Annotated in this window: 53 protein-coding genes, 1 tRNA gene and 1 pseudogene (1 of these 55 running past the window's edge); 12 read left to right on the forward strand and 43 right to left on the reverse strand. The window is 44.1% G+C overall.

What is annotated here, in order from left to right; genetic code table 11:
- Positions 1-79: 79 nt before the first annotated feature.
- The 3 genes and pseudogenes from FFM80_RS06900 to FFM80_RS06910 form a co-directional block, all read left to right on the forward strand.
- Positions 80-310 (forward strand): annotated as a pseudogene (locus tag FFM80_RS06900) (DNA/RNA non-specific endonuclease); the annotation flags it as partial.
- 24 nt (positions 311-334) lie between these two features.
- Positions 335-577 (forward strand): hypothetical protein, encoded by a 243-nt coding sequence (locus FFM80_RS06905; RefSeq protein ID WP_137640145.1) that lies wholly within the window; start codon positions 335-337, stop codon positions 575-577.
- Between the two features lie 214 nt (positions 578-791).
- Entirely contained in the window at positions 792-1,400 is a 609-nt protein-coding gene (locus FFM80_RS06910; protein WP_137640199.1) for a DUF805 domain-containing protein, read from the forward strand.
- 404 nt (positions 1,401-1,804) lie between these two features.
- Here FFM80_RS06910 and lepA read toward each other — a convergent pair whose 3' ends face one another.
- The 29 genes from lepA to rpsB form a co-directional block, all read right to left on the reverse strand.
- Complete coding sequence (gene lepA / locus FFM80_RS06915; RefSeq protein ID WP_137640146.1) at positions 1,805-3,640, reverse strand: translation elongation factor 4; 1,836 nt, start codon at positions 3,638-3,640, stop codon at positions 1,805-1,807.
- A gap of 140 nt (positions 3,641-3,780) precedes the next feature.
- Positions 3,781-5,058, reverse strand: a complete 1,278-nt coding sequence (gene dltD, locus FFM80_RS06920) for a D-alanyl-lipoteichoic acid biosynthesis protein DltD (protein ID WP_137640147.1) — start codon at positions 5,056-5,058, stop codon at positions 3,781-3,783.
- Entirely contained in the window at positions 5,055-5,291 is a 237-nt protein-coding gene (gene dltC, locus FFM80_RS06925; RefSeq protein WP_379852641.1) for a D-alanine--poly(phosphoribitol) ligase subunit DltC, read from the reverse strand. Before dltC ends, dltD begins: the two co-directional genes overlap by 4 nt.
- Before the next feature lie 32 nt (positions 5,292-5,323).
- Positions 5,324-6,538: a D-alanyl-lipoteichoic acid biosynthesis protein DltB gene (dltB, locus tag FFM80_RS06930; protein WP_137640148.1), complete on the reverse strand. Its 1,215-nt coding sequence runs from the start codon at positions 6,536-6,538 to the stop codon at positions 5,324-5,326.
- The gene (dltA, locus tag FFM80_RS06935; protein ID WP_137640149.1) at positions 6,535-8,061 is read right to left on the reverse strand and encodes a D-alanine--poly(phosphoribitol) ligase subunit DltA; all 1,527 of its coding nucleotides are present in this window, start codon (positions 8,059-8,061) and stop codon (positions 6,535-6,537) included. Before dltA ends, dltB begins: the two co-directional genes overlap by 4 nt.
- 45 nt (positions 8,062-8,106) lie before the next feature.
- Complete coding sequence (locus FFM80_RS06940) at positions 8,107-8,256, reverse strand: teichoic acid D-Ala incorporation-associated protein DltX (protein ID WP_137634011.1); 150 nt, start codon at positions 8,254-8,256, stop codon at positions 8,107-8,109.
- 35 nt (positions 8,257-8,291) lie between these two features.
- Entirely contained in the window at positions 8,292-9,458 is a 1,167-nt protein-coding gene (locus tag FFM80_RS06945; RefSeq protein WP_137640150.1) for a serine hydrolase domain-containing protein, read from the reverse strand.
- A gap of 501 nt (positions 9,459-9,959) precedes the next feature.
- A complete protein-coding gene (gene dnaJ / locus FFM80_RS06950; RefSeq protein WP_137634009.1) occupies positions 9,960-11,108 on the reverse strand; it encodes a molecular chaperone DnaJ in 1,149 nt (382 codons plus the stop codon).
- 105 nt (positions 11,109-11,213) lie between these two features.
- On the reverse strand, positions 11,214-13,082 hold the full coding sequence (dnaK, locus tag FFM80_RS06955) for a molecular chaperone DnaK (protein WP_137640151.1): 1,869 nt from the start codon (positions 13,080-13,082) through the stop codon (positions 11,214-11,216).
- A gap of 38 nt (positions 13,083-13,120) precedes the next feature.
- Positions 13,121-13,717, reverse strand: coding sequence for a nucleotide exchange factor GrpE (gene grpE, locus FFM80_RS06960; RefSeq protein ID WP_137640152.1), 597 nt, complete (start codon positions 13,715-13,717; stop codon positions 13,121-13,123).
- A gap of 20 nt (positions 13,718-13,737) precedes the next feature.
- Positions 13,738-14,781, reverse strand: coding sequence for a heat-inducible transcriptional repressor HrcA (hrcA, locus tag FFM80_RS06965; RefSeq protein ID WP_137640153.1), 1,044 nt, complete (start codon positions 14,779-14,781; stop codon positions 13,738-13,740).
- 174 nt (positions 14,782-14,955) lie between these two features.
- The gene (gene budA / locus FFM80_RS06970) at positions 14,956-15,672 is read right to left on the reverse strand and encodes an acetolactate decarboxylase (protein WP_137640154.1); all 717 of its coding nucleotides are present in this window, start codon (positions 15,670-15,672) and stop codon (positions 14,956-14,958) included.
- Position 15,673: 1 nt separating this feature from the next.
- Complete coding sequence (gene ribF / locus FFM80_RS06975) at positions 15,674-16,672, reverse strand: riboflavin biosynthesis protein RibF (RefSeq protein ID WP_137640155.1); 999 nt, start codon at positions 16,670-16,672, stop codon at positions 15,674-15,676.
- A 15-nt stretch (positions 16,673-16,687) separates the two neighbouring features.
- Positions 16,688-17,611, reverse strand: coding sequence for a tRNA pseudouridine(55) synthase TruB (gene truB / locus FFM80_RS06980; RefSeq protein WP_137640156.1), 924 nt, complete (start codon positions 17,609-17,611; stop codon positions 16,688-16,690).
- 317 nt (positions 17,612-17,928) lie between these two features.
- A complete protein-coding gene (rbfA, locus tag FFM80_RS06985; protein ID WP_137640157.1) occupies positions 17,929-18,282 on the reverse strand; it encodes a 30S ribosome-binding factor RbfA in 354 nt (117 codons plus the stop codon).
- Between the two features lie 25 nt (positions 18,283-18,307).
- Complete coding sequence (gene infB, locus FFM80_RS06990; protein ID WP_137640158.1) at positions 18,308-20,926, reverse strand: translation initiation factor IF-2; 2,619 nt, start codon at positions 20,924-20,926, stop codon at positions 18,308-18,310.
- Between the two features lie 14 nt (positions 20,927-20,940).
- Positions 20,941-21,246, reverse strand: a complete 306-nt coding sequence (locus FFM80_RS06995; RefSeq protein WP_137634000.1) for a L7Ae/L30e/S12e/Gadd45 family ribosomal protein — start codon at positions 21,244-21,246, stop codon at positions 20,941-20,943.
- Positions 21,236-21,535: an RNase P modulator RnpM gene (gene rnpM, locus FFM80_RS07000; protein ID WP_137640159.1), complete on the reverse strand. Its 300-nt coding sequence runs from the start codon at positions 21,533-21,535 to the stop codon at positions 21,236-21,238. Before rnpM ends, FFM80_RS06995 begins: the two co-directional genes overlap by 11 nt.
- Before the next feature lie 18 nt (positions 21,536-21,553).
- The gene (gene nusA / locus FFM80_RS07005) at positions 21,554-22,795 is read right to left on the reverse strand and encodes a transcription termination factor NusA (protein WP_137640160.1); all 1,242 of its coding nucleotides are present in this window, start codon (positions 22,793-22,795) and stop codon (positions 21,554-21,556) included.
- A 15-nt stretch (positions 22,796-22,810) separates the two neighbouring features.
- A complete protein-coding gene (rimP, locus tag FFM80_RS07010; RefSeq protein ID WP_137640161.1) occupies positions 22,811-23,287 on the reverse strand; it encodes a ribosome maturation factor RimP in 477 nt (158 codons plus the stop codon).
- 137 nt (positions 23,288-23,424) lie between these two features.
- Entirely contained in the window at positions 23,425-27,741 is a 4,317-nt protein-coding gene (locus FFM80_RS07015) for a PolC-type DNA polymerase III (RefSeq protein WP_137640162.1), read from the reverse strand.
- A 139-nt stretch (positions 27,742-27,880) separates the two neighbouring features.
- A complete protein-coding gene (locus tag FFM80_RS07020) occupies positions 27,881-29,590 on the reverse strand; it encodes a proline--tRNA ligase (RefSeq protein WP_137640163.1) in 1,710 nt (569 codons plus the stop codon).
- A gap of 196 nt (positions 29,591-29,786) precedes the next feature.
- Positions 29,787-31,064 carry an RIP metalloprotease RseP gene (rseP, locus tag FFM80_RS07025; RefSeq protein WP_137640164.1) on the reverse strand — a complete coding sequence of 426 codons (1,278 nt, stop codon included), beginning with the start codon at positions 31,062-31,064 and terminating at the stop codon, positions 29,787-29,789.
- 43 nt (positions 31,065-31,107) lie between these two features.
- Positions 31,108-31,893, reverse strand: a complete 786-nt coding sequence (locus tag FFM80_RS07030) for a phosphatidate cytidylyltransferase (RefSeq protein WP_137640165.1) — start codon at positions 31,891-31,893, stop codon at positions 31,108-31,110.
- Positions 31,894-31,908: 15 nt separating this feature from the next.
- The gene (locus tag FFM80_RS07035; protein WP_137640166.1) at positions 31,909-32,688 is read right to left on the reverse strand and encodes an isoprenyl transferase; all 780 of its coding nucleotides are present in this window, start codon (positions 32,686-32,688) and stop codon (positions 31,909-31,911) included.
- 118 nt (positions 32,689-32,806) lie between these two features.
- Positions 32,807-33,370, reverse strand: a complete 564-nt coding sequence (frr, locus tag FFM80_RS07040; RefSeq protein ID WP_137640167.1) for a ribosome recycling factor — start codon at positions 33,368-33,370, stop codon at positions 32,807-32,809.
- 1 nt (position 33,371) lies between these two features.
- Positions 33,372-34,094: a UMP kinase gene (gene pyrH / locus FFM80_RS07045; RefSeq protein WP_223876749.1), complete on the reverse strand. Its 723-nt coding sequence runs from the start codon at positions 34,092-34,094 to the stop codon at positions 33,372-33,374.
- 158 nt (positions 34,095-34,252) lie between these two features.
- Complete coding sequence (gene tsf / locus FFM80_RS07050) at positions 34,253-35,131, reverse strand: translation elongation factor Ts (RefSeq protein WP_137640168.1); 879 nt, start codon at positions 35,129-35,131, stop codon at positions 34,253-34,255.
- Positions 35,132-35,232: 101 nt separating this feature from the next.
- Entirely contained in the window at positions 35,233-36,039 is an 807-nt protein-coding gene (gene rpsB / locus FFM80_RS07055; protein WP_137633988.1) for a 30S ribosomal protein S2, read from the reverse strand.
- 225 nt (positions 36,040-36,264) lie between these two features.
- On the opposite strand from rpsB, the gene FFM80_RS07060 reads away from it, so the two are divergent.
- On the forward strand, positions 36,265-36,987 hold the full coding sequence (locus FFM80_RS07060; protein ID WP_137640169.1) for an HAD family hydrolase: 723 nt from the start codon (positions 36,265-36,267) through the stop codon (positions 36,985-36,987).
- Between the two features lie 69 nt (positions 36,988-37,056).
- On the opposite strand, the gene FFM80_RS07065 is transcribed toward FFM80_RS07060, so the two are convergent.
- The 5 genes from FFM80_RS07065 to FFM80_RS07085 form a co-directional block, all read right to left on the reverse strand.
- A complete protein-coding gene (locus FFM80_RS07065; RefSeq protein WP_137640170.1) occupies positions 37,057-38,838 on the reverse strand; it encodes an ABC transporter ATP-binding protein in 1,782 nt (593 codons plus the stop codon).
- Complete coding sequence (locus tag FFM80_RS07070) at positions 38,835-40,559, reverse strand: ABC transporter ATP-binding protein (RefSeq protein WP_137640171.1); 1,725 nt, start codon at positions 40,557-40,559, stop codon at positions 38,835-38,837. Before FFM80_RS07070 ends, FFM80_RS07065 begins: the two co-directional genes overlap by 4 nt.
- A gap of 585 nt (positions 40,560-41,144) precedes the next feature.
- Positions 41,145-42,143, reverse strand: a complete 999-nt coding sequence (locus tag FFM80_RS07075) for a D-2-hydroxyacid dehydrogenase (RefSeq protein WP_137633984.1) — start codon at positions 42,141-42,143, stop codon at positions 41,145-41,147.
- A gap of 84 nt (positions 42,144-42,227) precedes the next feature.
- Entirely contained in the window at positions 42,228-42,500 is a 273-nt protein-coding gene (locus FFM80_RS07080) for a GIY-YIG nuclease family protein (protein ID WP_223877314.1), read from the reverse strand.
- Positions 42,490-43,242, reverse strand: a complete 753-nt coding sequence (locus FFM80_RS07085; protein ID WP_137640172.1) for a tRNA1(Val) (adenine(37)-N6)-methyltransferase — start codon at positions 43,240-43,242, stop codon at positions 42,490-42,492. Before FFM80_RS07085 ends, FFM80_RS07080 begins: the two co-directional genes overlap by 11 nt.
- A 111-nt stretch (positions 43,243-43,353) precedes the next feature.
- Between FFM80_RS07085 and FFM80_RS07090 the strand changes: the two genes are divergently transcribed.
- Positions 43,354-43,989: a lysophospholipid acyltransferase family protein gene (locus FFM80_RS07090; protein WP_137640173.1), complete on the forward strand. Its 636-nt coding sequence runs from the start codon at positions 43,354-43,356 to the stop codon at positions 43,987-43,989.
- 22 nt (positions 43,990-44,011) lie between these two features.
- Here the strand turns inward: FFM80_RS07090 and FFM80_RS07095 are convergent, their stop codons facing one another.
- Together FFM80_RS07095 and FFM80_RS07100 are read right to left on the reverse strand one after the other, a co-directional pair.
- Complete coding sequence (locus FFM80_RS07095; protein ID WP_137640174.1) at positions 44,012-44,245, reverse strand: YneF family protein; 234 nt, start codon at positions 44,243-44,245, stop codon at positions 44,012-44,014.
- Between the two features lie 96 nt (positions 44,246-44,341).
- On the reverse strand, positions 44,342-44,581 hold the full coding sequence (locus FFM80_RS07100) for a DUF896 domain-containing protein (RefSeq protein ID WP_137633979.1): 240 nt from the start codon (positions 44,579-44,581) through the stop codon (positions 44,342-44,344).
- A gap of 156 nt (positions 44,582-44,737) precedes the next feature.
- Here FFM80_RS07100 and lexA point away from each other — a divergent pair, with 156 nt between their 5' ends.
- Positions 44,738-45,367 (forward strand): transcriptional repressor LexA, encoded by a 630-nt coding sequence (lexA, locus tag FFM80_RS07105; protein WP_137633978.1) that lies wholly within the window; start codon positions 44,738-44,740, stop codon positions 45,365-45,367.
- Positions 45,368-45,403: 36 nt separating this feature from the next.
- Here lexA and FFM80_RS07110 read toward each other — a convergent pair whose 3' ends face one another.
- Positions 45,404-46,039, reverse strand: a complete 636-nt coding sequence (locus tag FFM80_RS07110; protein WP_137640175.1) for a DNA alkylation repair protein — start codon at positions 46,037-46,039, stop codon at positions 45,404-45,406.
- A 62-nt stretch (positions 46,040-46,101) separates the two neighbouring features.
- The gene (locus FFM80_RS07115) at positions 46,102-46,995 is read right to left on the reverse strand and encodes a GH25 family lysozyme (RefSeq protein WP_137640176.1); all 894 of its coding nucleotides are present in this window, start codon (positions 46,993-46,995) and stop codon (positions 46,102-46,104) included.
- A gap of 167 nt (positions 46,996-47,162) precedes the next feature.
- Between FFM80_RS07115 and FFM80_RS07120 the strand changes: the two genes are divergently transcribed.
- Positions 47,163-47,780, forward strand: coding sequence for a hypothetical protein (locus FFM80_RS07120; protein WP_137640177.1), 618 nt, complete (start codon positions 47,163-47,165; stop codon positions 47,778-47,780).
- Between the two features lie 63 nt (positions 47,781-47,843).
- On the opposite strand, the gene FFM80_RS07125 is transcribed toward FFM80_RS07120, so the two are convergent.
- Complete coding sequence (locus tag FFM80_RS07125; RefSeq protein WP_137640178.1) at positions 47,844-49,016, reverse strand: hydroxymethylglutaryl-CoA synthase; 1,173 nt, start codon at positions 49,014-49,016, stop codon at positions 47,844-47,846.
- Positions 49,017-49,061: 45 nt separating this feature from the next.
- On the reverse strand, positions 49,062-49,436 hold the full coding sequence (locus FFM80_RS07130; RefSeq protein WP_137640179.1) for a hypothetical protein: 375 nt from the start codon (positions 49,434-49,436) through the stop codon (positions 49,062-49,064).
- Positions 49,437-49,875: 439 nt separating this feature from the next.
- Here FFM80_RS07130 and FFM80_RS07135 point away from each other — a divergent pair, with 439 nt between their 5' ends.
- The 4 genes from FFM80_RS07135 to FFM80_RS07145 all read left to right on the forward strand — a co-directional run bounded on the left by FFM80_RS07135 (position 49,876) and on the right by FFM80_RS07145 (position 55,339).
- Positions 49,876-53,106, forward strand: coding sequence for a MucBP domain-containing protein (locus FFM80_RS07135; RefSeq protein WP_171001052.1), 3,231 nt, complete (start codon positions 49,876-49,878; stop codon positions 53,104-53,106).
- Between the two features lie 202 nt (positions 53,107-53,308).
- Positions 53,309-53,737 (forward strand): PTS glucose transporter subunit IIA, encoded by a 429-nt coding sequence (locus tag FFM80_RS07140; protein WP_137640181.1) that lies wholly within the window; start codon positions 53,309-53,311, stop codon positions 53,735-53,737.
- Positions 53,734-53,895 (forward strand): hypothetical protein, encoded by a 162-nt coding sequence (locus FFM80_RS14470; protein WP_171001053.1) that lies wholly within the window; start codon positions 53,734-53,736, stop codon positions 53,893-53,895. Before FFM80_RS07140 ends, FFM80_RS14470 begins: the two co-directional genes overlap by 4 nt.
- Positions 53,896-54,553: 658 nt before the next feature.
- Positions 54,554-55,339 carry a hypothetical protein gene (locus FFM80_RS07145; protein WP_137640182.1) on the forward strand — a complete coding sequence of 262 codons (786 nt, stop codon included), beginning with the start codon at positions 54,554-54,556 and terminating at the stop codon, positions 55,337-55,339.
- Positions 55,340-55,678: 339 nt separating this feature from the next.
- Here the strand turns inward: FFM80_RS07145 and FFM80_RS07150 are convergent.
- Positions 55,679-55,766: transfer RNA gene (locus FFM80_RS07150), tRNA-Ser, on the reverse strand.
- Positions 55,767-55,975: 209 nt separating this feature from the next.
- Here FFM80_RS07150 and FFM80_RS07155 point away from each other — a divergent pair.
- On the forward strand, positions 55,976-56,311 hold the full coding sequence (locus FFM80_RS07155; protein ID WP_137640183.1) for a ribonuclease G: 336 nt from the start codon (positions 55,976-55,978) through the stop codon (positions 56,309-56,311).
- Positions 56,312-56,423: 112 nt separating this feature from the next.
- Here FFM80_RS07155 and FFM80_RS07160 read toward each other — a convergent pair whose 3' ends face one another.
- Positions 56,424-56,942: an adenine phosphoribosyltransferase gene (locus FFM80_RS07160; protein ID WP_137633969.1), complete on the reverse strand. Its 519-nt coding sequence runs from the start codon at positions 56,940-56,942 to the stop codon at positions 56,424-56,426.
- Positions 56,943-56,960: 18 nt separating this feature from the next.
- A protein-coding gene (gene recJ / locus FFM80_RS07165; RefSeq protein WP_137640184.1) for a single-stranded-DNA-specific exonuclease RecJ crosses the window boundary here: on the reverse strand, positions 56,961-57,671 show its final stretch. The gene runs 1,623 nt beyond the window's last position; the window shows 711 of its 2,334 coding nt (coding positions 1,624-2,334); its start codon lies off the right edge, out of view; the stop codon is at positions 56,961-56,963.

Genomic DNA, 57,671 nt, shown 5'->3' on the forward strand with positions numbered 1-57,671 from the left:
CGGCAGGCAGAAGCTCGCTGCTGGAATTAGATGATGTTTTTTGCTGATATATCGTTGGTATAACTTGCCGTTCGACAGCATGACTAAGTATGAAAACAAAGTCGCTAGTTATTTAAAAGCTAGTCCGAAGCATTATGTCCGGTATCAAGTGAAGCCAGTGTTTAAAAAGCACGAACTATTGGCTCGCGGCGTTAAAATGCAAGGTCAATCAGTTGGTTCTAAAAAGATCAAGTTTAACGTCTATTTGCCTAATACTCAGAGCGGCATGAAATTAAACTATGCTACTGGTCGGAGCCAAGTCGCTAAGTAACCACCATTAAAGGAGACACCTATTATGCATACCTTAAAACGCTTGACGGCTACAATTACAATCATGGTTACCCTAGGTGGTGGTCTTGCCGGCTTGCCACCACAACCAGTTCAAGCACGAACAACTTACGTCTGGATTGCACCAAACCATGGTAAAAAGTATCACTACCGCAAGTCCTGTCGCGGCTTAAATCGCGCTAAACGTAAACGTCACGTAAAGTTAATTTGGGCTAAGCATCATGGCTATAAACGTTGCAAACTAGGTTAATTAAAAGTCGCCAGCAATTAAATTTACTGGCGACTTTTTTAATAGTATCGGGTTTTAACTTGATCTTGTTACCAACAACTAACTACTATTGACCTAATTGACGCGTACATTATCTTTCGCCATTATTATTTCACCACCAACTTAGTTAAGCATATGGTAAGATTAATTTAAGACAATCCGCACTAAACTTTTAACTGACTTTGGAGTGACCTAAATGGAAACCAAATTTTGTACTAACTGTGGGCAAGAATTAACTGTAGACGCCAAATTCTGTCCAAACTGTGGCGCCGCACAACCACCAGTAACCGCGGCTGATTCATCGGCAACTAATACTCATCTTGAACAGCAAGCCAATACTAATGAGTTTGAGCAAGCAAACGCAACAACCAATACGCAACAAGTCTTTCACGATGTCCCTTACAATGAAAGCACCCCACCGAACCTCATCAGCTCGACTGGCTTATACTTTAAAGATGCTTTTAACCTTCATAAACGGATGGGCCGCGCGGACTACTGGTGGGCATCACTAGGTATCGCCCTGATTGCCATTGTGATTGGCACTGTTTATGTCAGTGTCTTGACTGCCACTCTTGGAACTATGGATGACTTAACCGGTTTCGATGCCTTGCTCCTAATCATCCTGGCCATTTACTGGTTATTCATCACGATTGCTGGTTTCACCGCCCAATTTCGTCGTTTTCATGATATCGGTTATAGCGGTGCTTTTTGGTTGATCAACTTTGTACCATTTGTTGGCAGCATCGCGGTATTGATTATGCTCTGTCAGCCTTCCCGTCAATTTAATAATCGCTATATCGATTAAAAAATCAAAAATCACGAATCGGCTTAATTAGCGATTCGTGATTTTTTTGCCAGCTGACAACTTCAGTTTTATATTAAATGCCTTAGCTACATTCACTGCTGCTTCAACAGCTTGTTATAGCCAATAAATGAAATACCTTAAAAATAATCTGGTCAATATGGTACCCGATACCTTATTTTGACAATAGACGCTGCAGTAATCAGATAATCTTTGTAATCATAAGTTCCATCCATTAGCGGTATTTCTTCTTCTACATAAAAACCACCATCATAAAGTTTACGCTACAGGTCTTCACATGATACTCAAATGGTTAAAATAGCAAACAGCTGTCCATTTTGGTTACTTCTCAGCTTTAAGGTAGACAAATCGCCAAAATAAAAGAGCTCCGCTCACGCGGAACCCCTTTACGACGGCTTTTCTTCTTCGTCAGTTTTCAAAACAGCCATGAACGCTTCCTGCGGGATTTCGACCCGGCCGACCGCCTTCATCCGTTTCTTACCAACCTTTTGTTTCTCTAACAGTTTCATCCGACGAGTACGGTCACCACCATAGAGATGGGCCGTGACATCCTTACGATAAGCCTTGATATTGGTCCGGGCAATAACTTTCGCACCAATCGTCGCTTGAACTGGAATTTCAAAGTTTTGTCGTGGAATAATGTTCTTCAACTTCGAAGCAATCTCACGACCACGCGCAGCAGCAAAGTCACGATGCGCAATGAAGCTCAAGGCATCGACTTTATCCCCGTTCAACAAAATATCAATCTTCACTAAATCGCTAGCCCGATAACCATCAATTTCGTAATCCAATGAAGCGTAGCCGCGGGTGTTCGACTTCAATTTATCAAAGAAATCAAAAATGATTTCTGATAACGGAATATGATAAATCACGTTGACCCGATTACTATCTAAATAATCCATCGTGTCAAATTGCCCCCGTTTACGTTGGGCCAATTCCATCACGGCACCGACATAATCGTTAGGCACCATAATCTGGGCTTTAACATACGGTTCATGAATTTCTTTAATTGACGATGCTTCAGGCATCTCAGCCGGATTTTCAACATCTTTTTCGGTTCCATCGGTCATCAGCACGTGATAAGTAACGGATGGCGCCGTGGTAATCAATTCAAGATTAAACTCCCGTTCGAGTCGTTCCTGAATAACATCCATATGCAATAGGCCTAAGAACCCACAACGGAACCCAAAGCCTAACGCCTGTGATGATTCAGCCTCGAATTCCAAGGCCGCATCGTTTAACTTCAACTTTTCTAGTGCTTCTCGCAGATCCGTAAACTTCGCATTATCAGTTGGATAGATCCCAGCATAGACCATCGGATTCATTTCCCGGTAACCGGCTAACGCTTTTTCAGCAGGACGCGCCGCATTCGTGACGGTATCCCCGACACGGGTATCTTGAATATCCTTAATGCTAGCCGTAATATAACCAACGTCGCCGGCCATCAAATAATCACGAGCAATTGGCTTCGGTGAGTTAACCCCGACTTCAGTCACATCGTATTCGCTACCACTGTTCATCAAGCGAATCCGATCACCTGGCCGCACAATGCCTTCGTGAATTCGGACGCTTAACACCACGCCACGGTAGTCATCATAGATTGAATCAAAAACCAATGCTTTTAACGGTGCCTCGATATCACCAGTTGGTGCGGGAATCTTATGCACGATTTGTTCCAGCAGTTCTTCAATCCCAATCCCGGCTTTCGCTGATGCTAAGACCGCATCATCAGCTTCAATGCCAATATCATCTTCAATTTCTTGGCGAACTTTTTCAGGCTCAGCCGATGGTAAATCAATCTTATTGATAACCGGTACAATTTCTAAGTCGTCATCAATGGCTAAATAGACGTTAGCCAACGTTTGCGCTTCGACCCCTTGGGCAGCATCCACAACCAAGACGGCCCCTTCACAGGCCGCGAGACTCCGTGAGACCTCATAAGTGAAATCCACGTGTCCTGGGGTATCGATCAAATGGAAGATATACGTTTCGCCATCTTTGGCCTGATAATGCAATTCAACCGCATTGAGCTTAATGGTAATCCCGCGTTCACGTTCCAAGTCCATTGAGTCCAGCACTTGGTCTTGCATTTCGCGCTTTGAAATCGTGTCCGTCAATTCAAGAATCCGATCAGCCAACGTTGACTTACCATGGTCAATGTGGGCGACGATTGAAAAATTCCGGATATGTTTTTGTCGATCTTGCATTGTCGCTTTATCCATTTATTTTCCTACTTTCTTACTAATTCCTAGTCCAGACAATTATACCAACTAAAGCCGACAATCTCAATTTTTCCACCAGTCGGCGCCAAAAAGAGCATTGCCAACTAATCAACTTAGTGACAATGCTCTCAATCATACGCTTATTTGAATTCATTCAGATCATTTGGATCTAACTGCTGCCACTTCTTCGTATAAAATTGCGTATTAATCTTATACGTTGGGGTGGTCTGCTTTTTACTTAAGAACGGATCGACTTTTTGATCAACCGCTAACCAGCCACGCCAACCAAGGTGAATCGTATCAGTCATAAAGTAATCTTCATCACCATTTTGACTCAGATCACAAATATTTGTGAACCCTTGGCTCTCGAGCTGATAACGAATCTTCGTATCAAACTGCTTGATCATTTCCATTGAGAGGCCAGTATAGTTAGCCCAACGTTGGTTGATCGGCGGAATGATAAACATCACATTCGTATTGTTCTTAGCAAATTGATTTAAGACTAATTGGAAATCCGCAAATTCTGGTGACTTGGTGTAATTCAAATGAGTTTGTGAATCCTTTAACCGTTTGTAGTTACGCCGGAGTTGTGTCCGCCAGAACTTGTTACTAATTTCCAAATCATTCGACGTGGTCTGTTCCTTACCAATCTTACCGCCGAGTTCATCTAAAGCATTGTAATTATACGTCGTTGGCAAGAACGTTTCTTGGTGTTTAACCGTCTTTAAGTTCTTACCAGCAATCCCAAACTTAGAGAAGAACTCGTCTTCACTTCCAAGTACCCGCGCTTTGTAATTAATATAAGCACGTTGGGCACTGGTTGGCTTAAAGCCCGCGGCAACCCGCGCTAACGCCCCAGCTAAGACTTTATCAGAAGACCCTGATGGCATTTGTAAGAGCCGTTTTGCAGCATAGCGATCCATCGCAGTATTCTTTTCCGTCTGTAACCAGTCGGTCGTCTGTAACGGTGAATAGTAGTAACCAAAGGCATCGGTCCGCGTCCCTTTTGGTACAAACCATTGGGGAGAAATCACGAAGACTGCTTTCTTATTCGTTAACTGCTTTTTAACCGATTGCATCGCGAAATATTGAGTCAACGATTGTGTTCCCCGCGCGCCCAGTAAAAATGGTCGATAATTGCGGTGATACTTCGCTGCCAAAACGGATGGATGCATCGGATCAAATCGTGACCATTCCGAAGAACCGAAGAATGGGACATAGTTGTCACTAAGCGCTTGCCGCTTAACCAACCGACCCTTTAAAACGTTGGGTGATAATGATACCGCCGCCGTTTCTTCCGTGGTTTTTGAAACGTGATTTAATCCAAACGAGAATGGTGAAAGCAGCACGGCCAATAATAAGATTGCAGCCACGAGAATCGGGCCAAAAATCTTAAAAAGGCGCTTGGAAACTCTCATTGCATGCTCTCAACCTTTGCAACGATTTTAGCCGGTGTATCCCATTCTGACCGTTCGAATTCGGAAACCGGCACTTCAATCCCAAGTTGATTTTGTAATTCAAGTAATAATTGAACTGACCCCATTGAATCTAAGATACCTTCGTCAAACAAGTTAGTATCCATGTTGCTAGAAACATCTTCACCTGTTAAATCTTGTAAAATTGATAAAACTGTACTTTGTGTTTCATTCATTGTAATTACTCCCCTTATTAATCATTATTTTTTTATGGTCTAGCAGCGAAAAACATCGTGTCTAAGAATCCTGAGAATAATAAGAAACTTAAACAAACCACGTTAAACGTTAGAAAGATCGCAAACCCTTCAGTAAATTTGTTATGTGGAATCTGAGCTTGGTGCTTCTTCTTGTAACGCAGCCAAGCATCGTTGACCACCATCGCTAACCCATGGAATAGCCCATAAGCAATGTAGTACCATGTCTCACCATGCCAGAACCCCATGATCAACATGTTAATCACATAACAGACATTCGCAGTCGTGATCCGGCTCTTGAAGACTTTATGCTTCATCATGAAGAAGACTAACCGCATGTAGATAAAGTCACGGAACCAAAACGACAGCGTCATATGCCAACGATTCCAGAAGTCCTTGATGTTCTTAGACTTGAACGGTTGATTAAAGTTCATTGGCGTCTCAATCCCCATCAGGTAACTAACCCCAACGGCGAATAAACTATAACCAGCAAAGTCAAAGAACAGATCCATACTATACGTATACATGACACCTAACAGTGCCCAAGAGAGCCCATGTGCTTGCAATGCGGCGTGTTCCACCGTTGGTAACATCACAGTCCCAAAGATATACGCTAAAATGAATTTGTAGAAAAAGCCGAGGAAGATGTAACGAACACCCTTTTCAACTAATTCTAAATACTTAGTCCGCGTCGGAACACTGTCATAATCTTTAATGAACCGGCGATAACGATCAATTGGCCCCGAAGAAATAGTCGGGAAGAACAGTAAGAACTGTCCAAACAAGATCGGATGGAATTCTTTGATGGTTCCATCACGCGTTTCCATAATCGTTTGCACGACTTTAAAGGTCAAGTAGGAAATTCCTAAGAACCCGATAATCGAACTAGCGCCATGATGCACGGCCGGCGTAATCTTAACCACAGCTAATGGAATAATGGCTAAAATAACGCTGACCACGAAAATCCAGCCCTTATTCGGCGTATCGGGACGCTGCCGATAACGCGAATATAACCAAACCAAGGTGATTTGATAAATCAAATAAATGATTAGGGCGATCCCGGTGTGCCACTTAATACCGCCGAACGTTAGCATCAAGAACACAAATGAGATCACTGATTCATAAATATGTGACCGGCGTCCATACAGTAAACCGATCATTAATGGCAACAGCGCGACAAACAATAAGATAAAGTATGTCGGGTTACCATATGGGTCAAAAGACATCATTCGGGATTGACCTCTTTAATGATTGACTTGACATCAATTTTGCCGTTCGGCGTTAATGGCAAGCTTGTTTGATAGACAAAGCGTTGCGGAATCATGTATTCCATCATCATTCCTTGCAAGTCTTTCTTAATCGCAGTCGTCAACGCAAAGTCGCTTTCAAAGTCATTCGGCTTTGGCACCACGTAGGCAATCATTTGACTAACCTTATGCTGCTTATCATACTTTGGTACGGCAACTGCTTGTTTAATGTGTTGTTGTTGGCCTAAGAAATGGTCAACTTCTTCTAATTCAATCCGATAACCATGCATCTTGATCTGGAAATCAACGCGGCCACGGTAACGGAATAACCCGTCCGCATCCATCGTCCCAATATCACCAGAATGATAAGCCCGTTGACCGTCCAACATGAAGAACGCTTTTTCAGTCTTTTCTGGATTATGCAAGTACCCCTTCGAAACACTTGGGCCACTGATAATCAGTTCGCCTTCCGTGCCATTTGGTACCGGTTCGCCATTTTCGTCAACCACCGTCATACTGGTATCAGCCTTGGCATAACCAATTGGCAAGCGGTCGAATTTGGCTAACGCCGCATCAGTCAATTCCACTTGGGTCACTGCGACACAAGTCTCAGTTGGCCCATAAGTGTTAAAGATCCGCGCAGCTGGGAACCGTTTTTTCAACATGGCTGCTGTCTTGTGCGTTAATTCTTCGCCACAGAACAAGAAATGCGATAAGCTTGGCAAATGTTCAGCGTCAAACTTCGGTTCCAACAAACAGATATCCATAAAGGATGGCGTTGAGACCCAGACGTTGATTGGCAACGTTGGTAACGCTGCGAACAACTGCTTGAAGTCATCGGTCACCGTCTTTGGTAATGCATAGAGGGTCCCGCCTAATGCTAAAGTTGGGTAAACATCCATGACTGATAAATCAAACGAGTATGGTGGTTGTGATAAGGCATTGGGTTGATCAGGCAAGCCAAAGTCATCACTCAACATCCAGTTCACATAACTTAATAAGTTATCATGGCTGATTTCAACCCCTTTAGGCTTTCCAGTGGTTCCCGAAGTAAAGATAATGTAGTAATCATCATCGCCACTAACCGCATGCGTGGGTTGATAATCAACTGGCGTTGCAAAGATTTGGCCTAATTGATCCGGGGTAATTACCGGGGTCGTCCCGACACCAGTTGGCAAATCAACGACCGCAATCACTGCGGCTGGTTTGGCAATGTCATTAATCATGGTTAACCGCTCGTTTGGTGAATGTGTATCGATCGGAATATAGGCCCGACCGGATTTAACAACCCCTAAGAACGTCGCAATCATCTCGAAAGTTTGACCCCCAAACACGATAATTGGTGCCTGTGGTTGTAAATCTAATGAGTCCAAGTGGGCTGCCAATGCATCCGAATAGGCTTTTAATTCCGCATACGTATGCGTGGTCCCTTGGACATCGTAAACGATCCGCTCGGGTTGTGTCCGCGCATAATCGTCAATCGTTTTAATGATGTTTTTAATCATATTGATTTCCCCCAAAAATAAACTAAGGCTAATTCAACCGCCCCATTAAAATTCATTGTAGATAAACTTAGCCTGGTTAATCCCACTGTAGCCATATAGATAAACCAGGGCAAGCATGACCGCAAAGTAGAAAATTGTTAACGCTGTAAATTGGACCACTGGGCGTTTAAACCAGACTTTCAATTTTGCGAACATCGCTTCACCTCCTCAAAATAAACCGCCAAAATGGCTTAAAGATTACCGTTGATCAATTCATTAAACAGCTTCTCGGTCGCGGTTTGAATGGTCACGGCTGGGCGATAATAGTTAGTTAACAAGACAACCCCGTTTTGACCATCGTTAGTCAGCATGATTGCTGATTCATAACCATAGCCAATCCCATGGGACCGAATCCCGTTACCAAAGTTATACACGCCGCCCCCATACGTGCTGCTTGTTGCGGCCGTATGTAGAATCGACACGTTTTGCGGTGTGATTAACTTACCCTTTAGAATCGCACTTTCAGCTTTATAAAGATCCCCAGTACTCATATAAATTTGACCGGTACCTAACTCATTGGCCATTTGGGCTTTTGTTTCATGGGACCGGGTCGCATAAGTCGCGGTTGTTTGCGACCCACTGTACTTGTATGACTTTGTCCCATTTGGACCTTGACCAGCTTTTACAAAACCGGTGTGAGTCAAATTAAGCTTTTTAATAATGTGTTGCGTAAAGTAATGCTGATAAGATTGCCCGGTCTTTTGCCGAATGATTCCGGCCAATAAAACGTAATTGACCGGTTGATAATTCCACTGACCAATCTTAGCCGGATCGCTGTTCAAGTTTTGAACCGCATAATCAATGACCCGAGCTTCAGCTAGTTTTTCCGGTGAGCCACCTGTAAAAGTCAGCCCCGAATCCATATCCAGCATCCGGCGTAACGTGATTTGTTTGGCACCAGCGATGCCCGGATAATACTTTGCCAGCGTGTCATTCAGATTCAGCTTGCCTGCTTGTACTAACTGCATCACACAGACAGCCGTTAACGACTTTTGAATCGATAAGATCTGATAGGTTGACGCCGGACCATTTTGCTGGCTGGTCGCTTCATCAGCGTAACCGAACCCTTTTTGATAAATCACTTGATTATGTTTCACCACTAACGCGGTACCCACAAAGTCAGTCATTTTCAAAATATCGGTAATTTGATGATTAGCCGTTTTGCCAGTCGTAAAGTGTTCCCGACTAACCCGCTTCTTAACCTTTTTCTTTTTGGTTGCAATCTTTTTTTTCTTAGTTTGCTTTGCAGCTTTACGTTGGACGCGAACGGAGTGATCAGCGGAATGCACGTAATAACCAAAACCACCCACAATCAGTAGCCCAATAAATAAATAAATGAATAGTTTAAATCGTTTCACAAGCCATTAACTCCCCCATTAGTTAACTTATTACGAACCTATTCCAATTGACCGTCGCCATTCAACTTGCAATGACAACTTTGATTCATCAACCAGTCTAACAAGCAATAAAAACAGAATGTCCAAGTACACCTGAAAAGACTTATTTGTTGCCTTTCCGTTTTCTGAAAGAAACATTTTGTAACGGTTCTGTAACATAACCGTTTATGAGCCCCCACTCAAACTGTTGCTATGGTTCACCTCCTTAATTAATACTAGCACCCCGATTATTAGTTTTATACTATATCGAAACCGATTGACGAAAAACCGGTAGCCAGCAAGTTCAGTTAATAAACCAAAGCATCATCAGGAGCTTATGACTAGCCTAACAAAGGTCTGGCTTTGCAGAAAGTTAGGTTTGCTGAAGACTAACTGAGATTTTCTCAGAAAAAGGTGACAACTAAAAAAGAGCCAACCAACTGATAACGACTCAGTTGGTTGGCTCTTTTTAGTTAATCGCGTTTAAACACCACGTAATTTGTCGAACAAGGAACTCTTACCATTACCAGCAACCGTCTTACCGCTAGCCTTGGCAAAGGTCTTCAACGCTTCTTTTTGGCCCTTGTTAAGCTTGGTTGGCGTTTGAATGGCAACCGTGACTTGTTCATCACCAGTCCCATTACCACGCAACCGTGGTGCGCCTTTACCGCGTAAACGGAAAGTCGTCCCAGTTTGCGTTCCCGCCGGAATCTTCATCTTAACATCGCCATGAACGGTCTTAACCCGTACTTCATCACCCAAGGCCGCTTGCACAAAGTCAATCGGCAGCTTGAAGTAAATCGTCGCGCCGTCACGTTCAAATTCATCACTTGGTTCAACCCGGAAGATAATGAACAAGTCCCCATAAGGGCCACCGTTAGCGCCGGCTTCCCCTTGGTTTTGTAACCGCATTTGTTGGCCTTCTTCAACACCGGCCGGCACAGTTACCTTGATTGAATGACTTTGTTCCGTATGACCAGAACCACCACAAGTGGCACATTTGTCTTTAATTTCTTTCCCAGAGCCATGACAAACATCACAAACTTGTTGACTCATCATGCGACCAAGTGGGGTATTCGTTTGAACTTGGATATACCCACTCCCATGACACTTCGAACAAGTAACTGGAGAAGTCCCTGGCTTAGCACCAGAACCACCACAAGTTTCACATTGTTCTTCACGGTTATAAGTGATATTAGTCTTTTTACCAAAAATGGCATCTTCAAACTTCAAAGACATCTCATATTGTAAGTCCCGCCCTTGTTGTGGGGCCGTTGGGTTTGGTTGCCGACGACCGCCGCCAGCACCACCAAAGAACGAACTGAAAATATCTTCGAAACCGCCGCCACCGCCGCCAAAACCACCAAAGTCTTGACCGCCGAAGCCCCCGGCACCACCACCAAAACCTTGTTGGCCACCGGTTGAACCGAATTGATCATACTGGGCCCGCTTCTGCGAGTCACCTAACGTTTCATAAGCTTCATTGACTGCTTTAAACTTATCTTCAGCCCCCGGTTCGTGGTTCAAATCGGGATGGTACTTCTTCGATAACTTCCGATAAGCTTTTTTGATTTCATCCTGACTGGCATCTTTAGCAACACCCAGAACTTTATATAAATCTTGTTCTGCCATTGTAACCTCCTAATGATCCTAAATAAAGTCTCATTAATACTAGCATATCCTGACGCAAAAAGCCAAAGCCGCGCGGCCTTGGCTTTTTGTGATAACCGGTCAGTTTTACTTCTTATCCTTATCTTTATCTAAGTCTTCGAAGTCGCCATCAACGGTGTTGTCATCGCCTTTAGCATCATCCTTACCAGCAGCACCTTCAGCACCGGCCGCGCCCTTTGCGTCGCCTTGAGCTTGTTGGGTTTGTTGATAAAGTTTAACTGATAAGTCTTGGACGATCTTATTCAAATCATCTTTCTTGGCTTTCATATCATCGATGTTGTTGTCATCTTGCGCTTTCTTCAAAGCATCACGGGCATCTTGCGCCTTCTTGACTTCTTCATCGGAAACCTTACCTTTAAGTTCTTTGAGCGTCTTGTCAGTCGTAAAGATCAATTGGTCAACTTCATTCTTCAAGTCAACTTCTTCTTTACGCTTCTTGTCGGCATCTTCGTTTTCTTTGGCTTCCTTGACCATTTGATCAATTTCGTCATCTGAAAGACCCGATGAACTCTTGATGGTAATCTTTTGTTCCTTGTTCGTGCCCATATCCTTAGCAGAAACGTTCACGATCCCGTTCTTATCAATATCGAACTTAACTTCGATTTGAGGAACCCCACGTGGAGCAGCTGGAATATCTGTTAATTGGAAACGACCCAACGTCTTGTTGTCCGCTGCCATTGGCCGTTCACCTTGCAAGACATGAATGTCAACAGCTGGTTGGTTATCAGCCGCCGTTGAGAAGACTTGTGACTTGCTAGTTGGAATCGTCGTATTCCGATCGATCAACTTAGTGAAGACACCACCCATGGTTTCAATCCCAAGTGATAATGGTGTGACATCAAGTAAAACGACATCCTTAACATCACCAGTGATAACCCCACCTTGAACCGCAGCACCTAAAGCAACCGCTTCATCAGGGTTAATCGAATGGTTAGATTCCTTACCCGTCCACTTTTCAACTGCATCTTGAACGGCTGGAATCCGAGTTGACCCACCGTTTAAGATCACAACATCCAAGTCAGAAGCTTGTAAGTTAGCATCCTTCAAGGCGTTTTGAACTGGAATCCGCGTCTTTTCAACTAAGTCTTCCGTTAATTCATTGAACTTAGCCCGGGTTAACGTTTGTTCCAAATGTAAAGGACCACTAGCACCAGCTGAGATAAATGGCAAACTAATTTGGGCTTCAGAAACACCTGAAAGGTCCTTCTTAGCCTTTTCAGCCGCATCCTTTAACCGTTGTAAGGCCATCTTGTCTTGTGACAAGTCAACGCCGTTATCAGCCTTAAAGCTGTCAACTAACCAATCGATAATCTTTTGGTCAAAGTCATCCCCACCTAAGTGCGTATCACCATTAGTTGATAAGACTTCAAAGACCCCATCGCCTAATTCCAAGATGGAAACATCAAAGGTCCCACCACCAAGGTCATAGACTAAGATTTTTTCATCTTTATCGGTTTTATCCAAACCGTAAGCCAAAGCAGCGGCCGTTGGTTCGTTGATAATCCGTTCGATGTTCAAGCCAGCGATCTTACCAGCATCTTTAGTAGCTTGACGTTGGGCATCGTTAAAGTAAGCTGGAACAGTTACAACGGCTTTTTCAACCTTGTCACCTAAGTAGTCTTCCGCAAACCCCTTGATGTATTGTAAAATCATCGCTGAAATTTGTTGTGGCGTGTAATCCTTGCCTTCAATGTTAACTTTATAACCAGCTTCACCCATGTGACGCTTGATTGAAGCAACCGTATTAGGGTTAGTAATTGCTTGACGTTTAGCGACTTCACCGACTTGGGTTTCGCCGTCTTTAAATGCAACTACTGAAGGAACAGTCCGACCGCCTTCAGGAGTCGTGATAATCTTTGGTTCGCTGCCTTCGAGAACCGCTACGGCTGAGTTAGTCGTCCCGAGGTCAATCCCGATAATTTTATTACTTGCCATAAATTAATAAACCTCTTTTTAATTAGTTTTTAGTTTAATTATTGTGCCACAACAACCATTGCTGGTCGCAGGGTCCGATCTTTGAACAAGTAGCCCTTTTGTAAGACTTGGACTACCGTATCAGCAGGATGTTCATCCGATGCTGGAACAGTTTGAACCGCTTGGTGAATATTCGGATCGAATTTTTCACCAGCAGCTGGTACTTCGGTAATCGCATGCTTCTTCAAGGCATCTTGTAAATGGCCATAAACCATTTCAACACCCTTCTTCAACTGCTGAGCAGCTGCATCGTCCGCTTGCGTTGCCAAAGCACGTTCAAGATTATCCAGCACTGGTAAAACATCTTTTGCCAATGCTTGACCATCATACTTGATGGTGCTGGCTTGTTCTTTCTTAAACCGATTCTGCATATTGACAACTTCGGCTTGGGCCCGCAACATTTGATCATCTTTTTGATCCAATTGTTGTTTCAAATCCGCGATTTGTTGATCACGGGGATCGACCTTCGCTTTCGCTTGATCTTTAGCCGCAGTATCAGTTTGACTATCAGCTGGTTGTGCCGCGGTTTTAGTGGCCGCTTGGCTAGCCGTGCTGGTCGTTTGTTCATCCGTTGCGCTAGTTGATTCTTTTGCCAATGAGTTCATCTCCTTGTCCGTCACTCGTCAAAGTACCGGTAATATTCTAACAGTTTACGTGCGAGCTCACGTTGGAATGCGCCCATCAACCCAATCGTGCGGGAATAAGGCATCGCAGTCGGCCCTAGTACCGCAATGATTCCTTGGCCATGCTGGTCAACGTCATACGTCGCCGTAATCAAACTGTAGTCTTTCAACAAATCGTTGGTGATTTCATTACCAATCCGAACCTGGATATGCTGACCGGGTGTACCGATCACATTCGCCAAGTTATCCGTTTGGTCTAATAATGAATACAATGATCGCATTTCTTGCGGATTTTGCTTGGTGGTATAGTCAAACAAGTTCAACTTGCCACCCACGTAGAATCGTTCAGAAGCTGCCTTGGACAATACACTGCCGAAAATATCCAGAAAGCCATCGGGATTTTGCAAATAATGCGATAATTTCAATGGGATTTCTTGTTGTAACTTCGCCAATACGTCTTGTAACGGCAGACCGATCAATTGATCATCGATAAAACGAACGACTGGTTCCAATTCATCGCCGGTTAAATCATTCGGGATGGTAAAAGTCTGGTTCTCAACGTCACCGTTGTTTGTGACCAGAATCGCCATCACCTGATGATTCCCTAACGGCACTAAGCGAAACCCGCTTAACCGGCTATGTTTCAGCTCAGGCCGTAACGTAAACGTCGTATAACTAGTCAATTGTGACAAGATATCCGCTGATTGCGCCACGATTTCATCGATTTTATGAAATTCACCACCCAATGAATGCTGGATGACTTTCAAGTCTTTACTATCTACTTTTTCAGGTTTCAGAATATGATCAACATAATACCGATAGCCTTTAATAGATGGAATACGACCTGAAGATAAATGCGTTTTGACGATCAATCCCAACGCTTCCAAATGGGCCATCTCATTACGAATCGTCGCCGAACTCACCTTAATTGGTAGCTCTTGGACTAATGATTTGGATCCCACGGGGTTACCGCCTTCGGTATAGTCACGGACGATGGCCTTTAAAATCAGACTTTGTCGTTCAGTTAACGTGATCATCACCTCTTTTTAGCACTTAACTTAATGGAGTGCTAACACAATTACTAATATAACAACCTCATGGGTTAAAGTCAAGGAAAGACAAAGTTTTTTAGCAAAATAATTAGCCGAGTGCTAAAAAAGGCGATCACTGCAAAAAGAGCCTCGGAACCCAGTTCCCAGACTCATTCAATCTTATCGTTCAGCCTTATTAATGGCCGAATCAATTTCTTGATTATCAAATTGTTCTTGTAAATAGGCTGTGTTATCAATTGGCAAGTGGACTTTAAAGTCAGCAAAACGTTGCACTTTAACCGTCGCTTGATCGATTTCAAACCCTAACAAGTGCCCACCTAATTGATGATCCGCACTTAAAAAGTGTAAATGATAGCCGCCAACCGTGGCCCCTTGGAACAAGTGCGGCGCGTAATAGCCAATAATCGTCCCAGTGACATGCTCACCCTTAAACTCTGGCTGGGTAGCCGTTGCTTGCACTAACGTCTTGTATGGTCGCTGTTGCCGAGGAGCTACCCGTGTATGGATTTTCTTAAAAGTCCCATCAACGCGAATCGCGGCAAACATATTTTGTAACTGATAATCCTTCAACATCTGCGCTTCAAAATCAGCCTGGCTCATTGGGGTCAAGTCAGCACTGGCATCTGGCTTCTCAAAATGGACTGAGGCAAATGGTAAAGTTTCGTCCGCAGCAATCTCCCGGATTTGACCGTCTTCACGGGCTTGATACGCGTGACCATCTAAGATGATGACTTCCCCGTAAAGACCGTTTAACGTTCCAATCCCAGTATCACCATGGGTTAACAACTCACCAGCTGTGATCGTGCCATCGTATAATCCTGGCACTAACAACCCTAATGTTCCATGTTGAAAAATCGTCGTTGTATCTACTGCCATCTTAATCATTCTCCTTTAAAGCTGCTGTCAACTGAGTCAACCGCGGACTAGCTTGAAATGGCCGGGCCACGAAGTAATCCCGGGTGGCTTGTTCGTCATGTTGCAATTGCGCTACTAGGCCCGCTGCCCCGTCAAACTTCACTTCACCACGCATCCAATGACACCAGCGAACGGTCACCGTCTGTCCATAAATATCGCCGCTGAAATCCAACAAATAGATTTCAACCGTAATCGGCCGATCATCACCAAACGTGACGTTGCGACCAACTGAGGCCATCCCGGCCACCCATTGCTCACCAACTTTAACCATCGTGGCATAAATACCGACGCCGGGGACGCGAGTATTAGCTGAATGCGCCACATTCGCCGTTGGAAAGCCGAGCGTTCGCCCACGCGCTTCACCGTGGACGATTGTCCCGGCAGTTTCGTACTGGTAGCCCAATAACGCATTGGCTTCATCTAGCTGGCCGGTATCGATAGCTTGGCGAATTCGTGTCGAACTGATCTTAGTCTGCGATTCAACCGCTTTGGGAACCTCAATAATTTCAAAGCGCCCGCGACCATAGTCACCTAGACGCTGCATATTCGCCACATCGGCCGGTCCATAAGTATAGTCAAAGCCCGCCACTACCGTTTGAGTATGGAGTCCCACAATTAGATCGTCGACAAACGTTTGTGCAGGCATCGCAGCGACCGTTTGATCAAAGTGCAATACGTACATCAGGTCAACACCCATCTCTTGCATTAACGCCGCCTTTTGCGTCACTGTGGTTAAGTAGCGCACTTTGGTTGGATCCTGGTGAGCAAAGATGACCGATGGATGCTGGTCAAACGTCATGACGGCCAATTTGGCACCTGTGGCTCGGGCCGCTTGCCGCGCTGTTTTTACGACTTGTTGATGGCCACGATGCACCCCGTCAAAAAAGCCGAGCGCCAAAACAATTGGCCCGGCCGGAATTTGACTGGCAGCATATGGATAAGTTAAATTAATCACCTGCATATCAAAAAACTCCTCTTAATTCACTGCAAACATTTTAAAGGGCTTGTAACACGATTCCGCAACCCGATAACTATATAGACATTTTATGCGGTCTTGGTAAGTTAACGCAACCAATGTGTTCGCATCTGGATCTTTTTGTTGGCCTTCTTCAGCAGCTAACCAAGCACCATTTCGCACGCGTGACCATTGCTCATCACTCAAAGCGACTTGCGGATAGGCTGTTAGTGCCATTTCAATTGGTGACAATAAGTCATCCGCGGTCCCGTCCGCCACGTGTTCCGCAATCTGGGCTAACGTTACCGTTTGATCTAAAGTAAAGCCGCCACTCTTCAAGCGGGTTAAATCACTCATTACTGCTGGCACACCGAGCTTTTTACCCACATCGACGGCTAATGTCCGGACATACGTCCCTTTACTGCAAGCCACCGTAAAATAAATCGTCTGCGTTTGCGTCGTGGCGTCATATGTTGCTGGTTGTCGTTGTTCAAAGCTAGCAATCTGAATCTGGCGACTAGGCCGCTCAACGGTTTCGCCGTGGCGAGCATAGTCATATAAACGACGGCCGTTCACTTTAACGGCTGAAAACATTGGTGGAATCTGGGTAATCTCGCCCGTCATTTGGGCTAGTGCCGCATCAATCTGGGCCGCACTGAATGGTGCCGTCACAGCTTCACGAGCAATCTCATCACCATCTAGATCTTCCGTCGTGGTAGCAAAGCCCAAGGTAATACTGCCTTGATACTGTTTACCAGAAGCAACTAAGAATTGAACCACTTTGGTGGCGTTTCCAATACAAATTGGCAAAACACCGTCAACACTTGGATCTAGGGTTCCTGAATGACCAACTTTTTTAGTTTGATATAATCTTCTTATTTTTGCCACACAGTCAAAACTGGTGACTCCGCGTGGTTTGTAAAGCGGTAATATTCCATTTGACATGATAAAACTCCTTAAAATTAACTCGTTTAAGTATAACACAAGTCAATCACTGCAAAAAAGACACGTGATGAGCTACTAGCCAACTGTTAGCACTTGATTAACTTGCCACCTTTTTTAAATAATCACGCTTGACGCTAGTTAAAATTGCCGTCTAGCTAAGGTAACTGTTGAAAGATAAGCGTTTAGTCAAAGATAACCGGTTGTCAACAACGGGCGGACCAGCGCGGCAACCAAACGCCACAACTTAAGATTCAATCCTCGACCAAACAAAAAGGCAGCTCCCATAATAGGAACTGCCTTTAAAACCTAACCACCACTTAATCTTGGCGTTTTAAGTTATTGATTAATTCATCGATACGACTCCCATATTGAACAGAAGTATCCCGTTCAAAAATTAATTCAGGGGTCTTGTAGATGCTTAACCGTGACCCTAATTCACTGCGGATCAACCCTTTAGCTTTTTCAAGTCCTTGGGCCGTCTTTTCACCATCAGATGCTTTGTCTGATAAGATGCTGTAGTAAATTGTGGCTTGTTGCAAGTCACCAGTCACTGTGACGCCCGTAATCGTTAACCCAGCAACCCGGGGGTCACGAACGCGTTTTAATAAGATATCATCGACTTCTTTTTGAATTTCTTGTTCAAGTCGACCAACCCGATAATGTTGTGCCATGATGTGCACCTCCTTGAGGGATTGTTTATTCGATTGGAATTTCCTTCATGACGTAGGCTTCAATGACATCGTTAACCTTGATATCATTGTAATCTTCGATCCGGAGACCAAGTTCAAAGCCTTGTTTAACTTCCTTCACATCATCCTTGAAACGACGTAAGCTGGCTAACTTGCCATCATAAATGACAACGCCATCCCGGATGACCCGGACACCGGATTCACGATGGATGACCCCATCAGTGACCATCCCACCACCGATTGTCCCAACCTTAGAAACCTTGTAGATTTCACGGATTTCGGCTTGACCAGTGATCTTTTCTTCGTATTTCGGTTCGAGCATCCCTTTCATCGCGCTTTCGATTTCATCGATTGCGTTGTAGATAACTTGATGCAAACGAATGTCAACATCATCGGTATCTGCTTGGGACTTGGCTTGTGGCGTTGGCCGCACGTTGAACCCGATAATAATCGCGTTACTTGCTTCGGCTAAGGCGACATCACTTTCATTAATGGCCCCAACGGCAGTATGGATAATATTAACCCGAACGCCTTCAACGTCGATCTTCTTCAAGCTACCAGCTAACGCTTCAACTGAACCTTGAACATCCGCCTTGATAATCACGTCGACTTCTTTAATTTCCCCTTGCTTCATTGAATCAAACAAGTTGTCCAAAGTGACATGGTTCGTTTGCTTCCGTTCGTCCATCAAAGCTTGCTTAGCCCGAGTTTCACCAGCATCACGGGCCGTCTTTTCATCATCAAAGACGACGAAACGATCCCCGGCTTCAGGTACATCGTTCAAACCAGTAATTTCGATTGGGGTTGAAGGAACGGCTTCTTTCAAACGACGACCATTATCATCAGTCATCGTCCGTACGCGACCATAAGTGTTCCCAACAACAATTGGGTCACCAACGTGCATCGTCCCTTGTTGAACTAACAAGGTAGCAGTTGAGCCTTTCCCACGATCCAAACTAGCTTCCAAGACAGAACCAGCTGCATTTTGCTTTGGATTAGCCTTTAATTCTAAGACTTCCGCTTGCAATAAGATCATGTCGAGTAATTCATCTAAGTTCTTACCGAATTTAGCTGAAATCTGGACAAAGATCGTATCGCCACCCCAGTCTTCAGGAATTAACCCATATTCAGTTAATTGTTCCATGACATGGTTAGGGTTAGCACCGGGCTTATCAATCTTGTTAACTGCAACGATAATTGGCACTTTCGCAGCTTTAGCATGGTTGATGGCTTCGATGGTTTGTGGCATAACCCCATCGTCCGCAGCGACAACTAAGACCGTAATATCGGTAATGTCAGCACCACGGGCCCGCATTTCAGTAAAGGCCGCATGTCCAGGCGTATCTAAGAAGGTAATGGTCTTACCATCATGCTTCACTTGATAAGCCCCAATTGCCTGCGTAATCCCACCGGCTTCACCGGCAGTAACATGCGTATGCCGTAACTTATCCAGCAAGGTCGTCTTACCATGGTCAACGTGACCCATGACCGTAACCACGGGTGCCCGAGTCACTGCATCAGCCATATTTTGGTTTTCATCATCAAAGAACTTATCCAAGTCAGTAACATCGACTTCGACTTTTTCTTCAGCGTTGATCCCATAGTCAGCTGCTAAGACTTCAATCGTATCCTTATCTAAGGATTGATTTTGGTTAACCGCCACGCCTAACATGAATAACTTCTTAATGATTTCTGCGGGTTCGCGATGTAAAATCTTACCCAAATCTTGAGCGTTCATGCCGACCGTATAAACTAAGGTTTCTGGCAATGGCCGATCTTTACGGACTGAAGCCGGCTTGTTCGTCACTTGCCGAATCCGTTGGTTCTTACGGTTAATCTTCTTACCACGACGCTTGTTACCACGATAACGACCACCGTTATTGTTGTTTAAGCTACCGCCAAATCGACCGCTACCGTTACGGCTACTGTTATTATTCCGGTTACCGCTATTGTTACGATTGTTGGTATTGTTACTGTTAGAACGGTTGCCGTTGCTGTTATTACTGTTCCGGTTATTATTGTTGTTACTCCGGTTAGCATTGTTGCCAGTCGTACTACGATTACCGCTATTATTAGACCGATTAGCCGATGAATTATTTGACCGGTTATTGCTATTATTCCGTGAACTTGAATTGTTCGTCCGGCTAGCATTGTTAGTCCGGTTACCGTTACTACTATTTGAGCGATTGCCAGTCGTACTTGAAGTGCTACGCCCGTTAGCGGCCCGGCTATTCGTTGGCCGTGAACTGTTCGTCCGGTTACCATTGCTATTATTACTGCTATGGTTTCCGTTATTGTTCCGACTTTGGCTATGGTTGTTGTTTTGGTTATTATTTCGATTATTATTCAAAGAATCACCACTCTGTTGATGACGCGAGTTGGATTGCTGCTTAGTAGCAGTTCGTGTCACATTCTCAGCTGTATTAGCTGAACTAGTTTTCGGACTAGTTGTTTTAGATTTAGGATGGGTGCCCGTCTGAGCGGCCTTAACTTGCCGTTCTTCGTTGTCACCGAGTGTCGACATATGATTTTTGACGGAGAATCCCAACTGTTGTGCTTGCGCAATCAACTGTTTACTTGGGATGTTCAGCTCCTTCGCTAATTCATAAATTCGCTTTTTCCCCATATCTTCACCCTCCTTTAGTTAGTCATGATCGCCACCATTTTTCTGGCAAAACCACGATCCGTAATTGCAATTACGGTCCGCGGATTCCCGGTTGCGGCATTCAATTCCGCCTTAGTAAAGGTATCGATCACTGGTACATCATAGGATTGGGCCTTATCATGGAACTTTTTTACAGTCGTGGGACCAGCATCACTCGCAATAAAGACGAGTTTGGCTGATTGGTTACGAATTGCAGCTAAAGCTAAGCCTTCGCCGGCAATTTGCTTCCGGGCACGCCGAGAAAGTCCCAGTAGGTTCAAACAAGCTTCTTTAGGCGTCATCACCGAACAATTCCTTTCGGGCTTGTTGGTGATCGACATACGCCACCAGCTCGTCATAAAACGTTGGGTCGACCTTAATACCAAACGCCTTATCAAATGTCTTTTGGGCTTTGGCTTGGTTGGCCACTTCGACGTCGAGTGAAATGTAAGCGCCCCGCCCCGGTTTCTTCCCGGTTGGGTCCACTGACACCTCATCTTGCTTGTTTTTTACGACCCGGACTAAGTCTTTCTTGGGATGCATTTCACCCGTTACGATATCTTTACGCAACGGCACTTTTCTTTTTCTCAAATCCCAGACCTCCTTTAGTTATTCATCATCACTAGCTGATTCGTCACTCGCAGCTGCCGAGGTTTCATCCGCAGTGGCTTGATCGGTTTCAGTTGGTGCTGGTTCAACTGCTTGGTCACTGGCAGCTGAGTCGACTGAATCATCGGCGTCAACGTCAGCCGTTTCAGGCGCTTCATCAGCGGTCTCAGCAGCAGCAACATCAGTTGGGTTCGCATCCATTATATCAGAAGCTTCGGTCTCAGATTTAATATCAATCTTAAATCCAGTTAATTTAGCTGCTAAACGGGCATTTTGTCCCCGTTTACCGATTGCCAATGACAATTGGTAGTCTGGAACAACCACGGTACAGCCACGTTCATTTTCTGGATCAAAGATAACATCTAAAACTTCAGCAGGGTTTAACGCGTTCGCGATAAAGACAGCCGTATCATCGGTCCATTCCACGATATCCATGTTTTCACCATGCAATTCGTTAACGATCGTTTGCACCCGTTGACCTTTAGGACCAACACAAGTACCGACGGGATCAACGTTAGGATTGTTCGATCGAACCGCAACTTTCGCCCGGTCGCCCGCTTCACGTGCGATTGAAACGATTTCAACGATTCCGTCAAAGATTTCAGGAACTTCTTGTTCAAATAAACGCTTCAATAAGTCCGGCGCTGTCCGTGAGACAAAGACTTGCGGACCTTTAGTCGCATTTTCTACTTTTGACACGAAGACCTTAATCTTGTCATGAATCCGATATGTTTCGCCTGGTAATTGATCAGAACGGCCCATGACCGCTTCAACCTTACCTAAACTGACGTAAACGAACCGGTTATCTTGGCGTTCGACTTCCCCAGTCACGATTTCATTTTCATACTGGCTGTATTCGTCAAAGATAATCCCACGTTCAGCTTCACGAACCCGTTGCATAATGACTTGTTTAGCCGTTTGTGCTGCGATTCGTCCAAAGTTCTTGGGCGTCACTTCAAAGCGGATGTCATCACCAATTTCGTAAGCGCGGTTAATCTCTAACGCATCTTGTAAACTGACTTCCAAGCGTGAATCAAAGACGTCTTCAACAACTTCTTTCACCGCATAAACATGAATATTACCTTTTACTTGGTCAAAGTCAACTTCAACGTTCTGAGCTTGACCGTAATTACGCTTGTAAGCGGACACTAAAGCCGCTTCCAATGCATCGATCACAACTTCTTTTTTGATGCCTTTTTCTGATTCCAGGGTGTCTAAAGCCCCTAATAATTCCTTACTCATGTGTAAACTCCTTTGCTAGAACTTAACCGCTAATCGGGCTTGCGCAATCTGTTCCCGCTTAACAGTGACCGTCTTATGACGGGTTTTATCTAAGTAATTAATGGTCAAGGTTTCGGGCGTGACTTCAGCTAAGTCGCCTTCAAACACTTTTTTGCCGTCGACTTTTTGGTACAAGCCGATATGGACGTATTGACCAATGGCATTTTGGTAATCGGCTTCCTTCTTTAAAGGCCGTTCCGCACCAGGCGAAGATACCTCTAAAAAGTAAGCTTGCGGAATCGGATCCGGATCCATCGTATCTAATTTTTCACTTAATTCATCGCTGACCATCGCACACTCTTCAATGTTGATGCCACCGGGTTTGTCGATATAAATCCGGAGGTACCAGCTCTGGCCCTCCCGGACAAATTCAATATCAACTAATTCAAACTGGTGGGCCGCCACAATGGCTTGGGCCAACGGTTGAATTGTATCAATAACGTTATTGCTCACGTTGCGCCTCCTATCCAGATTAGTCCAATAAAAAGAGTGAGCATCGCTGCTCACTCGTTAACGAGTTTTAAATTACACTCATATATTATCATAATTATGCATAATCCGCAACTCGACGCCATTTATAGCTGTTAACTTTAAAATAATGACAACTGGTTTTCGTCAGGTAAGCCTTCCAAAACCCCATTTTCCGTCATAAAGTCAATTAACGTCTTCGAAACCTTACCACGCTTTGATAAATCTTCCTTAGATAGGAATGGTTTATCCGCCCGTGCCGCGACAATTTGCTTCGCCACGTTTAAGCCTAAACCTGGCACTGCCCGGAATGGTGCAATCAACGTATCACCATCGATCAGCCAATCCGCCGCATCCGACTTTTCGAGATCGACCATCGAGAACTTAAAACCGCGTTCCAACATTTCGTTGGCTAATTCTAACACCGTCAATAAGTTCTTTTCCTTGGCCGAAGCATCCATCCCTTTATCCGTGATGGCTTTCATCGACGCTTTGACAGCTTCTTTACCATGGGACATCGCCACCAGATCAAAATCATCAGCTCGTACGGAGAAGTACGCCGTGTAATAGATCATTGGGAAGTAGACCTTGAAGTAAGCCACCCGCAACGCCATCAAGATATAAGCCGCCGCATGGGCCCGCGGGAACATATACTTAATCTTTAGACAAGATTCGATATACCAATCTGGCACATCGGCATCTTTCATTGCTTGTTGCCACTCGTCTGGAATCCCCCGGCCTTTCCGCACGTGTTCCATGATTTGGAAAGACATATCAGATTCCATACCGTAGTGGATCAAGTCGGTCATGATGTTATCCCGACACCCAATAACTTCAGCCAGTGTAACCGTCCCATCCTTGATCAACTCTTCAGCGTTTCCTAACCACACATCGGTCCCATGGGATAACCCTGAAATCTGTAATAATTCATTAAAAGTTGACGGGTGGGTCTCTTCTAACATCCCGCGGACAAACCGCGTCCCGAATTCTGGGATTCCCAACGTCCCGGTCTTAGAAAAGATCTGATCTTCTGTGACGCCCAAAACTTCCGGACTAGAGAAGATTTTCATAACGTTGGGATCAACTGGTGGAATACTTTCCGGCTTAATCCCGGATAAATCTTGTAGCATCCGGATCATCGTCGGATCATCATGTCCCAAAATATCAATCTTCAAGATGTTGTCATGAATCGAATGGAAATCAAAGTGGGTCGTTTGCCAAGCCGCGGTCTGGTCATCGGCTGGATATTGCACCGGTGTAAAGTCATAAATATCCATATAGTCTGGCACAACAATAATTCCGGCCGGATGTTGCCCCGTTGACCGTTTGACTCCGGTAATCCCTTTTGACAAGCGATCAACTTCGGCATTTCGGAACGTCTGATTGGTATCACGTTCATAAGCTTTGACATAACCATAACCAGTCTTATCAGCAACCGTCCCAATCGTCCCGGCCCGGTAAACATTCTTTTCACCGAACAAGACTTTCGTATAGTTATGGGCAATCGGTTGATAATCTCCTGAGAAGTTCAAATCAATATCGGGGACTTTATTCCCGTAAAACCCTAAGAAAGTTTCAAACGGAATGTTATGCCCATCGCGCACCATGTTTGTGCCGCACTTTGGACAGTCCTTCGGTGGCAAGTCATAGCCAGACCCATACTCGTTGTTCGTATAAAAGTGCGAATATTGACAATTGGGGCAACGATAATGCGGCGGCATCGGGTTAACTTCCGTAATCCCTGATAAAGTCGCCACTAGACTAGAACCAACGGACCCCCGTGACCCAACTAAGTAGCCGTCTTTATTGGACTTAAACACTAACCGTTGGGCAATCAAGTAAATCACCGAGAACCCGTTCCCGATGATACTCTTTAATTCTTTATCGACCCGCGCTTGCACGATTTCTGGTAGCGGATCGCCATACCACGCATGGGCCCGATCCATCGTCAACTGCTTAATTTCAGCTTCAGCGCCGGCCATTCGTGGTGTATAGAGCTTATCTTTAACCGGTCGGACAATTTCAAATTGATTGGCAATCGCCTGGGAATTTTCGACCACAATCCGATGGGCGGTCTCTGCCCCTAAGAAATTAAAATCTTTTAACATCTCATCAGTCGTTCGGAAATGGACATCCGGGCGTTCCGTTCGGTTCAACGGGTTAGCCCCGCCTTGCGAGTGAATTAAGATCTTACGATAAATCTTATCTTCGGGATTTAAGTAATGGACATCGCCAGTTGCCACCACCGGCAGCTTCAATTCATCACCGAGTTCGACCATATTGCTAATAATCTCTTCCAAATGCGGGGTATCCGCAATCAAGCCGCTTTCAATCAACGGCGCATAGGCTGGCTTCGGCTGAACTTCCAAAAAGTCATAGTAGCCGGCTTTTTGTCGCGCCTCAGCTTTCCCTTTTTGCATCATCGCGGTAAAGACTTCCCCACTCGAGCAAGCGGAGCCCACCAAAATACCATCACGATACTTATTCAAAATACTACGGGGCACTCGGGGCACCCGGTAATAGTATTCGACGTTCGATAACGAAATAATTCGGAATAAGTTCTTTAACCCAGCTTGCGTTTGGGCATACAACGTGGCGTGGAATGGCCGGGCATGCCGATAAGCAGCATTTTCATTCATATGATCATTCAACTGATCATGGAACTGGACGCCATAACGTTCTTCCGCATCCTTTAAGAATAAATGGTTCAAATGACCCGTTGATTCCGCATCATAGATGGCTCGATGATGGTGTTCCAAAGAAACATTGAACTTTTTCGCTAAGGTATTTAACCGGTAGCTCTTAAAGGTTGGATAGAGCCAGCGCGCTAACGTCAACGTATCAATAATCGGATTCTCAATCGGCCCCATACCGTGACGGGCATAGCCAGTATTCATAAAGCCGATATCAAACGTGACATTATGCCCAACGACAATGGCGTCACCATAAAATTCGCGGAACAACTTGAAGACTTCTTCTTCTGATTTAGAGCCGCGCACCATGTCATCGGTAATACTCGTTAAGTTAGTCGTTGTTTCTGACAAATGAAAGCCCGGATCAATGAATTCTTCAAATTGATCGACCACGTTGCCTTTGACCATCTTGACCGCTGATAATTCGATGACTTTGTCATAGATCGCTGATAGCCCGGTCGTTTCGGTATCAAAAATGACGTAAGTTGATTCTTTCAGATCAACATGGGCATCGTTATAGGCAATCGGGACGCCGTCATCGACCATATTGGCTTCAACGCCATATAAGACTTTAATATTGTTCTTCTCACCAGCCGCAAACGCTTCTGGAAACGCCTGGGCACCGGAGTGATCCGTAATCGCAATCGCTGGCTGACCCCATTTAGCAGCCTGCTTGACGAAATCGGACACACTGTTGGTTGCATCCATCGTACTCATATTCGAATGTAAATGTAATTCGACCCGTTTGTCATCAGCGGGCGCGGTATCTTGGCGCGACGTATGCGTCGTTTCGTTGATATCATACGCATTGACCGTCAAATCCCGCATGAAACTATCCTCTTGCACGGAACCACGCACCCGCACCCACATGCCGGGCTGTAACGCAGCAAATTGGGCTTCATCATCACTATTACGTGAAAACTTCTTCACGACCATCGACGAACTATAATCGGTGACTTTTAAAATTAATAATTGTCGTTGTGACCGCAACGTCCGGACTTCCATATCAAAGACGTAGCCTTCAATAATCACCGAACGTTCTTCTTCGGTAATCTGCACTAACTGCTTAGCTGGTTCGGCCGGATTAATCTGCTTCCCTAATTGAACCGGGCCATTAATTGGGGCCGGTTCATCAGCATGTTGAGCCCGCTTTTCATTGGCCTTTTTAATCGCTGCTTCAGCTTTCTTCGCCATTTCTTGATCAGACTTGGCTTTTTGTTCATGAAACGCCTTAATCTTAGCTTGTGATGCCGTTTCATCAATCATCGTATGGACGGAGAACTTGGGAAAACCTAACGCTTGATAGGTTTCTTCAATGGGTCCTAACGCTTGATTAGTTAAAAAGTTTTGAATGACTTCATTTTCAGCCAATAGCAAGACCCGGTCATCTTCATAAGTCGGCACGTTACTATTGCATAATGACTGGACTAAGGGTGACTTGATCCCACTATTTTGAACAATCCATTCCCAATAATTTGCCAATTCGGTAGGGTTAATTTCAGTATCATCAGTCGTAATCTGCAACTGAACCCCGGCAATGTCGTGAAATGCGATTTGGAGTTTATTTTTAAAATCCATAAACTGCGCAAATGGCAAAACGTGTTGGAAATGTAAATGAAATTCCCAAACTTTTGAGGTCTGATGAACGGTCAGCTTCTCGATGGTCGCAGCCGTATAGATGGGACTCATCGGCATCCCAATTTGTTCGAGTAATTTCTCAAACATTTCCTGCTGATTTAAGCTCACGCGTGCTCCTCCTTTAACTTGGTGACTAACTAAAATCACCTAGTTTCCATGGGCCTCGAAACTAGGTGATTTCTGCATACTCAATAGGTTCAAGTGTACGCAATTTTTAGTTAACTTGCAACGGTCGTGACTGGAAAACCTAATCGATATTCTTCATCAAAACCGCTAAGTTATTGGCAATTTCTTCTTGCTTAACTTCCAAAGTCTCACCAGTTTGCCGTAACTTGATTTCAACAATACCCTCACTAGCTTTTTTACCAACCGTGATTCGTACTGGAATCCCAGTTAAGTCAGAGTCGGCAAATTTAACACCAGGCCGTTCTTTTCGGTCGTCATATAAGACTTTATAGCCGGCTGCTTCCAATTGGGTTTCCACTTGGTTCGCCACTTCGACTTGATCAGCCTTCTTAACGTTAACCGGAATAACATGGACGTCAAATGGCGCAATATCTTTTGGCCAAACTAAGCCATTCTCATCCGCGCGTTGTTCCGCGATAGCTGACAATAACCGTGAGACCCCGATACCGTAACAGCCCATAATCACTGGAATGTTCCGGCCGTTTTGATCCAAGACTTCTGCATGCAAGTCTTTAGAATATCGCGTCCCTAGCTTAAAGATATGTCCGATTTCAATCCCTTTAGTAAACTTCAAGACACCGGCGCCATCAGGTGATAATTCACCTTCTTGAGCAAACCGGATATCAACGTAATCTTCCGCATGAAAATCACGTTCTGGATTAACGTTAGTCAAATGATGACCATCTTCGTTAGCCCCAACCGTAATGTTGACCATATCTTTGACATACAGATCCGCAATAATCTTCACGTCATCACTGACGTTCACTGGACCTAATGAGCCAAAGCCTGCTCCCAAATATTGTTTAGCTTGTTCCGGTGTCGCCATTTCTAAGAAGTCGGCCCCTAAGTAGTTCTTTAACTTAATGTCGTTAACTTCATGGTCACCACGGACTAAGGCTAAGACTGGTTCATCATCTGCCATGAATAAGATACTCTTGACCAATTGATCTGCACCAACCTTCAAGAAGTTCGCTAATTCTTCGATAGTACCCACGCCAGGGGTGTCAATCTTGGCCATATCTTGTAACGATGCATGCGACTTCTTAGGCACATACAGACTCCGAGCCATTTCCAAGTTAGCCGCATAATCGCTGGCATCTGAGTACACAATCGTATCTTCACCAACGGGCGCAATCGCGGAATATTCACGCGAATCTTTACCACCCATGGCCCCACCGTCACCGATGATTGACCGGAATTTTAAGCCACAACGTTCAAAAATATTTTGATACGCTTGGGCCATATCTTGGAAAGTGTCATCTAATGAGCCTTCATCAGCATGGAAGGAATACGCATCCTTCATGATGAATTCACGGCCCCGTAATAGCCCATACCGTGGTCGGTTTTCGTCCCGATACTTGGCTTGAATTTGATACAACGTTAATGGCAATTTTTTATACGACTTCACTTCATCACGAATGATTGAGGTAAACGTTTCTTCGTGAGTCGGGCCAAGGATAAACTCACGATCGTGCCGGTTCTTTAATTTGAACAATTCTGGACCGTAAGTGTCATAACGCCCCGTTGCTTGCCAGAGTTCGGCTGGGATAACCGCAGGAACTAACATTTCCGCAGCATCAATGTTATCCATTTCTTCCCGAATAATCGTTTCGATCTTCGTTAAGACCCGATAGGCCAATGGTAAATAAGCATACATCCCTGCTGAAATCTGACGAATATAACCGGCCCGCAACATCATCTGATGACTGAGCGCTTCGGCATCATTGGGCACTTCTTTCAAAGTAGGAATTAACAATTTTGATTGTTTCATCTACAAATTTTCTCCTTAATTGTTCCAATTTTAATCTCATCCTGATTGGGCCAGCATCGACTGAAACGTGGCGACCACGCCACTGAGCCAATACTGGCCCAACCCGACGTTCATTTTTCAACGATCTAAATTTTGAAAACTATTTTATCTGCACTAAAATTTTAACCTAGTCGCTAGCCTAGCACGCAACCTTAGCTTAGAAGAAGTAACGTTGAATATCATTCCACGTCACTAAGACCATTAATAACATTAAGAGGCCAAAACCAATTAACGTAATCACACTTTCAGTTTCGACTCGTAGCGGTTTGCCGCGAATCCCTTCAACAATGTTCAACAAGAGCTTCCCACCATCAAGGGCTGGGATCGGCAGCAAATTGACGATGCCTAAGTTAATCGACAAGACCGCCAATAAATAAATGACTTGACGGACACCGGACTTGGCGGCTTGAGACGTCGTGGCAAAAATGGCCACCGGTCCGCCTAAATCATTTAAGCTAAACCCATGGGTCACCATGCGACCGAGGACTTGGAAGATTTGTTTCGTAATGTTCCAAGAACCGGTAACCCCATACGCTAATTTTGCCCCCAAGCTGCGATCAGTCGCCGTGGTCCACTTGACCCCGATCTGACCAATCTTATTACCAGAGACCGTTTTAGCGGCGGGCTTAACGGCAATCGTCTTCGTCGTGCCGGCACGCTTGACACCTAGTTTGACAGTCTGATTAGGACTATCTTGAATTAATAGTGAAATTGACTGTGAACTCGTCATCTTTTTACCGTTGACGGCCACAATCTGATCGCCCGTCTTAATTCCAACCTGACGGGCCACTGAATTGGCCGTGGTACCAGCAACTTTAGTCGTCACCGTAGTTACGCCACCTTGCATGAAAGCTAAAATGGCAAATGTAATGATGGCTAAGATGAAGTTATTCATTGGACCAGCAAAGTTCGTCAGCATCCGTTGCCAAAGTTTGGCTGATTGGAACTGGACATCCACTGGGGCAATCTGAACTTCAGTGCCGTCGCTTTCAACAATCGTTGCGTCATGATCAACGGCGTAGTGTTTAACTTCGCTTTCATCACCGTTCTCGTAACCCTCGATCCACAACTCTTTTTCAAGATCGGTAGCCGTCACAGATAATGGAATCCCATTAAACAAAGTCGTCTTCTTGCTAGCATTAATTGAGTGCACCAGACCATCAGCGCCAATCTGCAGGCTGACGGGGGTTCCTGGCTTTAGCTCGTCGTCTTCATCATCGGCCACCCCAGCCATCCGCACATACCCACCGATCGGTAAAAATCGCAGGGTATACGTCGTGGCATTGCGCCGAAATGCGACCGCTTTAGGCCCCATCCCAACTGAGAATTCCCGGACAAGGATACCCGCCCGTTTGGCAAAGTAAAAATGGCCAAATTCATGCACGATCACTAAGATCCCGAAAACGATAATAAAGGTAATAATCGTAACTATCAATGCGCGGATCCTTTCTCCCACTAATTGTGGGGATGCTTAGTCGTTAGAACAACCCGAAAAGATGGGCAATTGGAAAGACTAGTAACATACTGTCAAAGCGGTCTAAAATCCCGCCGTGTCCAGGTAAAATCTTACCAGAATCCTTAACACCATAGTACCGTTTTAACGCAGATTCTACTAAATCACCAAATTGACCGACCACTGATAAGATAATCGTGATCACTAACATACTCAGCCAATTGTGATACCCGACCTGGAATCCAATGGCAAAGGCCGTGGCAATCACAACCCCGATGATACTCCCACCGATACATCCTTCCCAAGTCTTATTCGGACTAATTGGGGTCACTTTATGCTTACCTAACTTCCGACCGACCATGTAAGCGCCACTATCAGTCGCCCAGACGATAAACATCAAGTACAACAACATTTGCACGTTCACACCACGAGCGGCCGTAAAGTAATTAAAGCCCATCCCAATGTAGAAAATACCCAAGGTCAACATCCCGGCATCATCAAATGAGAATCGGTTACGTGACCAAACGGTATGCAAGAGTAAGAGGATAATCAAGAAATAAACCACGTAAGCCTTGTTTAACTGGTCAGGCAGGCCGTTAAACCACTTGTTGGGGGCAATCTCAATCATCACCGCTAACATCCCGATAATCGCTTCAAACGAAATTAAGAGCTTCTTGCGCATAACTAGTAACTCAGTCATCGCAATCGCACCGAGGACCATTGCCACGATATCTAGTGTAATCCCACCAAGGAAAATCACGGGGATAAAAAAGATTAACGCCACAACAGCCGTAATGACACGTTGTTTCATAAGTTAAAACTCCCTTTATTTTTGATTCGATAACCCGCCAAACCGGCGATCACGGCTTTGATAATCCGCAATACAGGCTTTGAGGGTCGTCGCAGTAAAGTCGGGCCATTTCACATCTGTAAAGACTAACTCACTGTACGCAATCTGCCAAAGCAGAAAGTTCGAGATCCGTTCCTCGCCACTTGTCCGAATCAACAGATCGGGATCATGGTAGGGCGCAAGTGGCGCCGTCATCAGTGCATGATCAACCGTGGCTTCGTCAATGTCATCAACAGCCAGCTCACCAGCTTGGACTTGCGTAGCAATCGCTTGAATGCCACTCACAATTTCTGAGCGCGAACCATAATTCAAGGCAAAATTCAAAATCATGCCATCGCAATCCTGGGTATCCGCAATCGCATCATTTACAGCCTTTTGCGTCTTCGCGGGTAACTTATCCGTATACCCCATGACTTGAACCTGGACATTGTTTTTAACCAAGTCTGGTACAAAGGTATCAAAGAAACTGACTGGCAGTTGCATCAAATAATTGACCTCATCCGTCGGCCGTTTCCAGTTTTCCGTTGAAAACGCATATAAGGTCAGGACTTTCACCCCGAGGTCACTCGCGGCAATTGTGACCTTTTTGACGGTGTTCATCCCTTCTTTGTGACCCGCAATCCGCGGTAAATGCCGCGCTTTTGCCCAGCGGCCATTGCCATCCATAATGATGGCCACGTGTGCCGGAATCCGTTGGGGATCAATCGCCGGCGTCGTGGTTTCAGCTGGATCATTTTTATTTAAAAAAGCGAACAAATTGCACCTCCAAAAAAAGCTTAACCAAGCACTATTTTACCAAAAAACGCGCGATTAAACTATCGTCAACAAAAAAAGGCTTGAATTTCTTCAAGCCTTAATCAAATTGCAACCCTGATTAACCTTCAAGGATTTCTTTTTCTTTATCGGCGACAATGGCGTCAACGTCCTTGCCGGCTTGATCGGTCAACTTTTGAGTCTGATCTTCTAATTGATGTAATTGGTCGTCGGTGAAGTCGCCATTCTTATGGCCCTTCTTCAACGCATCCATCGCATCCCGACGAACATTACGAACAGCAACTTTGCCGCGTTCGCCTTCTGCCTTAACATCCTTAGCCAATTCCTGACGACGTTCTTCAGTTAATTGTGGAATCACTAACCGAATTGCGGTCCCATCATTAGCTGGACTAATCCCTAAATCTGAAGCCAAGATGGCCTTTTCGATCTCTTTTAACGCGGTTTTATCAAATGGCGTTACCATCAAGACCCGTGGTTCCGGAACAGTAATTGACGCCATTTGGTTCAATGGTGTCTGCGTCCCATAATAATCCGCAGAAATCCGGTTTAACAACGACGCATTGGCACGCCCCGCCCGAATGTTACCGAGTTCACGTTGTAAAGCGGCTTCCGCTTTTTTCATTTTAGCTTGTGCATCTTTTAAGATAGGTTCTGTCACTGCCATGTTATTTCCCCCTGACCGTTGTCCCGATATGTTCACCGGCAACAACTTTCCGAATATTTCCTGGTTGATTTAAATTGAAGACAACGACTGGAATATCATTATCCATTGATAATGAACTAGCCGTGGTATCCATTACTTGTAACCCTTTGTTAATAATATCTAAGTGCGTTAATTCATCGAACTTAACGGCATTGGCGTCTTTATTAGGATCAGCGGAATAAACCCCGTCAACCCCATTTTTTGCCATTAAAATTGCATCCGCATTGATTTCAGCGGCCCGCAAAGCGGCGGTGGTGTCCGTTGAGAAGTACGGACTACCCGTTCCACCAGCAAAAATCACAATCCGCCGTTTTTCCAAATGACGCATGGCCTTCCGCCGAATATAAGGTTCAGCGATTTGCCGCATTTCAATTGAGGTTTGGACCCGGGTCGGGACACCGATTGATTCCAAATTATCTTGGAGTGCCAAAGCGTTCATAATCGTTGCTAACATCCCGATGTAATCTGCTTGGGCACGTTCCATACCCATTTGGGCACCGGCTTCGCCACGCCACATGTTGCCACCGCCAACGACAATGGCAATTTGAACACCCATGTCATAGACATCCTTTAATTCTTCAGCGACCGTTTTGATAACTGGTGGATTGATACCAAATCCCTTTTCACCAGCTAAGGCTTCGCCACTCAATTTTAGGATCACACGCTTATATTTAACTTCCGACATCGTTTCGTCCTCCTCAAGATTATCTGTCTTCATTTTACCATAATATTTATAGGCATTTAGCGCAAAGGCTTGATTCTTACTTAAAAACCAACATTTCGCCGCAAAAAAAGAGGGATTAGGGCAAGTATGTCCCAATCCCTCCACATTAAGGCGACTTATTAGTCTTTGATTTGACTCATAATTTCATCAACGAAATTACCAGTTTGCTTTTCGATCCCTTCGCCAACTTCAAAGCGGACAAAAGTATTAACCTTGCCACCCTTTGATTGAACGAAATGATCAACAGTTTGGTCAGAATCCTTAACGAATTCTTGATCATCTAAACTGATTTCAGCCAACCACTTGTTTAAGCGACCTTCAACCATCTTTTCGATGATCTTTTCAGGCTTGCCTTCGTTTTGAGCTTCTTTAACCAAAACTTCTTTTTCATGAGCCAATGTGTCAGCCGGCACTTGTTCCCGTGAAACGTATTCTGGGTTAATCGCAGCAACGTGCATCGCAACGTCTTTAGCGGTTGCTTCATCAGCACCATCCAAAACAACTAAGGCGCCAATTTGGCCACCATTATGGATGTATGAGCCAAAGTTTTGGTCAGCTGACTTTTCGATAACTTTGAAACGACGTAAACTGATCTTTTCACCAGTAACTTGCGTCGTGGCAATGATGTCATCGTTAACGGTCCCTTTGTCAGATTTCAAGGCTAAGGCAGCTTCAACTGATTCAGGTGCTTCATCAGCAATCTTATCAGCGATTTCAGCAATTAAAGCTTTGAATGGATCACTAGAAGCAACGAAGTCGGTTTCAGAGTTAACTTCCACGATCGCAGCATGGTCGCCCTTAACAGCCACAGCGGCCATTCCTTCAGCGGCAACTCGGCCACTCTTCTTTTCAGCTTTAGCAACGCCTTTTTCGCGTAAAACGTCAACGGCTTTTTCCATGTCGCCTTCAGTTTCAACTAACGCCTTTTTCGCGTCCATCATACCAACACCGGTCTTGTCACGGAGTTCTTTAACTTGTGCTGCAGAAATCTTTGCCATAGTTTACTCTCCTTTGAGCATGTTTATTTTTTTGATAAAAGGCTGCCCTCAAAATCAGGCCGATGAGGTCCGCGATTTTTAAGACAGCCTAATTATTTCAATTATTTATTGTCAGACTTAGTATCATTGTCGCCTTCAACAGCTTCAACGATGTCTTCTAAAGAGTCAACTGACTTCTTAGCGTCCTTGTTACCTTTGAATGAAGCTTCAGTAACATCTTCGTCTTCGCCTTGACGGCCTTCAATGACAGCATCAGCCATCTTAGAAGTAATCAAACGAACGGCACGAATAGCGTCATCGTTTGAAGGAATGATAACATCAATGTCATCAGGATCAGTGTTCGTATCAACCATTGCGACAATCGGAATGTTCAACTTTTGAGCTTCCTTAACCGCAATTTGTTCCTTACGAGGGTCAACGATGAAGATCACATCTGGGATGCGAGGCATATCTTCAATCCCACCTAAGAACTTTTCAAGCTTAGCACGTTGCTTGATTAATAATGAAACTTCCTTCTTAGGTAAACGATCAAAGGTCCCGTCTTCTTCCATCTTCTTCAAATCTTTAAGACGCTTGATCCGAGTTTGGATGGTGTTCCAGTTAGTCAAAGTCCCACCTAACCAACGATGGTTAACGAAGTATTGACCGGCACGAGTTGCTTCTTCTTCGATTGAATCTTGGGCTTGTTTCTTAGTCCCAACAAACAAGATAACGCCATCATCAGCAGCGGCATCCTTAACAAAGTTGTAAGCAGAATCGATCATCTTGACCGTCTTTTGTAAGTCAATGATGTAAATACCGTTACGTTCCGTAAAGATGTATGGTTTCATCTTTGGGTTCCAACGACGAGTTTGGTGACCGAAATGGACACCGGCTTCAAGCAATTGTTTCATAGAAATAACAGCCATAATATATGTTGCCTCCAAAAAATTAGTTTTGATCCTCCTCGCAGCTCCCTTGACATCAGGACTCAATGAGCACCACTGATATCATCACTACGAGTGTGAATTGGTGTTTTAGCACCGAAAATTAGTATACCGAAGATTGGCGATGCTTGCAAGAATTTTCATCAGGAATTTGTGATTTTTAAATTGTGTGCTAAACTATCTTTCGCATAGGAGGCTCAATTTAAAATGATTAAAGCCATCATTTTTGATGTAGATGATACACTCTACGATCAAAAATCACCATTCAGTACCGCTTTAAGTCAGATGACTCAGTCACGTTTGACACCCACTGAACTGGCTAACGTTTTTAACCGTTTTCGCGATTTTACCGACCAAAATTTCCATCAAGTAACGGCCAAGGAGCTTAGTCTGGAAGCTTGGCAGACAGCCCGGTTACGGCATACTTTGGCGACACTACTCACGGAGACCATCACTACCGATTGGGCAATCCAATTTGAGCTAGCCTACCATCAGGCCTTAGCTAAAATCGAGTTATTTCCGGGACTCGCCCCCGTTCTCGAAAAATTAAGTCATTGTTTTCAAATCGGTATTATTACCAACGGCCCAGCAACCATTCAACGAAAAAAGTTGCATCAGTTGCAGATTGAACGCTACGTACATCCAGATAATATTTTTATTTCGGATGAGATTGCACTCGCTAAACCCGATCCGTCGATTTTTACGACTTGGGCCCATCAAGCTGGCATTAAAGCTAACCAAGCAGCTTACGTTGGTGATAATGCGACTTTAGATATTACCAGTGCCAAGCACGCTGGCTGGCAGACATTTTGGTTTAACCATCGCCAAGTCCGGCAAGTTCAGCCGTCCGTCATTCCAGATCAAATCGTGGAAACACCGGCTGAAATGAGTGAATTACTCACCGCCCTAATCCAAGCAGCGCCAGTTTAAGCCTGCACATTAAAAAGACAGTTGCCATTCAGTTAACGGCAACTGTCTTTTTAGAATTCTCAAAATCAACTAGTCAAAGACCATTTGATTACGATAAAGCTCGGCATAAAAGCCATTTTCGGCTAGTAACGCCGCATGACTCCCCTGCTCAATAATTGAGCCATCTTTCAGCACCACGATTTTATCAGCATTCAAAATGGTCTTTAAGCGATGCGCAATAACAAAGCTGGTCCGGCCTTGAATCACATTATCCATGGCTGCTTGAATCTTAGCCTCGGTCACTGTATCCACGTTAGACGTTGCTTCGTCCAGAATCAACAATCGCGGATCAGTTAAAATCGTTCTGGCAATCGACATTAACTGCTTTTGTCCCGCTGAGAAGATACTCTGCTCGTCAGAAACTTGCGTCGCATATTGATCCGGTAAGCTTTCAATAAAATCATGAATGTTTGCCTGCTTGGCAGCCGCAATCACGCGCTCCATGCTAGCTCCCGGCTCACCATACCGAATATTATCCGCAATCGTGCCTGTGAACAACTGAGGCTCCTGTAGCACAATCCCCACGTTTTGGCGCAACGCCTTCAAATCAAACGTCCGAATATCAACGCCATCAAACGTAATCTGACCACTATCCACGTCGTAAAACCGATTCAGTAAATTCATCACAGTCGTCTTCCCAGAACCGGTTGGCCCCACTAATGCGACCATCTCACCACGTTGCACGTTGATCGTGATCCCGTGTAAAATCTCTTTACCAGGCAGATAACTAAAGCGCACATCATTAATCATTAGTTCGTGCTGAATGCCATCTGGACGGCCACCATCGACTGGATTCACCTCATCCGGTTGATCACGCACTTCATCAATCCGCCGGGCCCCAGTAATCGCCAGCTGAATCATACTGTAAAGGCTGGTCAACGACATGATCGGTTGATAATACTGTTGCGCATAATTCACAAACACAACGACCAACGCCAAGGCCGCACCTTTTGATAAACTGCCGTTTAAAGCCAGCCACGAACCGAAAAAGATCACAATGGCCGTATTCAATAACGACATTCCTTGCATCAAAGGATTCAAAATACCTGACCAGATTTGACCGGTCAATGCCGATTGACGTACTTGCTGATTGTACTTATCAAATCCACGTTTAGAATCCTGCTGCAAGCCATTGGTAATCAAAACTTTTTGACCCGTAATTTGTTCATTGATATAGCCATTCAATTGCCCAATATCATCTTGTTGCTGGTTAACGGCCGTGCCGGCTTTACGCATGACCAACGCTGCAATAATCAAGGCAACCGGCGTTGAGGCCATGGTGACCCAAGCCATCGTGACATTCTGGTTAAACATGACAATCAAGATCCCCACAAACTGAGCAACTGCTAATAGTACTTCGAGTAGCGCCTGATTCATAGCATTAAAAATATTATCCAAATCAGACGTAAACCGGGCCAAAATATCGCCATCACTATGCGTATCAAAATACTTGACCCGCATCCGTTGCATCTTTCGAAATAGGCCAACCCGCATCGTCCCAGTTGAGTAAGCCGTCACGCGGGCCAGAATCAAGCTGGCGATGAAAATCGTAGCTGCATCCCCAACATACAAGAGGACGTAAATGATCAACGTATGATTGAATGTGCCTAAACTAGCCTGCGCCCGCGTCGTTGGATTCAACCACTGATCCAGATAAGTCGTCAATTCTTCAACCGCTCGTCCTAAATAAGTCGGCGCCACAACGATACACCAGGTCGAAATACCAATCAGCACGGCACTTAAAATAAATCCACGCCAGTATTTTTTCAAATAATGCCAATAGTACTTACCTGCATTTCGTAAGTCGCTCATTTAACCGCCTCCTCACGTGCCTTTTGAGTTTGATAAATCGCTTGATAGATTGCATTACTTTGTAATAATTGTTGATGAGTACCACTGCCGCTAATCCGGCCAGCATCCAGCACTAAAATCTGGTCAGCCCGAATAATCGACGCGATCTTTTCGGCAATGACGACCGTCGTTGTCGACGTCAAGTCACGGTCCATGGCTTCTTGAACCAGCTTTTCTGACCGCGCATCTAACGCCGAAGTCGCATCGTCTAAAATCAAGATTTCTGGATTGGCAATGATCCCGCGGGTAATCGCGAGCCGTTGCTTTTGCCCACCCGAAAAGTTTTGTGACCGCTCTTCAACCGGCGCATCGTAGGTTTGGGGCAACCGTTCAATAAACTCGGACGCTTGTGCCACGTTAGCAGCCCACTGCATATGGCTAATTTGAGCGTCAGGACGAACTTGCTTTAAGTTTCCCGCAATCGTCCCGGAGAATAGGGTTGAACGCTGTAGCACGTAGGCCACCGTCGCCCGCAACCGTTTTTCGGGAATTTGTCGGACATCCATGCCACCAATCGTGATTCGACCACTGTCAGGATCGTATAATCGGGCAATCAGTTGAGCCAGTGTCGTCTTACCAGACCCAGTGGCCCCAACGATTCCCAGCATGGCTCCTGCTTGGACTTTAAAACTAATATCCTTTAAGGTTGGCTGTGTATCTCCCGGATAAGTAAACGTCACATGTTCAAAAGCGATTTCACCAGTCAACGGTGTCTCATCTTCACCAGCCACGTAGGTCATACTTGGTTGCGTTGCTAAAACTTCACTAATTCGGCCAATCGAAATAAAGGCCCGAGAGGCAAAGGTCATCAAAAAGCCACCGTTAATGACCGCGTACAAAATTTGCATCAAATAAGCCACAAAGCTAGTAATAGCCGCTAAATAACCGGGATGAACCGTTATATTTTGACCAACTAGATAAACTGCGACCCCGACTGCCAAGTTTGCCGTTAAGAAGAAGATGGGCATTAGGATTGAGAACCAATAACCAATCTTGGCCGTGACCGCTGTTAACTGATCGGACGCCTGTGAGAATTTATGGATTTCGTTTGTTTCTTGTACAAACGATTTAACGACGCGAATTCCCATTAAGTTTTCCCGTGTCACGGTATTCACGTTTTCAATATCTTGTTGTGTTTCGGCAAAGTAGGTCGTCATCCGACCAACTGCTATCCAGGAAGCCAGTAAAATAACCAGCATCATTACCAGAATGACCCACCATTGTTCCGGCATCGTCACCACGGCTAAAATAAGGGCGCCCGCAAATAATAACGGAATCCGCGTAATCTGTTGAAACGCTGCCATCACAATTTGTTGGACCTGATTAATGTCATTTGTCATCCGAACCACTAAGTTAGACGCTGAAAAGGTCTCAACATCCGCATAAGCGAAAGATTGAATCTTCGCATACAAATCAGCACGCAGATCAGTCGCCACCCCTAAGGCAACGCGGGCAGAATAGACTGTATTGATCACCCCACCGGCAATCCCTAGCACAGCCAGTCCCAGTAGCATGACCCCTTCTCGCATGACCGTCTGCTGATCATTTTTAATAATAGCGGTCATCACAACCTGCAATAACCTTGGTTGCCATAACGTGGCAAATACTAAAACAAGCACCGACAACAGTGCAATACTGACATCGACGTGATACCGCTTAAAATAAGGCATCAATACTTTCATGTTCCATTCCCCCTCATATGATATAAATAAATCATTATCCGTTTAGCTTTTAGGCATGGCGATCTAACTATTAAATCCACTGATATTGATTTATGAGTTCGTCATTTGGTTCCAAGCTGTCACGCTAGCAATCTCGCCAGCCAAACCACTTACTAGCTTACCCGAAAACCGTGCTTGCGACAATTAATAGATAACTATTTCAGCAACTAAAATATTGTGTTACTGATATATCCCTATAAATCAAGCAATGATGACACTTAGTGCTTACTAGACTATGCTACCCATTCTGGTCCGCCCAATGTCAATATCAGATTGCTTATACAATGAATCGCTATTATTCTTCAGTGACCCTAGCTGTGTGGCTAGCCTTAATGCCAGTGCTTTTCTCGAATCTAGGTTCAAAATCAGTTTTGAAGAATGGCCTTAACGTCAAACTGAGCCCTAGCAATCAAGCGGTAAACGGCAAGGTTAACCAGCACCAAGCGCCAGAATAACTGGCTGTGAGTAGACGATCTTTCATTATAAATATAAAAAAACACGCTAATCCGAAGATTAACGTGCTCTTTATTTAAAATTCAACAGAAATTAGTCAAACTTAACTTGCGTGTCAGCTTTACCAGTTTCGATGAATTGTTTGTTGTTGTCCATTGAGACATGCACCATGTTGTGAACAGCTGTTTCCGTGTAGAAAGCAGTATGTGGTGTAATCAAAACGTTGTCGCGGTTGAACAAGTTCATGAAGACCTTGTCATCAATCGTTTGACCTTCAAGATCCTTGTTGAAGATCTTAGTTTCGTATTCATAAGTGTCAAGTGCAGCACCGGCAACTTTGCCGCTGTCTAAAGCCTTGATCAAGTCTTCTGAATCGATGAGAGTCCCACGGGCAAAGTTCAAGATGTAAGCGCCATCCTTCATCTTACTGAAGGCGTCAGCGTTTAACATATGATAGTTGTCCTTCAAAGCAGGAACGTGTAACGTGATAACATCAGCTTGGGCATATAATTCGTCCAAACTGTCAACGTACATACCTTCTTTTTCAAGTTCAGCATTACGGTAAACATCGTAACCGATAACCTTAGCACCGAAACCTTTGAAGATATCAATAGCAGCACGGCCAATACGACCAGTACCAATGACACCAACAGTCATGGTGTTTAATTCCTTGGCAATATCTGGTGCCCAACGGAAGTCTTGCTTAGCTAACTTCTTGTTGAACTTAGGTGTTTGACGTAACAATTGCATCAATTGGGTTACTGATAATTCAGCAATCGCATTTGGTGAGTATGCAGGTACGTTAGAAATGTTCAATCCACGTTCTTTAACAGTTGGGACGTCAACATTGTCGACACCAACGTTACGAAGTGAAATGTTCTTAACGCCTTCGTCAGCTAACTTGTTCAAAACAGCAGCGGTGTAATCCTTTTGTTGGTATACATCGGCACCGTCAAAGCCCTTAGCCAATTCGGCAGTCTTTTCATCAAGTAGTTCGGGAACTAACTTAACTTCAACATCGGGATGTTCTTCCATCCAAGTCTTGAAGAATGGACGTTCGTCATCACGTACAGCATATGCAATAATTTTCATTACAGAAATTCCTCCTATATATTGATACATAGAATATTATAACAGTAAATGTCAGAAATAGAATGACTATTTATGAAAACTTCTTTAAATTTTTACATCGTGGGCTGCCAGGAATTTTAATTTTGCAGCGCGAGGCTGATGTTTAAAGGCATACTCCGCTTTTAGTGCTGCCGATTTATTTGAAAAAGTTTCATGATAAATCATTTTCAGTGGTCGGCGGGATCTAGGTCGGGTATACTTCGCCCCTTTACCGGCATTATGAGTTGCCAGCCGCCGTTCCAAATCATCAGTAAAACCGCCATATAACGTCTGATCGGCACATAAGAGTACATAGAAATAGTAAGGTTTAGTGACCATAGAGTAATTGGTGCACCTCTTCTCCATATGTCCCATCTGCTTGATATACCACGACTGGCGGCATGATTCGGACCCCATTTGGCCGGCCGTCTTTGATCATTTCAATCAAAACCATATTGGCTTCTCGATCCGCTTTAGGATGGACGAATCGCAACCGCTTAGGAGCTAAGCGGTGTGCGCGCATTGCTGTGAATAAGTCATCTAAGCGTTCTGGCCGATGCACAAAATAAGCCTTGCCATTCATTTTCAGTAAATCACTTGTTACCGCTAAAATCTGATCTAAATTCGCAGAAATTTCATGCCGCGCGATCGCCAAGTGCGGATTCGGATTCTTCTGACTAGTTGGCTGGTCTTTAAAATACGGCGGATTACACAAGACCACGTCCACTGAATCTTTTGGAATCGTGGCGGTTACCGTCAGTAGGTCCTGATTTAAGACTGACATGCGCGCAGTTAAATCATTCAGTTGGATACTCCGTTGCGCCATATCCGCTAATCGGGGCTGAATCTCAACTTCGACGATAGACCCTCGGGTTTGAGCACTCGCAAATAAGCCGACCGCGCCATTCCCCGCACACAAGTCAACCGTTTTAGTTTTTGCCGCTTGCGGCACCGTGGCGAATGCCCCTAGCAATACCGCATCAAGTGAGAAAGAAAATACGGTGGCACTTTGAATAATTTGAATCTCTTTACTATATAATCGATCAATCCGTTCATCCGGATGCAAGTCGACCGTTGCCATCGAACCCCGCCTTTCAAAAAAACTCATTGTTAGCTTACCACAAATTACTTGCAGGACGCTCGAAATTTCGTCATACTATGAGCAGTACTCAATCGAAAGGAAGTTTGCGCGATGTTTTATTCATTCATGCGCGGCCTGGTACGGCTCATCATTGGTCTAATCAATGGCAAGCCCCACTACCAGGGACGTGAAAACCTACCGCAAGGGGCTTACATCCTCGTTGGGCCGCACCGAACCTGGTTTGACCCACTGCTGTACGCCTTAGCTGGTAGTCCCATGCAATTCAGCTTTATGGCTAAAGAAGAACTATTTAAGAATCCAGTATTACGTTTTATCCTAGTCCATGCCAACGCCTTTCCGGTGAACCGGGCTCATCCTGGACCATCCGCCATTAAGACGCCGGTCAAGTTCTTACGGAGTGGCCAGTTTTCATTAATCATGTTTCCTTCAGGGACCCGGCACTCACAAGAACTTAAAGGTGGCGCCACGGTGATTGCAAAAATGGCTGGTGTCCCCTTAATTCCGACAGTTTACCAAGGTCCGCTAACCTTCAAACGGCTATTCACGCGACAACGAATCACCATCCGTTTCGGCGAACCCATCTATATTGACCGAAAACTGAAGCTAGACGATGCCGGTCAAAAACAAATTGAGACCAAGATGCTGGCGGCTTTTGATGATTTGGATCAAGAAATTGATCCAAACTTCCATTACGTTGATCCAGCCACAAAAAAACACGCCAACTAAGGGCGTGTTTTTATTAACTCGTTTACTTTTCGTTACGAGCGGAAGCTTTCATCGAATTCAACATTTGATGAAGTTTCTTTTCGGATGGGCGTTGACCCATTTGCATCATCATTGTGCGTAACATTTCTTCGCTAATCGGCGGGTTTTGCTTGAGATAATTTTGCATATAGTGCCGAGCACCAAAGAAGCCACCAGTCAAGCCAACCAACACGCCGACAACGACGATTAAAATCCAAATACCAGTTGACACAGTCATTCCCCTCCCTTAAACAGTCTTCATTAAACTAGTCTACACAACTTAATTCTAAAAGAAAAGGAAAATTTACGTTTTCGCAAATTTTCCTAGCACGGTTTAATCATCACGCAAGCCGCGATCACGTTGGACCTGGCGTACCTTTTCGGGGGTAACTTCCTTACCCTCTTTATCGTAGACTTGCAACATTTCCACTTGTTGCCGAAAGCCTGCGCGAAATTCTTTTAAGTATTTCGCCCGTAAATCCTTACGTTCGATTTTTTCTAATTCAGTTAGCCCTTCAGATTTGGCCTTTTTAGCCAATTCATTAATGCGGCCAATGAGTTCTTTTGAAATCAAATTCGTTCACTCCTTTCAAAAGCAAGAATAGAATACCTGATTTCCGAACATAAATCAAAAAAATTGTTTTGTCAACCGAACGCTTGTTTGAAAATTAGTAACGCCTATGCTACAATTAAGCTACCAATTAATGAAAACTAAAAATGAGGTGCCAAGATGAGTAAAACATCGGAAAGCAAACAAATGGCCGTTCTGCGTTTTATTTATGATCGAGTCAATGAAAAAGGATACCCGCCAACCGTTCGTGAAATTGGCGAAGCGGTTAACTTATCTTCAACTTCAACGGTGCACGGACACATGGCGCGGCTGGAGAAAAAAGGGTTGCTAGAAAAAGACCCGACTAAACCGCGGGCCATTGAAGTCACTGCAGCTGGTTACGAAGCACTGGGGGTTGAAATCAATCCCCACCAGATTCCAGTCCTCGGAACCGTAACTGCGGGACAACCAATTCTAGCAGTCCAAGAAGCAACCGACTATTTTCCAATGCCTAAAGAACTAGAAACCTTCGGCAGTGACTTATTCATGCTAACGATTCGTGGCGAAAGTATGATCAACATCGGTATTATGGATGGTGACCAAGTGATCGTTCGCCGGCAATCGTTCGCTGATAATGGTGATATTATCATCGCCATGACTGACGAAAATGAAGCCACGTGTAAACGATTCTTCAAAGAAGCCGATCACTACCGGCTCCAACCAGAAAACGATACGATGGCCCCAATTATTTTAACTAATGTTTCAGTATTAGGTAAAGTCGTGGGTCTTTATCGTGACATGCTCTATTAAACTCTAAGCGCTGATCAGCTGATCGGCGTTTTTTTGTTACAAATATTTACTGGCTTCGCGTCGGGCTAATGTTGATAATTGGTGACTTTGTAGAAAGTCGCGAACCCAAGCTGGTTCAGCCTTGCCATAGTCACGTAGCGCCCAACCAATCGCTTTTTGAATAAAGAACGCGTCGTCGAACAAATTAGCGGTAATTGCTTGCGTCAAGTAGGCCCGGTTAGTCGCAGTCTTTTGCGTTAACTGTAACGTAATCCCAACCCGGCGCAGCCACATGTCCTCAGCGGTTAGATATGCTGGTCCCAAGGTCGCTAACGCTTGATGTTGCCAAATGTAAGTGGCTAAAACTTTACGCCAAGCATCCACACTATCCCACCACGCTTTGACTGTTACTTGCTGCTGACACCATTGATACTGTGCTAAAGTCAGCCGGCGAACGTTGGCCAAAGCCAAATCAATCGCGACGTATTGATATTCACGTTCCGGTTGATCGTAGTAAAATTGCAACCAATTTGAGAATTCAGCTGACGTTAACTGCCGACTAGCTTTGATCACAGGGCGCGTCAGTTGCCGCCGTTCGCTCGTCTTAACACCTAAAAAGTCAAATTGATGACGCATATAGGCTGCCATTGCGGCCTGGTTAGCTTCGTGTGGCTTTAAAAATCGCGTTGGCATTTTCCCGTTTCACTCCTCAAAAAAGACGGTCAGCAACTGCCAGACCGTCTAGTTAATATAATTTAATCCGTTACAACATACGTTTTATTTGCGGTAATAAAGTTACCGTTGTCAAGTACGAAACGATAAGCCCCACCGGCTGATTTTTGAACACCAGTAACGTTTAACGTCTTATGCTTTCCATAGCTGGCCCCGGTCTTTGTCTTGAAGTTCACATCGTCATAACCGCGAACTTTTTTCAACGTCTTAATTTGACCACTTGCGGGCGCGGTATGATAATATTTCGTTGCTTTACCCTTAATCCAGCTATTGACCGCTGATGAATCTAAAATCTTATTCATATCAACATTACCGCTAATGCCGCTCACGCGACCGGTCGCGGAATATTGCCAAAGATCAGCCTTCAACTTAGGTTTGGCTGAATAGTTCGCAATCCAAGTGCCATCAAACTGACTGGTCTCAAATTTAACCGTGCTAGCAAACCATTCTCCAGAATATAAGATTAACTTTTTGTTGGTCAACTTACGCATTTCAGTGACCCAAGCCGTCGCATACTTACGTTCGGCTGCACTTGAAACGCCACTCATATGCTTTTCATCATCTAAGACAAAGAATTTAGCTTTTGAGTTACTCCGGCTATAAAATTGCCGCGCTTCGGTTTGAGCGTCTTTGACACTCGTAAATTCTGCAAAGGTGTATTGGCCAAATGGGACACCATGTTTCGCAGCACCATTCGCATTCACATTACGCTTAGTATCAATCGTTTCACCACCATGTTGGACTCGGATGATGGCCATCTTCGTGACTTTAGCCGTTTTAGCCCAATTAATATTACCTTGATATTGTGAGACATCGATGACTTTATTAGCACTCGCAAAAGCACTCGTACTAATCCCCAACGCGATCAATCCACTAATACCCGCAATAATTAGGCGACCTAACTTTCCTTTTCTCATGAACACACTCCTATTTTTAATGATTAACCCGATTATACAACGTTAATAAGGCAATGCTGGGTCAGTTGTTTTACAGTTTCTTAACAATTAAGACATGTCTCCAGTTAGTTGAACCCTCTTCCAATGGTATAATAAATTAGTCTATTAAATCTGGGGGAGTTGATTTTGTGTTATTTTTAGCAATCATTGGTATCATCGTGTTTTTACTAGCTTTGTTCTCACTAATCTCCGCACGTCAAAGTGGAAACGGTTGGAAATTTTTAGCGACCATTACGGTGCTGAGTGCATTGGTGACGGCGTACGCCACCATCAAGTTACCATTCTGGCCGTATAATCATCCTAAGACTGAGAAAACCGCGACTAGTCAAAAATCGTCATCAACGGCGACTTCGGCTAAGCTATCCTCATCGGAAGCCGTCTTTAATGAAGCTAGTCAAAAAAAGGCCGCGGCTACAACTAAGCTTAAAGAAGACAGTATTTTGAAGCAATTGAAGGCAAATTACAAGTCGATTGGGACCTTTACGTTGGATCGTGAGACTAAGACTTTTACCTTAATGCCAACAAACAAGAAATACGTCAAGTCGCTTAAAATTATCAAAAAGTATCCCGCTAAGAACCAAAAAGCCTTGACTACGGTGACGACAAATTATGAATCGTTATCAAGTTCAATTAAGAAGAATCTAGCTAAAGGCTATACGATTCGAGTGTTGCAACCGGGCACTAAAAACACCACGTTGCTCAGCTTAAAAGATGGTAAAGTTCTCGTGAATAACTTAAAAAAATAAAACGATCAAAAATAAGCCAGCTCCAATCAAAAACTGATTGGAGCTGGCTTATTTAATCACGCTTTAACTTTGTTGACGATCTAAATATTGACGCTGTTCATTTAGTTGACCAGTCAGGACGAAACGGTGTGGATCATTAGCGGTTTCAATCTGCTGATCAGTTGCATTTAATTGAAGCTGTTGTTTAAATAATGTTTCATAAGTTGCCACATCCACACGTTGTCGACGCGCTAATCGTTGTGGCAGCCCTAAATCCAAACCCGTTTGATAATCCGGTTGCAGCCGAGCCGTATAAAATTCGCCTTCAGCACCGGAGCCGTAACTAAACAAGCCAATTAAATCGTTAGCCTTTAAATTGGCATCATTCAATAGTAGTGACAACACCCCTAGATATAACGAGCCCGTATATAAATTACCGACTTGGCGACTAAAATAACGATTATTTTCAAAGTGCGCCAATAACCGGTTTTGTTGTGCTGAATCGGCGGATGGTAAGACACTACGCAATGCCTTTAATCCCATTTTTGTATATGGCAAATGAAAAGTCAAAGCCGTAAAATCATTGATCGACATTGACTGCTGTTGCAAGTATTCTTGGAAAACATCTTGGAAATAATCAATATAGATGTTAGACGAATATTTGCCATCAACTAATGCATTTGTATGATACAACGGCCGCCAAAAGTCCATAATATCTTCACTCAACAAGACCGAATCATCGTCCAACGCTAAGACTTGCGGATCAGCACTCACCAACATCGCGACCGCCCCGCCACCTTGGGTTGGTTCACCCGGGGTATGTAACCCATATCGAGCAATGTCACTACCAATCACAAGCGCTTTTTTAGTTGGATGTACCCGGATATGGTCAGCTGCCAATTGCAACCCCGCCGTTGCCGCGTAACAGGCTTCCTTCATCTCTATAGTCCGAACGCGCTTTGATAACCCCAATAAACGGGCCACATAAATTGCCGTTGCCTTAGAATTATCGATACCAGATTCAGTCGCCACAACCACCAAATCAATCGCCGCAATATCTTCGGCTGTCAACATGGGGGCCGCGGCATTAGCCGCTAAGGTGACCACATCTTGACTCGGCGGGATCACAGCCATCTTAGACTGGCCAATCCCAATTAAGTATTTATCAGGTGCAGCTTGCCGTGCTGTGGCTAATTCAGCCATATCTACGTATAAATGTGAGGTTGCAAAATGCAACTTATCAATGCCAACTTTCAACTCATTACCTCCATTTGTTTATACCAATTATCCCTTTATCTTCAGTTAACCTAAGTAATGAAAATCAGGGTCATTGCCCTTTTTGTCACACGCAAAAGCTTGCGTCAGTTCATTATGAAACGTCACTAGAATCGCCGGGGTCGCCCACGTTGACGCAGCCCAAAAGACGGTATCATCGAAATCGCGATTATCATTAGGATGCCGATAATACCCCCGTTGATCATCCCAAATTGTCCCATGGGTGTTTAACCAATCTTCCGCCAGCCCAGCTTGAACGACAGCAATAACGTCTTGATTATCGCGAATCAAGGCACTGAGCTTAGCCCAATCTAACTGCCGATCATGTTCCTTAGGCCACTGTGAGCGAGTGCCTAGTGGGGTATGTTGTAAGGTTATTGGTGTTAAATCAATAAAATCCATTCGAGTCACCACCCTTGTCTAGTTTACCTGAAAGTAAGGTCTAAAAGAAAGTTTATTGGTCGTGACTTAAGCTTTATTTACGCCCCCGTCTGACTAGCTTTAACGTGCTTAACAATCAAGATTTCAATAAAAATAATTTCTAATTAACCGGGACTGTACAGGACCAATCGACAATTCCTGATCATCGGCCTTAGCCTAATATCAATCGCTTGGTTTAACCAGTGAATGTTGATTTTATATTTCTTGATTACTAGATCAGATGTCAATCAACCACTTTTATAATAAAGGTATACAAGTATCCTGAAGCATATTATAATTGAGGTGAAATCGTTAGTTAATTTGGCTTACCACATTAAGGAGGACCAAGCACATGTTCACTTTGGGGAGAAGCAAGCAATGTTGGCTTAGTTTATTAGGACTTAGTTTAGGTTTCATCATAATGATAGCGATTACAGTTAGACCAGTTAACGCTAGTACGTTAACGGAGCTGACAACGACGAGTAGTGTCATCAGTCCACCACCAGCCACACCGTTACCAACCGCACGCGCAGTCACATCACTAGTGGCCCCGGCCACCACAGCCGATCCGATTACGGGCACGTTTGGAACGAGTCCATGGTCGCTGCAAGATGGTATCTTAACCATCGGTGCCGGTGATTTTGCTTCGCACTCCGGTAACACCTCACCTTGGAATGCTTATAGTTCACAGATTACAACAATCGATATTACGGGACCCGTTAATTTTAATACCAACGCCACTGGAATCTTTGGCAATTTAGGCAATCTTACTGCCATCAACGGTCTCAGTTATATCAATACCAGTAAAACCACGATTATTGATGAGCTCTTCTATGCTGACTCACAGTTAACTGACCTCACCGGCATTGAAAATTGGCAAACCAGTAACATCCGTTCCATGAATCGCACCTTCTTTGCCACCGCGCTGGTTGGTACGCTTGATTTAAGTCATTGGGATGTCAGTTCATTAACCAACACCTCTATGGCCTTCTCACGTACTGGCGCGCTGGGTGATAATAGCGAGCGGTTATTCAAACGGTTAGATTTATCCGGCTGGAACTTTAAAGCTAGCAAAGTCAGCTTATCAATGTTTGGTTATCAGTTGCAGGTCTTAGATTTGGATACATCTAATTGGGAAAATACGAGTCATATTTCAAGTATGGACAGTATGTTTACCGTTTCTAGCTTGAGTAGTATCGACCTGTCATCTTTTGATATGCGTCACCTAGCATCCTCTTCTGGTGGGACTTGGAGAATGTTCACTATGGCTTGGAACTTGAAAGTCCTCAAACTGGGCCCCTATTCTAAATTAGCCGGGACCGGCTTACCTGATGTCAATGAAACCAATAAGTACACGGGTTATTGGCAAAACATCGGCACCGGGACTACCAATCATCCTAATGGCGATCAAGTCTTGACAACTGACCAACTGGTTTCAGCCTATGATGGGACAAAAACCCAAGCCACCGATACCTTTGTCTGGCAACCCAAAGCAGCTCAACCAGTCACCGTCCATTATGTTGATGCTAATGACCCAATGACTGAGATTCAGACGGCAACTAAAATTACCGGTGCTATCGACGACCCGTTTACCGTTACGCCGCCAAAAATTGACGGTTATACGTATCAAGGCACTCAAGATGACGCTGCGCTAACTGGGACGATCAGCGGCACCGCCCAAAGTCTCACCTTGCTGTACGCCAAACAAGGCCAAGTCACCGTGCACTATGAAGATTCTGCTGGTCAAAAATTAGCCCCTTCAAAAACAATGACGGGTGACATTGGCAGTGCCTATACAATTGAGACCCCTACTATTGAAGATTACAACTACCAATCAGCTTCAGCTAGTTTATCTGGCAACTATACGACTGCGGCCCAAACCATTACCTTGACCTATACCAAAACCATTAAGACGGGAACGGTCACCGTTAACTATCATGACGAAGCCGGCCATTCAATTGCAACGGCTAAAAAGATGACGGGCGATGTGGGTACGGCTTTCAAGATCGATCCACCAACAATTGCCGGTTATACCTACTTAGCTGGTGATTTGGCTGGCACTTATACCGCCGCGGACCAGACTGTGACACTAACCTATCGTCAATTACCAACTGAGGGTCAGGTTACCGTCAATTATTTAGACTCAGCCGGGCACGTATTGGCCGAACCGACGACCATGACTGGCAAACTCGGTAGTCAATATACGATTGAACCTAAGAAAATTACTGGTTACACGTATCATTCTGGTGACTTAACCGGAACCTATACCACCACCAGTCACGCAGTTAACTTGATTTATCAAAAAGAAGCCGCTCAAGGCACCGTGACCGTCAATTATGCAGATGAAACCGGTCGGCAATTAGCTGCGCCAACGACGCTAACTGGTAAAGTCGGTGCTGCTTATACGATTGAGAAGAAAGCGATTGACGGGTACACATTCCATCAAGGCGACCTCAATGGGACCTTTGCCGAAACTGCTAAAACGGTAACCCTCACTTATCGAAAAAACGCCGCTGCTAAAGGCAACGTGACCGTTAATTATCACGATGATCAAGGTAAATCGCTGGCACCGACTGAAACCTTGTCGGGTGACGTAGATACGCCTTATACAATTAGTCAAAAAATCATTGCCGGCTACACTTACCAAAAAGCAACTGACAATTTGACTGGAACCTTTACAGCTACGGCTAAAACGGTGACCCTAATTTACCAACCAACGACGGTCCAACAAGGACGGGTTAACGTGAAATATCAGTCGGCATCGGGGCAGCCAGTCGCCACTGATCAGACTTTAACTGGTGATCTTGACACGACATATACGATTACGCCGCTTAAAATCACTGGTTATCAGTATCAACAAGCAGATAGTCCCCTAACTGGCAAGTTCAGTAGCCACACACCAACTGTTACGTTGACCTACACGCCGGTTGCTGCCGATTTAGGTCAAGTTACCGCTAATTATTTAGACCTAGACGGCCATGTGATTGCGCCATTAACCAGCTTAAGTGGCGCTTTAGGAACGGCTTATACGACTACTGCTAAAGTGGTGGCTGGTTATACCTATGTTAAAACCGTTGGCGATCCTACTGGTACATTCAAATTACAGCCACAAGTGGTTAATTACTTCTATCAAAAACAAGCCCCAAGTAATGATCAACGCCAATTAACGGGGCAAGACTATACCATGACCGTTAACGGTCCAGCCCCAACCGTTACCGACTTTAAGGCCAAAGCTAAAGATAAGGATGGCCAAGCCCTAACCGTGACTCTTGATCTTAGCCGAACAAATCGTCATAAGGTTGGGACTTATCCAGTGACCTTGAGTACCGCGGATGGTCAGACACTAACGGTGAAGTTAATTGTGATTGCCGCCACAACTGATGGCGATAATGATGCGGCTGGTGATACAATCAATCCTGGTAAGAAGCCGGGATCATCAACAGTAACTAGTTCCAAGCCAACTACGACCGTTAAACCGACCCCGTTGCCTAATAAGTTACCAGCGGCTACGACTTCGGACATTACTAATAACAAGAAGTCTAACACCAACGCTGAATTACCAGCTACCGGTGAAACGATGACTTCTTTAGCAGTGATACTTGGATGGTTAGGTTTGCTAAGTTTTAGTTTCATTTACTTCCGACGTCATTAAAATTCAATAGTCATTAAAATTCAATAGTCATTAACAGCACCGACTGATGGGGATAAGATGGCCCCATCAGTCGGTGCCGTTTTAATTTTGAAACTTTTTGTAAATTCTGGCTTGACCTGGGACGGGTTTCATAACTTACAGTATAGGTGTGTTAAGGAAGCGCTTAATCACAACGCCAATAAATCTATCTGGAGGTTATATCATGAGACTATTTCGGCGGTATCATCAATCTAACTTAAAAGCACCGGTCACTGGCACGCATGTCGATCTAAAGTCACTTGCCTCCAATTCGGCGTCACAAGTGATGTTAGCGATTAACCCAACGACTAACGAGGTCCATTCGCCGATTCATGGTGAAGTCACTGCTATCAGTCAACACGCCATCAAGTTACAAGACTTAGATGGTCATAATTATTGGGTTCATTTGAATCAAGTTCTAAATCAAGTCAAAACAACTATCTTCGACTGGCAAGTCCGCGTTGGTGATTCTGTCTCGCCGATGACCTTGCTAGGCACTTTAAACCTAAAGGCCGTCCAACAGGCCCACCAAGCTGTGGTCGTCACTCAAGCAACGTTGGACGCCAATGCGAATGAACGAGAATTGACAACTGGGATGGTGATGCAATATTGACACTCTTAATCACATTAATGATTATTCGGTTTATTCGTGGCAAAGTGACTGCACATCAAGCTACGAACCCGGTTCATCACCCAGCTATTCACTACTTGCATCGCCAAACGCCGGTACAGTTGGATCATTCAGCTGATTCTTCGCGGCAAGCTAGTTAAAGACGATATCATTTTATTACTACTTACACAAAGTCATTACAGTAACTGATTCATAAGTATACATTATATTTTATGAGTATTTGCATTCTGTAATTAATTATTCCATATAACAACGAAACCCAGTTTTAAATGACTGAGCTTTTTGTCATGCATTCAGGGTTTCAAACATTCACAAAAAATCGCACTAATTCATTTAACCGTTCTGTATTTCATACAAACTATAATCATATGATTGAGCTTACAATACTAATTATCTCCTACCTACTTTATCAAATAATCATTTAAGGTTAATAAAGTTACTGACTATTCGATACAAACATCGTACAATTAAAAGAGCCCTAATCAAAAGATCATAAATTTCAGCATTGTTTATTAGACGATATTGATACCTTCCTAAACAATTCTGGTAAAATCAAGCCCAAATCCAGGCACATATCATGATCAAAAGTTATATTAGCTGTACTGAGACAATTCCATGTAATCTTAATATTCCACACCTCAAATAAACGTATAGCTTAAAACCTCAATACATATTTTCAACTAAAAAACTACCGAAAGAACACTAGGAATCGAGAAACAAAAGCTTCAATTTCTTAAATTGAAACACTGACCAAACACTCAAGTCAATAAAAGGTGAAACTATTTTGGAGGAATCATTATGGCAAAGCACACACGTTTACGGGGAATAGCAAGCGTCTTACTTGCGCTATTACTTATATTTACTTTGGTTGGCTGTTCACAGAAAAAAGCAACTAAAACTAAATATTATGATAAAGATTTTATTTCTGCTTTAGAAACAGGTCTTCAAAACCGCTGGGAAATTACAGACAGCGTGAAAGATGCATCTAAAGCTTCAAAAGATATTTTAACCAAGTCAGTCAACGCTGAATTGAATGCCGTTAAAACCTATAAAGATAAAAAGTTTAAAAACGACAAACTACATGAACAAGTCATTACCTATCTGAATGCACTTGAAGATCAAAAAAAGGCACTTAAAGTCTTTGACAAATCAAGCTTTATCACCACATGGAATAAAGCTTATAATACCCGGACTGAAATGATCCTTAAAATCAATTCGAAATATAAGCTTAAGGTCGCGCCAAAATATGAAGACGACTTAACAGAGTTAACACGCAACGGAGATTCAGTTGCTAAGAATGACAAGAAAGCAGCTGCAATAGATGAGATTATCAAAACTATTAAGTTCAAAAAAACCAAAGATGATGGCTATAACTACACATATGATGCCAAAGTCAAGAACACGTCTAATTATTCATTTAAGACTTTCGGGATTAAAGTAAAGCTTATGGATTCCAGCAAGACTGTCGTCAGTACCGAACCCGTCTTTACTGATGAATGGGCAAAAGGTCAAACTAATCAATTCGAATTTATGACCAACAAGAAGTTCACTTCATACAAAGTTATCCACGATTACGTTAACTAAGCTTTACATTAATTTTGTACACTTAGGTATATTTAAAAAAATTGTGCTTATACACCCACGTGGCTTCCGCTTTCACTCATGTCGTCATCCGCACGTAGTCCTACTATTTCCAGGATTGACCCATATTGAAACCTCTAAGTCATAGTAATATTACAATATGCGCTTACCTAATTGATGAATATAAACAAAAACGGACAAAAATCATTACTTCATTGTCAGACTTTAAGTTATCAAAGCCTAAGTTAGCCAAATGACGTGCAAATAAAAAATCAGGGATTTCGCTAAACGTTGATTTAGCGAGATTCCTGTTTTTTAAATTTACCGTAGTACAACTTAATAAGGAGAGTACAGGATTTGAACCTGCGCGCCGGTATTAGCCGGTTCGCCGGATTTCGAGTCCGGTGCATTACCACTCTGCCAACTCTCCATGTGGTACTTGAATAGTATAGCATAATTTTTGAGTAGAACAAATATTTATTCATAAAAAACTTGACCAACCTGCCCCTCAATTTCACTTAAAATAACAGAAACCAGTCCCAATAAACGTACCTTAATAATGTGACTAACAAAACTGTCAACATTAGCTTAAGGAGGTTGCATGACCCTGTACGACCATACTTTAAAAAGGACTGATTAATGATGTACAATTCTAACGAAACTCCCGCTGAAATCAAAGGCTGGAACTGGGGCGCCTTCATGTATCACTATATTTGGGGCATTGGTAACCATACCTACTTGCCATTATTATGCTTAATTCCGTTTTTCAATCTTATTTGGATTTTTGTCTGTGGCGCTAAAGGTAATGAATGGGCTTGGCGTTCTGGCGACTATCACGATGTTGAGACTTTTAAGAAAGTTCAGGCTACTTGGAATCTAGCTGGGCTAGTGGCATTTCTCTTCACCTTCATTACTACCCTAATTGCGGTCTTTTTCTTCTGGACTGCCATTGAATCAATCCTCGCATTGGGTTAAGTTAATTAGTATGGCAATCAGCCTATACAAAACCCATAAGTCTCCAACTTAATATCATAACAAAAAGGTCACTAAATCAAAAAAATGATTTAGTGACCTTTTTAAATTAACGCTAAAACTTCATCAAACTCAACATATCATACTTCTTAAGTTTGTCACGGCCATGTAAGGCTTCCAATTCAACTAAGAAAGCCGTCCCAACCACATTACCGCCTAGTTCTTCAACTAATTGGATAGTCGCTGAGATCGTCCCACCAGTAGCTAACAAGTCATCGGTAACCAAAACATTTTGACCAGGTTTGATCGCGTCTTTATGCAAGTAAAGCGCTGATTGACCGTATTCCAAGTCATACGTTGCTTTGACAGTTGGTCGTGGCAACTTGCCTTTTTTACGAGCGGGGGCAAACCCAACGCCCAATTCGTAGGCCACAGGGCAACCGACAATAAAGCCGCGTGCTTCGGGGCCCACAATCATATCAACTTTTTTATCACGTGCAAACTTCACAATTTGATCCGTAGCTTCGCGGTAGGCTTCGCCATCGGCCATTAACGGAGAAATATCCCGAAAAATGATACCGGGTTCCGGATAATCCGGAATACTAGCCACATAATCTGTTAAATCTAATGCCATTGCTTATAAACAGCTCCTTTAATTCTTCACTGCAGCTTGGGCCTTGACCCAGGTCTGAAGCGCTGCAGATTTACTATACAAAAGAGTTTCTTCAGCGGCGATTTGTTGCTCACGCAGCTGATAACTAGGGGCGTGATGTAAATCCGCTTGTTGAGGATTCGAAACTCCGTTCATGACACCATCATTTATTTTAACAAATCCGACCTCAAAAAACACCTGTATCATGAAAATAAGCAGATTTCGGTCTAAATGAAGATGACCGGCCACCAATGACAATTGATGATGAATGTCGACATCATGGTTAACCGCCACGAACTTAAACAACTTTGCGAACTGTTCCCGCTTCGGCATTCCTGCCAAATAAATCGATTCCCGCCGATACAAGTATAACGTTAATTGATTTAATGGCAACTGCGCTAACACCTGGGTTAAGTCAGCTAACGTATCTGGACAATCGACGATAAAGACCGGTTGATCTTTAGCAACCGTAGCGAGTTCAATACTGGGATCATTGGCCAAGACGGCTTTAGCGTTAGGCTTCATGTAATCGGCCAGCCGTTGCATCAATTTTTGATGGAAGAACACATACACTCCGGGAGCGCTAAACTGTTGCGCACTCAGGTGTTGGGTCCGGGCATCAATAATTTGACTACCACTAACCGCAATATCTTTAACCATCAATTGTGGCTTGGTCTGCCCATTCCAAGTATTAGCACTTAACTCACCAAC

This window comes from Lactiplantibacillus dongliensis (assembly GCF_005405105.1).
GTDB lineage: Bacteria > Bacillota > Bacilli > Lactobacillales > Lactobacillaceae > Lactiplantibacillus > Lactiplantibacillus dongliensis.

What these genes read in the sequence shown, in the direction of transcription:
- FFM80_RS06940 (WP_137634011.1), bottom strand. Translation starts at nt 8,256, where the DNA reads ATGTTCGCAAAATTGAAAGTCTGGTTTAAACGCCCAGTGGTCCAATTT.
- dltC (WP_379852641.1), bottom strand. Translation starts at nt 5,291, where the DNA reads ATGAATGAAACACAAAGTACAGTTTTATCAATTTTACAAGATTTAACA.
- dnaK (WP_137640151.1), bottom strand. Translation starts at nt 13,082, where the DNA reads ATGGCAAGTAATAAAATTATCGGGATTGACCTCGGGACGACTAACTCA.
- nusA (WP_137640160.1), bottom strand. Translation starts at nt 22,795, where the DNA reads ATGAGTAAGGAATTATTAGGGGCTTTAGACACCCTGGAATCAGAAAAA.
- FFM80_RS07130 (WP_137640179.1), bottom strand. Translation starts at nt 49,436, where the DNA reads ATGGATTTTATTGATTTAACACCAATAACCTTACAACATACCCCACTA.
- FFM80_RS07140 (WP_137640181.1), top strand. Translation starts at nt 53,309, where the DNA reads ATGAGACTATTTCGGCGGTATCATCAATCTAACTTAAAAGCACCGGTC.
- FFM80_RS07155 (WP_137640183.1), top strand. Translation starts at nt 55,976, where the DNA reads ATGATGTACAATTCTAACGAAACTCCCGCTGAAATCAAAGGCTGGAAC.
- dltD (WP_137640147.1), bottom strand. Translation starts at nt 5,058, where the DNA reads ATGAGAGTTTCCAAGCGCCTTTTTAAGATTTTTGGCCCGATTCTCGTG.
- lepA (WP_137640146.1), bottom strand. Translation starts at nt 3,640, where the DNA reads ATGGATAAAGCGACAATGCAAGATCGACAAAAACATATCCGGAATTTT.
- FFM80_RS07115 (WP_137640176.1), bottom strand. Translation starts at nt 46,995, where the DNA reads ATGAGAAAAGGAAAGTTAGGTCGCCTAATTATTGCGGGTATTAGTGGA.
- FFM80_RS07070 (WP_137640171.1), bottom strand. Translation starts at nt 40,559, where the DNA reads ATGAAAGTATTGATGCCTTATTTTAAGCGGTATCACGTCGATGTCAGT.
- FFM80_RS07060 (WP_137640169.1), top strand. Translation starts at nt 36,265, where the DNA reads ATGATTAAAGCCATCATTTTTGATGTAGATGATACACTCTACGATCAA.
- FFM80_RS07085 (WP_137640172.1), bottom strand. Translation starts at nt 43,242, where the DNA reads ATGGCAACGGTCGACTTGCATCCGGATGAACGGATTGATCGATTATAT.
- hrcA (WP_137640153.1), bottom strand. Translation starts at nt 14,781, where the DNA reads ATGATCACGTTAACTGAACGACAAAGTCTGATTTTAAAGGCCATCGTC.
- ribF (WP_137640155.1), bottom strand. Translation starts at nt 16,672, where the DNA reads ATGCAGGTGATTAATTTAACTTATCCATATGCTGCCAGTCAAATTCCG.
- dltA (WP_137640149.1), bottom strand. Translation starts at nt 8,061, where the DNA reads ATGATTAAAAACATCATTAAAACGATTGACGATTATGCGCGGACACAA.
- FFM80_RS07030 (WP_137640165.1), bottom strand. Translation starts at nt 31,893, where the DNA reads ATGAAACAACGTGTCATTACGGCTGTTGTGGCGTTAATCTTTTTTATC.
- rpsB (WP_137633988.1), bottom strand. Translation starts at nt 36,039, where the DNA reads ATGGCTGTTATTTCTATGAAACAATTGCTTGAAGCCGGTGTCCATTTC.
- rbfA (WP_137640157.1), bottom strand. Translation starts at nt 18,282, where the DNA reads ATGGCACAACATTATCGGGTTGGTCGACTTGAACAAGAAATTCAAAAA.
- FFM80_RS06995 (WP_137634000.1), bottom strand. Translation starts at nt 21,246, where the DNA reads ATGACGCCTAAAGAAGCTTGTTTGAACCTACTGGGACTTTCTCGGCGT.
- FFM80_RS07090 (WP_137640173.1), top strand. Translation starts at nt 43,354, where the DNA reads ATGTTTTATTCATTCATGCGCGGCCTGGTACGGCTCATCATTGGTCTA.
- FFM80_RS06910 (WP_137640199.1), top strand. Translation starts at nt 792, where the DNA reads ATGGAAACCAAATTTTGTACTAACTGTGGGCAAGAATTAACTGTAGAC.
- infB (WP_137640158.1), bottom strand. Translation starts at nt 20,926, where the DNA reads ATGGGGAAAAAGCGAATTTATGAATTAGCGAAGGAGCTGAACATCCCA.
- tsf (WP_137640168.1), bottom strand. Translation starts at nt 35,131, where the DNA reads ATGGCAAAGATTTCTGCAGCACAAGTTAAAGAACTCCGTGACAAGACC.
- lexA (WP_137633978.1), top strand. Translation starts at nt 44,738, where the DNA reads ATGAGTAAAACATCGGAAAGCAAACAAATGGCCGTTCTGCGTTTTATT.
- FFM80_RS07095 (WP_137640174.1), bottom strand. Translation starts at nt 44,245, where the DNA reads ATGACTGTGTCAACTGGTATTTGGATTTTAATCGTCGTTGTCGGCGTG.
- FFM80_RS07075 (WP_137633984.1), bottom strand. Translation starts at nt 42,143, where the DNA reads ATGAAAATTATTGCATATGCTGTACGTGATGACGAACGTCCATTCTTC.
- dnaJ (WP_137634009.1), bottom strand. Translation starts at nt 11,108, where the DNA reads ATGGCAGAACAAGATTTATATAAAGTTCTGGGTGTTGCTAAAGATGCC.
- FFM80_RS07135 (WP_171001052.1), top strand. Translation starts at nt 49,876, where the DNA reads ATGATAGCGATTACAGTTAGACCAGTTAACGCTAGTACGTTAACGGAG.
- FFM80_RS07145 (WP_137640182.1), top strand. Translation starts at nt 54,554, where the DNA reads ATGGCAAAGCACACACGTTTACGGGGAATAGCAAGCGTCTTACTTGCG.
- budA (WP_137640154.1), bottom strand. Translation starts at nt 15,672, where the DNA reads ATGGCAGTAGATACAACGACGATTTTTCAACATGGAACATTAGGGTTG.
- FFM80_RS07160 (WP_137633969.1), bottom strand. Translation starts at nt 56,942, where the DNA reads ATGGCATTAGATTTAACAGATTATGTGGCTAGTATTCCGGATTATCCG.
- FFM80_RS07080 (WP_223877314.1), bottom strand. Translation starts at nt 42,500, where the DNA reads ATGGTCACTAAACCTTACTATTTCTATGTACTCTTATGTGCCGATCAG.
- dltB (WP_137640148.1), bottom strand. Translation starts at nt 6,538, where the DNA reads ATGATGTCTTTTGACCCATATGGTAACCCGACATACTTTATCTTATTG.
- frr (WP_137640167.1), bottom strand. Translation starts at nt 33,370, where the DNA reads ATGGCAGTGACAGAACCTATCTTAAAAGATGCACAAGCTAAAATGAAA.
- FFM80_RS07020 (WP_137640163.1), bottom strand. Translation starts at nt 29,590, where the DNA reads ATGAAACAATCAAAATTGTTAATTCCTACTTTGAAAGAAGTGCCCAAT.
- FFM80_RS06905 (WP_137640145.1), top strand. Translation starts at nt 335, where the DNA reads ATGCATACCTTAAAACGCTTGACGGCTACAATTACAATCATGGTTACC.
- truB (WP_137640156.1), bottom strand. Translation starts at nt 17,611, where the DNA reads ATGTCAAATGGAATATTACCGCTTTACAAACCACGCGGAGTCACCAGT.
- FFM80_RS07065 (WP_137640170.1), bottom strand. Translation starts at nt 38,838, where the DNA reads ATGAGCGACTTACGAAATGCAGGTAAGTACTATTGGCATTATTTGAAA.
- FFM80_RS07110 (WP_137640175.1), bottom strand. Translation starts at nt 46,039, where the DNA reads ATGCCAACGCGATTTTTAAAGCCACACGAAGCTAACCAGGCCGCAATG.
- pyrH (WP_223876749.1), bottom strand. Translation starts at nt 34,094, where the DNA reads ATGTCGGAAGTTAAATATAAGCGTGTGATCCTAAAATTGAGTGGCGAA.